Origin of the sequence: Streptomyces sp. NPDC052109, from assembly GCF_040680195.1 — a bacterium.
Taxonomy (GTDB): Bacteria; Actinomycetota; Actinomycetes; order Streptomycetales; family Streptomycetaceae; genus Streptomyces.
The window spans coordinates 333,007-374,796 of sequence record NZ_JBFAWF010000007.1 but is presented as its reverse complement, the minus strand read 5'-3'; the positions used below and the strand labels follow the sequence as shown (position 1 = coordinate 374,796).

Annotated in this window: 34 protein-coding genes and 1 pseudogene (1 of these 35 only partly in view); 12 read left to right on the top strand and 23 right to left on the bottom strand. The window is 71.2% G+C overall.

Annotation, left to right across the window (positions count from 1 at the left end):
• Window positions 1–746, bottom strand: a 746-nt coding sequence (locus tag AB0L59_RS18165; protein ID WP_365584358.1) for a maltotransferase domain-containing protein, incomplete at its 3' end; no start/stop codon positions are given.
• 331 nt (window positions 747–1,077) lie between these two features.
• On the opposite strand from AB0L59_RS18165, the gene AB0L59_RS18160 reads away from it, so the two are divergent.
• A complete protein-coding gene (locus AB0L59_RS18160; protein ID WP_365584355.1) occupies window positions 1,078–3,696 on the top strand; it encodes a glycosyltransferase family 1 protein in 2,619 nt (872 codons plus the stop codon).
• Between the two features lie 21 nt (window positions 3,697–3,717).
• Here the strand turns inward: AB0L59_RS18160 and AB0L59_RS18155 are convergent, their stop codons facing one another.
• Window positions 3,718–3,897 carry a DUF397 domain-containing protein gene (locus AB0L59_RS18155; protein ID WP_365584353.1) on the bottom strand — a complete coding sequence of 60 codons (180 nt, stop codon included), beginning with the start codon at window positions 3,895–3,897 and terminating at the stop codon, window positions 3,718–3,720.
• Between the two features lie 8 nt (window positions 3,898–3,905).
• Entirely contained in the window at window positions 3,906–4,742 is an 837-nt protein-coding gene (locus tag AB0L59_RS18150; RefSeq protein ID WP_365584350.1) for a helix-turn-helix transcriptional regulator, read from the bottom strand.
• Window positions 4,743–4,923: 181 nt separating this feature from the next.
• On the opposite strand from AB0L59_RS18150, the gene AB0L59_RS18145 reads away from it, so the two are divergent.
• Both AB0L59_RS18145 and AB0L59_RS18140 read left to right on the top strand, forming a co-directional pair.
• Window positions 4,924–5,346, top strand: coding sequence for an ATP-binding protein (locus tag AB0L59_RS18145; protein ID WP_365584347.1), 423 nt, complete (start codon window positions 4,924–4,926; stop codon window positions 5,344–5,346).
• Entirely contained in the window at window positions 5,346–6,254 is a 909-nt protein-coding gene (locus AB0L59_RS18140) for a hypothetical protein (RefSeq protein ID WP_365584346.1), read from the top strand. The genes AB0L59_RS18145 and AB0L59_RS18140 overlap by 1 nt, the downstream gene beginning before the upstream one ends.
• A gap of 165 nt (window positions 6,255–6,419) precedes the next feature.
• Here the strand turns inward: AB0L59_RS18140 and AB0L59_RS18135 are convergent, their stop codons facing one another.
• The 10 genes from AB0L59_RS18135 to AB0L59_RS18090 all read right to left on the bottom strand — a co-directional run bounded on the left by AB0L59_RS18135 (window position 6,420) and on the right by AB0L59_RS18090 (window position 19,824).
• A complete protein-coding gene (locus AB0L59_RS18135; RefSeq protein ID WP_365584343.1) occupies window positions 6,420–7,244 on the bottom strand; it encodes a hypothetical protein in 825 nt (274 codons plus the stop codon).
• 730 nt (window positions 7,245–7,974) lie between these two features.
• Complete coding sequence (locus tag AB0L59_RS18130) at window positions 7,975–8,124, bottom strand: hypothetical protein (RefSeq protein ID WP_365584340.1); 150 nt, start codon at window positions 8,122–8,124, stop codon at window positions 7,975–7,977.
• A gap of 127 nt (window positions 8,125–8,251) precedes the next feature.
• Window positions 8,252–8,641, bottom strand: coding sequence for an Imm50 family immunity protein (locus AB0L59_RS18125; RefSeq protein WP_365584337.1), 390 nt, complete (start codon window positions 8,639–8,641; stop codon window positions 8,252–8,254).
• Between the two features lie 6 nt (window positions 8,642–8,647).
• Window positions 8,648–13,348 carry a putative T7SS-secreted protein gene (locus AB0L59_RS18120; RefSeq protein ID WP_365584334.1) on the bottom strand — a complete coding sequence of 1,567 codons (4,701 nt, stop codon included), beginning with the start codon at window positions 13,346–13,348 and terminating at the stop codon, window positions 8,648–8,650.
• Complete coding sequence (locus AB0L59_RS18115) at window positions 13,348–14,004, bottom strand: hypothetical protein (RefSeq protein ID WP_365584332.1); 657 nt, start codon at window positions 14,002–14,004, stop codon at window positions 13,348–13,350. Before AB0L59_RS18115 ends, AB0L59_RS18120 begins: the two co-directional genes overlap by 1 nt.
• Window positions 14,001–14,570 (bottom strand): hypothetical protein, encoded by a 570-nt coding sequence (locus AB0L59_RS18110; protein WP_365584329.1) that lies wholly within the window; start codon window positions 14,568–14,570, stop codon window positions 14,001–14,003. The genes AB0L59_RS18115 and AB0L59_RS18110 overlap by 4 nt, the downstream gene beginning before the upstream one ends.
• 98 nt (window positions 14,571–14,668) lie before the next feature.
• Window positions 14,669–15,190, bottom strand: a complete 522-nt coding sequence (locus AB0L59_RS18105) for a DUF1990 domain-containing protein (protein ID WP_365584327.1) — start codon at window positions 15,188–15,190, stop codon at window positions 14,669–14,671.
• A gap of 79 nt (window positions 15,191–15,269) precedes the next feature.
• A complete protein-coding gene (locus tag AB0L59_RS18100; RefSeq protein ID WP_365584325.1) occupies window positions 15,270–16,919 on the bottom strand; it encodes a M4 family metallopeptidase in 1,650 nt (549 codons plus the stop codon).
• 237 nt (window positions 16,920–17,156) lie between these two features.
• Window positions 17,157–19,202: a M4 family metallopeptidase gene (locus AB0L59_RS18095; RefSeq protein WP_365584322.1), complete on the bottom strand. Its 2,046-nt coding sequence runs from the start codon at window positions 19,200–19,202 to the stop codon at window positions 17,157–17,159.
• 253 nt (window positions 19,203–19,455) lie between these two features.
• Window positions 19,456–19,824 (bottom strand): hypothetical protein, encoded by a 369-nt coding sequence (locus tag AB0L59_RS18090; protein ID WP_365584319.1) that lies wholly within the window; start codon window positions 19,822–19,824, stop codon window positions 19,456–19,458.
• Between AB0L59_RS18090 and AB0L59_RS18085 the strand changes: the two genes are divergently transcribed.
• Window positions 19,816–19,938: a hypothetical protein gene (locus AB0L59_RS18085; RefSeq protein ID WP_365584317.1), complete on the top strand. Its 123-nt coding sequence runs from the start codon at window positions 19,816–19,818 to the stop codon at window positions 19,936–19,938. The genes AB0L59_RS18090 and AB0L59_RS18085 overlap by 9 nt on opposite strands.
• 65 nt (window positions 19,939–20,003) lie before the next feature.
• On the opposite strand, the gene AB0L59_RS18080 is transcribed toward AB0L59_RS18085, so the two are convergent.
• The 5 genes from AB0L59_RS18080 to AB0L59_RS18060 are packed head-to-tail and all read right to left on the bottom strand — an operon-like array spanning window position 20,004 to window position 27,509.
• Window positions 20,004–20,321 carry a hypothetical protein gene (locus AB0L59_RS18080; protein ID WP_365584315.1) on the bottom strand — a complete coding sequence of 106 codons (318 nt, stop codon included), beginning with the start codon at window positions 20,319–20,321 and terminating at the stop codon, window positions 20,004–20,006.
• Window positions 20,318–22,066, bottom strand: a complete 1,749-nt coding sequence (locus AB0L59_RS18075) for an ABC transporter ATP-binding protein (protein WP_365584382.1) — start codon at window positions 22,064–22,066, stop codon at window positions 20,318–20,320. Before AB0L59_RS18075 ends, AB0L59_RS18080 begins: the two co-directional genes overlap by 4 nt.
• A 53-nt stretch (window positions 22,067–22,119) precedes the next feature.
• On the bottom strand, window positions 22,120–23,826 hold the full coding sequence (locus AB0L59_RS18070) for an ABC transporter ATP-binding protein (RefSeq protein ID WP_365584312.1): 1,707 nt from the start codon (window positions 23,824–23,826) through the stop codon (window positions 22,120–22,122).
• A gap of 24 nt (window positions 23,827–23,850) precedes the next feature.
• On the bottom strand, window positions 23,851–25,722 hold the full coding sequence (locus AB0L59_RS18065) for an ABC transporter ATP-binding protein (protein WP_365584310.1): 1,872 nt from the start codon (window positions 25,720–25,722) through the stop codon (window positions 23,851–23,853).
• Complete coding sequence (locus AB0L59_RS18060; protein ID WP_365584307.1) at window positions 25,719–27,509, bottom strand: ABC transporter ATP-binding protein; 1,791 nt, start codon at window positions 27,507–27,509, stop codon at window positions 25,719–25,721. The genes AB0L59_RS18065 and AB0L59_RS18060 overlap by 4 nt, the downstream gene beginning before the upstream one ends.
• A 208-nt stretch (window positions 27,510–27,717) precedes the next feature.
• Here AB0L59_RS18060 and AB0L59_RS18055 point away from each other — a divergent pair, with 208 nt between their 5' ends.
• The 5 genes from AB0L59_RS18055 to AB0L59_RS18035 all read left to right on the top strand — a co-directional run bounded on the left by AB0L59_RS18055 (window position 27,718) and on the right by AB0L59_RS18035 (window position 32,078).
• The gene (locus AB0L59_RS18055; protein ID WP_365584304.1) at window positions 27,718–28,638 is read left to right on the top strand and encodes an ABC transporter ATP-binding protein; all 921 of its coding nucleotides are present in this window, start codon (window positions 27,718–27,720) and stop codon (window positions 28,636–28,638) included.
• Window positions 28,635–29,369, top strand: a complete 735-nt coding sequence (locus AB0L59_RS18050; RefSeq protein WP_365584301.1) for an ABC transporter permease — start codon at window positions 28,635–28,637, stop codon at window positions 29,367–29,369. Before AB0L59_RS18055 ends, AB0L59_RS18050 begins: the two co-directional genes overlap by 4 nt.
• Before the next feature lie 25 nt (window positions 29,370–29,394).
• Window positions 29,395–30,645: a sensor histidine kinase gene (locus AB0L59_RS18045; RefSeq protein WP_365584298.1), complete on the top strand. Its 1,251-nt coding sequence runs from the start codon at window positions 29,395–29,397 to the stop codon at window positions 30,643–30,645.
• On the top strand, window positions 30,635–31,279 hold the full coding sequence (locus AB0L59_RS18040) for a response regulator transcription factor (protein ID WP_365584296.1): 645 nt from the start codon (window positions 30,635–30,637) through the stop codon (window positions 31,277–31,279). Before AB0L59_RS18045 ends, AB0L59_RS18040 begins: the two co-directional genes overlap by 11 nt.
• Before the next feature lie 274 nt (window positions 31,280–31,553).
• Window positions 31,554–32,078 (top strand): hypothetical protein, encoded by a 525-nt coding sequence (locus AB0L59_RS18035; RefSeq protein WP_365584293.1) that lies wholly within the window; start codon window positions 31,554–31,556, stop codon window positions 32,076–32,078.
• A gap of 57 nt (window positions 32,079–32,135) precedes the next feature.
• Here the strand turns inward: AB0L59_RS18035 and AB0L59_RS18030 are convergent, their stop codons facing one another.
• The 5 genes and pseudogenes from AB0L59_RS18030 to glgX all read right to left on the bottom strand — a co-directional run bounded on the left by AB0L59_RS18030 (window position 32,136) and on the right by glgX (window position 37,673).
• Complete coding sequence (locus AB0L59_RS18030) at window positions 32,136–33,377, bottom strand: hypothetical protein (RefSeq protein WP_365584290.1); 1,242 nt, start codon at window positions 33,375–33,377, stop codon at window positions 32,136–32,138.
• A gap of 35 nt (window positions 33,378–33,412) precedes the next feature.
• Window positions 33,413–34,144: pseudogene (locus tag AB0L59_RS18025) on the bottom strand (dolichyl-phosphate beta-glucosyltransferase); the annotation flags it as partial.
• A 99-nt stretch (window positions 34,145–34,243) separates the two neighbouring features.
• Window positions 34,244–34,798, bottom strand: coding sequence for a hypothetical protein (locus AB0L59_RS18020; RefSeq protein WP_365584287.1), 555 nt, complete (start codon window positions 34,796–34,798; stop codon window positions 34,244–34,246).
• A gap of 10 nt (window positions 34,799–34,808) precedes the next feature.
• Complete coding sequence (locus AB0L59_RS18015) at window positions 34,809–35,315, bottom strand: SigE family RNA polymerase sigma factor (protein ID WP_365584284.1); 507 nt, start codon at window positions 35,313–35,315, stop codon at window positions 34,809–34,811.
• Between the two features lie 102 nt (window positions 35,316–35,417).
• Complete coding sequence (glgX, locus tag AB0L59_RS18010; RefSeq protein WP_365584281.1) at window positions 35,418–37,673, bottom strand: glycogen debranching protein GlgX; 2,256 nt, start codon at window positions 37,671–37,673, stop codon at window positions 35,418–35,420.
• A 287-nt stretch (window positions 37,674–37,960) separates the two neighbouring features.
• On the opposite strand from glgX, the gene AB0L59_RS18005 reads away from it, so the two are divergent.
• The 3 genes from AB0L59_RS18005 to AB0L59_RS17995 all read left to right on the top strand — a co-directional run.
• Complete coding sequence (locus AB0L59_RS18005) at window positions 37,961–39,184, top strand: Ig-like domain-containing protein (RefSeq protein ID WP_365584278.1); 1,224 nt, start codon at window positions 37,961–37,963, stop codon at window positions 39,182–39,184.
• Window positions 39,185–39,972: 788 nt separating this feature from the next.
• Window positions 39,973–41,199 carry an Ig-like domain-containing protein gene (locus tag AB0L59_RS18000; protein ID WP_365584276.1) on the top strand — a complete coding sequence of 409 codons (1,227 nt, stop codon included), beginning with the start codon at window positions 39,973–39,975 and terminating at the stop codon, window positions 41,197–41,199.
• An 80-nt stretch (window positions 41,200–41,279) separates the two neighbouring features.
• A protein-coding gene (locus AB0L59_RS17995; protein WP_365584273.1) for an enoyl-CoA hydratase-related protein crosses the window boundary here: on the top strand, window positions 41,280–41,790 show its 5' portion. 257 nt of this gene lie beyond the right edge of the window; the window shows 511 of its 768 coding nt (coding positions 1–511); the start codon lies at window positions 41,280–41,282; its stop codon lies beyond the right edge, outside the window.

Below are 41,790 nucleotides of genomic sequence, written 5' to 3'. Positions count from 1 at the left end.
TACCAGGAGCCGTACAGGGCGCGTTCGCGCTCCACCAGCAGCGGCATCGGGTCGGAGGCGGTGACCAGCTCCCGCAACGGATGGCGGGTCAGAAGATCCGTCACCTCCGGCGCCAGCGCCGCCGCGAGACGCCAGGCGGCCGGGCGCTTGTCGTCGCGCAGGGCCGCCACCACCTCCAGCACGAGCGGCCGGCCGTCGTCCGGGACTCCGGCGGCCGCGCGCTCGTACAGCCGCGCGCCCTCCTCCAGGACCAGCTCGGTGTCGATGCCCGCCGGGATCTTGATGCCCGCGTGGTGCCGCCAGGTGGCGACCGGGTCGGACCAGGCCTCCACCGTGTACGTCCACAGGCCCGGCTCGCCCGCGGTGACGGTGGCGCCCCAACGGTCGGTGCCCGGGGCGAGTTCACGCATCGGCGTCCACGGTCCGGCCCCGCCGGCGGGGCCGCGCAGCACCACGTTCGCCGCGACGGCGTCGTGCCCCTCCCGGAAGACGGTGGCGGACACCTCGAACGACTCACCGGTCACGGCTTTGGCCGGCCGGCGACCCTGCCGGACCACCGGGCGGACGTCGAGGACGGGGATACGGCCGACGGTGGTCGCCCCGGAGCCGGGCGGGGGATCGGCGGGACCGGGCGGGCCGGGAAGGTCGGTGGCGGCCTTTACGGCTTTCTTGCCCGTATTTTTCTTTGCTGCTGCCTTGGCCTTGCTGCTTGTCGGGGGTGCTGAGGATTGGTGCCTGGCGGGCATGACCGCTCCTGTCCGCGTCAACGAGGGTGTGGGCGGATGGATGTGGGGAGGTGGGTCCTGCGGTGGTGCTGTGGGACGCCTGTGGGGTCGTACCGGAGGAGCCTTCCCACCCTGTTCGGGTGGGCAATCCGGAACTTTGTTAACTACTCACGCGTATGTCCACCCGCAAGACCGGCCCCTTTTTACCGAGTGCCCGCCGACCGCCCCTTAACGCCCCGACACCCCCGCCGTGCGCGTCCCCACCGACCCCCGGGTAACAACTACCGTCGAGGGTGACGACGAGACGTACAGCGCCGTGCGTCTCACTCCGCAACGCGTCCGAGGTGGAAGTGTGAAGGCGATCCGTCGGTTCACCGTCCGTCCCGTTCTCCCCGAACCTCTCCGGCCGCTGAGCGACCTGGCGCGCAATCTGCGCTGGTCCTGGCATGCGGAAACGCGCGACCTGTTCCAGTCCGTCGACCCCGAGGCCTGGGCCGCGGCCGGGGGCGACCCCGTACGGACCCTGGGCCGGGTACGCCCCGCGCGGCTGGCCGAGCTGGCCGGGGACCGGCGTTTCCTGCGCCGCCTCGGCGCGGCCGCCGACGACCTCGACGACTATCTGACCGGCGGCCGCTGGTACCAGACGCAGGCGGCCGGGATGCCCGCCGCGGTCGCCTATTTCTCCCCGGAGTTCGGCATCACGGCCGCACTGCCCCAGTACTCCGGCGGCCTCGGCATCCTCGCGGGCGACCATCTGAAGGCCGCCAGCGACCTCGGCGTACCGCTGATCGGCGTCGGCCTCCTCTACCGGCACGGGTACTTCCGGCAGACCCTGTCCCGCGACGGCTGGCAGCAGGAGCACTACCCGGTGCTCGACCCCAACGAGCTGCCCCTCACCCAGCTGAAGGAGGCCGACGGCGCCCTGGCGCAGGTCTCGCTGGCGCTGCCCGGCGGCAGGGCGCTGCACGCCCGGATCTGGCTGGCCCAGGTCGGCCGGGTGCCGCTGCTGCTCCTCGACTCGGACGTGGAGGACAACGACCTCGGTGAACGCGGGGTGACCGACCGGCTCTACGGCGGTGGCAGCGAGCACCGGCTGCTGCAGGAGATGCTGCTGGGGATAGGAGGGGTCCGGGCGGTGCGGACGTACTGCCGGCTCACCGGGCACCCGGAGCCGGAGGTGTTCCACACCAACGAGGGGCACGCGGGGTTCCTGGGCCTGGAACGGATCGCCGAACTGTGCGCCGGGGGGCTCGATTTCGACTCGTCCCTGGAGGCGGTGCGCGGGGGCACGGTCTTCACCACCCACACCCCCGTCCCGGCCGGCATCGACCGCTTCGACCGGGAGCTGGTCGCCCGGCACTTCGGGCCGGGGGCCGAGCTTCCCGGCCTCGACGTGCAGCGCATTCTGACGCTGGGCATGGAGACGTACCCGGGCGGCGAGCCCAACCTGTTCAACATGGCCGTGATGGGCCTCAGGCTCGCCCAGCGGGCCAACGGGGTGTCGCTGCTGCACGGGCACGTCAGCCGGGAGATGTTCGCGGGCCTGTGGCCGGGATTCGACGCCGAGGAGGTGCCGATCACCTCCGTGACCAACGGGGTGCACGCCCCGACCTGGGTGGCCCCCGAGGTGCTGCGGCTGGGCGCCCGGCAGGTCGGCTCGGAGCGCGCCGAGGACGCGCTGAGCGTCGGCGGCAGCGACCGCTGGGACTCCGTCGCCGACATCTCGGACGAGGAGATCTGGGAGCTGCGCCGCACCCTGCGCGAACAGCTGGTGCTGGAGGTGCGGGAGCGGCTGCGGGCGTCCTGGCGGCAACGCGGCGCCGGGAACGCCGAGTTGGGATGGATCGACGGGGTGCTGGACCCGGACGTCCTGACGATCGGCTTCGCCCGCCGGGTCCCGTCGTACAAGCGCCTCACGCTCATGCTCCGCGACCGGGACCGCCTGATGGAGCTGCTGCTGCATCCGGACCGCCCGATCCAGATCGTCGTCGCCGGCAAGGCGCACCCGGCGGACGACAGCGGCAAGCGCCTGGTCCAGGAACTGGTCCGCTTCGCCGACGACCCACGCGTGCGCCACCGCATCGTCTTCCTCCCCGACTACGGCATGGCGATGGCGCAGAAGCTCTACCCCGGCTGCGACGTCTGGCTGAACAACCCCCTGCGCCCGCTGGAGGCCTGCGGCACGTCCGGTATGAAGGCGGCACTGAACGGCTGCCTCAACCTCTCCGTCCTGGACGGCTGGTGGGACGAATGGTTCCAGCCGGACTTCGGCTGGGCCGTCCCGACGGCGGACGGCGCCGCCACCGACGCCGACCGCCGCGACGACATCGAGGCGGCGGCCCTGTACGACCTGCTGGAACAGCGGGTGACTCCGCGCTTCTACGAGCGGGGCCGGGGCGGGCTGCCCGACCGCTGGATCCAGATGGTCCGCCAGACCCTCACGCTGCTCGGGCCCAAGGTGCTGGCCGGCCGCATGGTCCGCGAGTACGTCGAGCGCCTGTACATCCCCGCCGCCCAGGCCCACCGCGCCCTGACCCGGGACACGGCCAGTGATCTGGCCGCCTGGAAGTCCCGGGTCCGGGCGGCCTGGTCCAGGGTGAGCGTCGACCACGTGGAGACGACGGCGCCGACGGCCACGGCGGAACTGGGGTCGACGGTGGGGCTGCGGGTGCGGATCGGGCTCGGCGAGTTGTCGACGGACGACGTGGAGGTCCAGGCGGTCTCCGGCCGGGTGGACGCGGAGGACCGCATCACGGACGCGACGGTGGTCCCCCTGAAACCGACGGGCGCGCCGGACCTCGAGGGCCGGCTGGTGTACGAGGGCCCCCTGTCCCTGGACCGCACCGGCCCCTACGGCTACACGGTCCGCATCCTCCCGGCCCACCGCCTGCTGGCCTCCAGCGCGGAGATGGGGCTGGTGGCGGTGCCGTCCGAGGACGGTGTGGAGGGGGCGGGGGTGCTGCTGCGGTAGGCGCGGCTGCCGAGGATCGCGCTACGGGGTCTTCTTCAGGGCTTCGATGAAGCGGGCGAAGGATCCTGCCGGGACGGTGAGGGTGCCGGCGGCCGGGTCCTTGGAGTCGCGGATGGCGACGTGCGTGCGGGTGTCGGCGACTTCGACGCACTCGTTGCCGTCGCCGGGGCCGGAGTAGGACGACTTCCGCCAGTTGTCCATGGGACTCCTCATAGTTCCTTCGCCAGCCGGTGGATGAACTCACGCGACCGTTCGGGTCCGAGTGACGCGGCCTCCACTTTACGGAAACTCGTTCGGTAGGTGTTCAGCTGAGCCTCGGAGTCAATGAAGGCCGAGCCGTGAAGGGCGTCGCGGACCACTGTGTCCAGCTTTGGCAGGGGACCGCCCACGTACGTCATCGTGCTGGAGGCCCTGGCGAAGCCGTCCAGGTCGAAAGGGATGATGCGCACGGTGATGTGGTCCGCGTCGGAGAGCTCGAGGAGCCGGGCGAGTTGGGCCCTTGAGGCGGCGCGATCACTGACCCTGATCCGAAGCGCCGCCTCGTGGATCACCGCTTCGTACGGGACGGCGAACTCCTGGCGCCGTTTCCGGTGCCGGATGCGCAACTCCAGTTCCTCACCGGTCAGCTCCGGCAGCCTGGACGCGAAGACGGCACGGGAGTAGTCCTCGGTCTGCAGGAGGCCCGGCACGTACAGGATCGCCACGTGGCGCAGGAACCGGGCATGGTGCTCCAGCTCGGACAGGTCCAGGAACGACGTGGGGAGCAGGCCCCGGTACTCCTCCCACCAGCCGCGTGTCCTGTCCGTTGCCATCTCGACCAGCGCGTCCACGAACTCCTCGTCCGTACAGGCGTAATGGGAGGCGAATCGCCGCAGCCGCTCCTCGCTCACCCCGATGAGCCCGGACTCGATGTGGCTGATCTGGACCCGGTTCATCCCGAGCAGAGCAGCCGACTGGACGGCGGTGAGCCCCGCTGCCTCGCGCAGTCGGCGCAGTTCGAGCCCCAGGCGCAACTGACGTGCTGTTGGCTCGCGCCTCTGGACCATGAGTTGCTCCTGACTCTTTCGGGGGGCGGATCACGCGATCAGCTTGCTGCGGATAACAGGTTACCCTTACCGTCGGTGACGCAACGAACACACAACGGAAGCGCACCGCCCCGTCGTGCCATGACGGGGGCGGCAGGCCACCGCTGCGAAATCCTGACTCACCGAACGGAGTTGATGACGCATGCCCGAGAACGAGCCCGAGTCCTGGGACTACACCCTGTACATCCCGAACGACCTCAGAGCGGTGACGGTGTGCCGTCGCACGCTGCGTCTGATCCTGACGGTGCACGGTCTGATCGGGCTGGCGGACACGGCGGAGCTGCTGGCGGCGGAGCTGGTGTCGAACGCGGTGCGGCACACGAAGGGGCCGGCTGCGCTGAGGGTGCGCCGTACCCCGGAGGGAGCGGTGTGGATCGGGGCGTGGGACACCGACCCGGCGCCACCGGACCCGCCGCGCCCGCTGGAGCAGGTGGCGGAGCTGGAGCTGGAGGAGGGGCGGGGGCTGGGGTTGGTGAGGGCGTGCGCGCAGTACTGGGGGTGGCAGCCGACGGCGCGGTTCGGGGACCGGGGGAAGTACGTGTGGTGTGAGCTGGGGGTGGCGTGATGGTCGGCTCGTCGCATGAGGCGTTGCACCGGATCTTCCAGAAGGATCCGGCGCTGCTGACGCGGGCGTTACAGCGGGTGCTGCACGTGCCGTTCCCCGAGCCGAGGGAGATCGCGGCGCTGAACATCGACCTCACCGAGATCGAGCCGGTCGAGCGCCGTGTGGACACCCTGCTGCGGGCGGAGACGGACGAGGGCACGTATCTGCTGGTGGTGGAGTCGCAGGGGAAGGTGGACGAGCGCAAGGGGGGCAGTTGGCCGTACTACCTGAGCTACCTGTATGAGAAGTTCCGTTGCGAGCCGGTGCTCATCGTGATCACTCAGAGCAGTGCTACGGAGCGCTGGGCCTCGCGTCCGATCCGGCTCGGTTTCCCGGGCTGGGAGTCGCTGACGGTACGGCCCCTGGTACTGGGCCCGGACAACGTTCCCGTGATCGCGGACGAGCGGCAGGCGGAAAAGGACGTCCCCCTTGCGGTGCTCTCGGCCATGACACACGGGCGTGGCCCGCAGGCACCGGCCATACTGGAATCCCTGGCCGCCGCCCTGCGGACGATCGACCCCGACAGTGCCGCAGTTTTCGTGCAGTTCGTCGACTCCTGCCTGGTTGATGCCCAGGCGAAGCAGATGTGGAGGGATCTGATGACGGCGATCCAGTACTTCTGGCGACACCCGCTCGCGGAACAGGTACGCGAGGAAGGCCGGGAGCAGGGGCTGGAGCAAGGGCTGGAGCAGGGGCGCATCCAGGACCGCCGGGAGATGACCCTGCGCATCCTGGAATGGCGCGGCATTCCCGTGCCCGACTCCGTCCGCGAGCGCGTGATGAACTGCTCGGACCTCGATCAGCTGGAGGTCTGGGCTCAGCGGGCGGTCCGTGCCACGGACGCGGCGGAGCTGTTCGCCGAGGAGTGAGGAAGCGACCGTCGGGCCGCCCTCGACACACCTCGCTCCAGCACGGGGGAGAAGCGAGCGAGCGGCCCGGAAGAGCGGTGGCCCTGACCGGGGTTGGGCCCTACTGAACTTGAATGGGTGATGTCGGGTTCGGCTGACGTGCGACAGCCCGGTCGTCCTGCCTTATCAGCGGCGAGCCGGTTGTAGGCGCTCGATTCGGTCAAGGTCGCCGGCGAGAAGGCTCCGGTGGCTGATGGTGAAGTCTCCGTTGAGCAGGGTCTGCCCTTCGCCGTAGTACCGGCCCACAACGGCGGTGGGAAGGAAGCCGCGCAGGCTGTGGCGCATGTTCCTGGAGTAGTCGACGGGTTCGCCCCAGCCGGCAGGGGCTTGGTCGGTGGAAAGCAGGACCCAGTGGTCCACGGTCACGGCGGCGTCGAGGTCCGGTGCCGCTCCGGTGTGGCTGTCCAGGGCCGGCACGGTCAACTGGTCGGGGTCGAGGGGCGGGTACCACAGCAGCAGGGGCTTGGCGCGTTGCGCGTCGGCGTTGTCGAAGCAGCACACGGCGATGGTGTGGTCAGGAAAGTGGTCGGCGTAGAAGCGCAGGAGGTCCGAGTCGAGGTCAGGACGGCGGTGCGGCGGCACTTGTTGCAGCGCGGTGGGGACTGCGGTGGGGTCGGTGGCCAGGAGCACCGTGTAGACGTCGTGGTCGAAGACCTGGACGGGGTGCGGTTCCGCGCTCATCCACGCGATGTCGTCGGCTCCGGCGGCGACGGGTTTGACAGCGGCGACCATGCGGCGCAGGACGTCGCCGGTGCGCCCAGCGGAGAGGAAGTGCCTGGGGGTGAGCTGCGTGGTGGGCAGGTGCAGCAGCATGGCGTTCGGGCCGTCCGCCAGATTGACGGCGGTATTCTGGTAGCCCAGGACGTGGATCAGGCCGTGCATCGGGTGGTGCTGCCTTCCGCAGTACACGATCGTGCCGGAGAACGCGGCTTCACCCGTCGAGATACACATGGTGGAAAGGTACCGCTCAAGCGTCCGGGATGAGTTCGGTGGCGGCGAGGCAGGCGTCGACCAGGTCGGGGCGGTACTGGATCTGCTTGAGCCTGCGCTTCACGGACCGGGTGATCTGCCCGAGGTCGGCGGCGGCGAGACTGCCGGGATCTCCCGTTTGACGAGCGACCTGATATCCTCCGAAAGGGCGTCATAAGACAGCATGAGCGAGTCGCCCTCATTCCCGTTCCATGTGAGTGTGCGTGTGCCACTCTCATCGGTCTCCGGCAATTTGCCGAGTGCGTTGAGGATCTCCTCATCGTCAGGTATGGCAAATTCTCGATGCAACTCCGCATCCCTCTTTCGGCGCTCTCGGCAATGGCGTCGTGCGTAGACCGCATGCTGCGGCGGTACTTGATCGCCGGTGGTCGCCGTGCTGGCGATCGACCCGGAAAGTGCCGCAGTCTTGGTGCAGTTCGTCGACTCCTGCCTGGCCGACGCCCAGGCGAAGCAGATGCGGAGGGATCCGATGACGGCGACCCAGGAGTTGTTCGCAGGCCTCCCTGTACTGGGCCCAAGCAGACGAGTGCGGCGGTGCCGAGGGAACGAACGCCTCGCACGGGCCGCCAGGGTTGACGACGATCTGGGGCGGATCGGTCGGCTGCCACACCTTGGCGAACCACTCGAGGTACTTCCAGCCGAAGACGCGGTGGGGCTCCGGCGCGGGGAGCATGCCCTCGGTGTACACGGCCTAGATCCGGCCGCCGGCGTCACGGGGATGGTGCCCGAAGGCGACGTGCGTGGCGCTGGGCGTGGCATCCGCCTTGTCCTTCGGTATCTCGAAGAACAGCCTGCACTGCGCGAGCGTCCGAAAGTACGCCGCCCAGTCACCGAACGACATGAGACTCGCTGACCTTCCCTGCGCTTGTCGCGCTACTCACTTTCACAGTACCGATCTCCAGTTCAGGTGCGTGGGTGAGAGTCGCAGGTGAGGACTTAGCCGCGAGGAAGCCATGTCGACTACCCGTTCACGGTTCGTTGGCGTATGCGGTCAACTTTGAGATGAACGCCGTGTCGGCAGTGGCCCAGATGCGTGTCGCGGCTGACATGACGTTGAGGCTGATGCCTTCCTCGCCAGTAAGGGAAATTTCTGCCGATATGGCCGTCCCGAAGCCTTCCAGTGTAACCTCTCTGACCCCACTGAATGAGATTTCAACCTGCAGAGTATTGAAGCCCTGAGCCGCCCATTTGCGTGGGGGCTGGTCTGGGTAACGAGGCAGGTCCAGACGCAGCTTCAGGGTCGGTCCATCCTCGTGGAGGACAACCTCGTGTAGGTGCACATCGATGAGGTCCGGAGGGTTGCCCTGGTAGATGGAGGTGATGCCCACTGGATTGTGCAGCAAGGAAGCCCATGACATGCTGGCTCAGCCTTCCGGCTCGGGATATTCGTAATGCTGTGCTGTCCCTGGAACCTTACCGGTACGCGGATTCTCCCATGGACGCACATTGAAATGAGAGCCTTGGTCGCCTACTCCGCCTTCGCCGTAGTAGTGCCCGTACCCATGGTCTTGGATGATTACTCTGCTTCCGTCGCTTCGTGTGAATACATACTCCCGTGTCATGACCGGATTGTGAGAGGAGTCCATGACTTGTTGCCCTGTTCGGTCAGTCATGGGCACCCTACGGATCGCGTCTGGTTGCTGAGACATGGGGATGCCCAGGTCACGTTTCGCTTCTCGGAAGGCGGCGTTACGAGTTGGCGCATACCTATGTGTCGGAGTTTCGGGGCAACCTTCCGTGGGTGCGAGCCCGAGGGGGTCCCCCCATGTCTGCGGGTTGTGAACATAAGCGGATGGATTGGGAGCGGGACTGAGCCCCAAGGGGTCAAGGGTGAGGTATCGGGCCGTCTCGGGATCGTAATGGCGGAAGTAGTTGTAGTGGAGGCCTGTTTCGGGGTCGTAGTACTGGCCTGGGAAGCGTAGGGGCGTGTACGTGGTGCTGTTCGCCGCCCACGCCGTCGTTCCCCACAGGGTGCTTCGGCTGCGCCAAGCGATGTCGCCCTGTTCGTCTATGAGCTCGTTCGGGGTGCCGACCAGGTCGGTGACTATGGCGAAGAAGCGGGAGTCGATCTCCTCTTGGGGCGCGTCGGCCGTGGTGATGCGTTCCGTCTGGGTCAGGGGGCGGAGGCCCTGGTGGTCCCAGGTGAGGGTGACCGGGTTGGGGAGGGCCGACGATGTTGTCGTCTGTTCGCAGAGGGTGGTGCCGTCCCAGGTGAAGTCGACCCGTTCCAGGACCGTTTCCCCGTCGGCTGCTAGGCGCAGCTTTGCCGTGCGGCGGCCCAGGGGGTCGTAGGTGTAGCGCCAGCGGGTGCCGTCCGGGGTGACTACGGAGGTCAGTCGGTCCTCGGCGTCCCATGCGTAGCGCCAGGTGTCCGGCTTGCGGGAGAGGCGGGTCTTCTGGCGGAGGGTGATGCGGCCGAGTGGGTCGTGTTCGTAGCGGACGTTGCCGGCTCGGGTGATGCGGGTGCCCATGTAGGCGCGTGGGCCCGTTGCCTCCTGGCCCGGGTGGTCCGACGGCCAGGACGCCTGGGTCTGGTTGCCTGCCTCGTCGTAGGCGTATCGCTCCGTCCAACCTGCCGCGTGGACCGCCGTCACTCTGCCCGTCGCGTCCAGGTCGAAGCGGCGGGTGCCGGACAGGTGGTCGTCGATGCCGATCACGTTGCCGTCGGCCCGGTAGGTGTACGACCGGTGCTGGATCAGACCGCCCTCGGCGCCGGTCACCGACTGGGTGGTCAGGCGGCCCACCGCGTCGAAGGTGTGCTCGAGAGTGATCGTTTCGGCCATGCGACGGGTCAGTTCGCGGCCCGCCTCGTCGTACGTGAAGTCGATCGGCCGGCCGGACGCCAGCATGTTCGTGCGGTGGCCTGCTGCGTCGTAGGACCAGGTGGAGACCGCGCCTGTCGGGGTCGTGCGGCCCGTGCGACGGCCCAGGGTGTCGTACGTGTACGTCACCGTGCGGTCGTCGACCGTCTCGGAGACGAGGCGGCCGTGGCGGTCGCGCAGCAGGGTCAGGGTGGTGCCGTCCGGGCCCGTGGCCTGGGCGAGTTGGTCCGTGAAGTCGTACGCGTATGTCGTCACCTGGCCTGCCGCGTCCTTGCGGAGCACCTGGCCCAGTTCGCTGCGTTCGAAGGAGGTCACCTGGCCGAGGGCGTTCCGGCGCGCGAGCAGGCGGCCTGCGGCGTCGTATGCGTAGGTCAGTGTGCGGTCGTCGAAGTCCTTCTCCGACAGCAGGCGGCCGGCCGGGTCGTACGTGTACTCCCAGGTCAGGCCATGCGGGTTGGTGACCTTGGTCAGGCGGAGTTCCGCGTCGTGGGCGAACTCGTAGCGGACACCGTCCGGGCCCGTGCGGGCCGTCAGCAGGTCGAAGTGGGTGTACTCGAAGTGGGTGACGCCGCCCAAAACATCCGTGTGGCTGGTGCAGTTGCCCTCGCCGTCGTACGTCCACGTCTCCGTCGTGCCGTCGGGAGCCGTGCGGCGGGTCAGGTGGCCTTCCACCGTCCATTCCAGGTGCGTGGTCGCGCCCGTGGGGTCGGTGATCACGACCGGGCGGCCCAGGGCGTCCCGTTCGTAGCGGGTCACCGCGCCCAGCGGGTCCGTCACCTGCACGGGCAGGCCCGCGCGGTCGCAGACCACCGTGGTCGTGTGGCCCAGAGGGTCGGTCACGGACGTCAGGTGGCCGGCCTCGTTGTACGTGAACCGGGTCGTCCGGCCCGCCGGGTCCGTCACCGAGGTGCGGTTGCCCCGGTCGTCGTACGCTTGACGGATCACCGTGCCGTCCGGGTTCAGCAGCTTCACCGGCCGGTCCAGGGAGTTGTACTCCGCCCGGGCCTCGCGGCTGTCCGGGCGGACCACCCGGGTGAGCTTGCCCGCCTCGTCGTACTCGAACGTCGTCGTGTGGCCCAGCGGGTTCGTCGTGGAGAGCAGGCGGTGGTGGCGGTCACGGACGTAGCGGGTCGTCGAGCCCAGGGCGTCCGTCTCCGCGACCACCTGCCACGTGCTGTTGACCAGGTAGCGGCGGGTGTGGCCCTCGCTGGTCGTGGCCGTCGTGGTGCGCAGGCCTGTCGTGGGGTCCGGGTCCTCGTAGGTCAGGCGCAGGGTCATGTGGCCGGCCGAGCCGCCCTCGGCGACACAGCGGTCCTGGTCGTCGTACTCGTAGCTGTAGCTGCGGTCGTTCGTGTCCGTCCAGGACGTGACCCGGCCTCGGTCGTCGTAGGTGAAGCGCAGGGGCAGGCCGGAGGAGTTGAAGACCTCGGTGAGGTTGCCGTCCGTGTAGGCGAAGCGTTTCAGTTCCTCGCCGGTGGAGGACAGGTGGTACGCCGTGATGCGGCCCGCGTCCGTGGTGATGCGGACGCCCTGGCCGGAGCCGGCGAACACGCCCACAGGGGTGCCCTCGGCGTCGTACTCGAAGGAGATCCAGTTGCCGTTGCGGTCGTCTATCTGTTCCAGGACGGCCAGGCTGTCGCCTCGGTCGGCGAAGTGCCGCACCTGGCCGGTGCGGGGGTCGGTGATCGTGTAGCCGCCGTCCACCCGGTCCAGGGGGAGCCGTGGGCCGTGGCTCGCCACGGTGGGCACGCCCGGTGCCGGGTGCGGGTACGACAGGAGGAGGCCGTCCTCCGTGACGTGGACGACTCCCTCCGCGTCGATCTCCAGGCGCTGGTCCAGGGTGGAGGACCAGGAGGGGCCGAACCAGCGGCCGTGGTGGTAGCCCGATTCCACGCGCCGTTTCAGGAGCAGGGGCAGTACGCCGGTCAGGGTGACGTCCGTCTGCGGCAGGTACATCTTGCCGGTGGCGAGGTTGATCGGGTCGGTGCCGCCGTTCTCCGTGCTGCTCTCGTCGTGCGAGTGCTGAGGCGGGTCCTCGTTCACCGTCTCCCGGGGGGTCTTCCCGGCCGCGCCCTCCGCGCCCTCTCGGCCTGCCACCCCTTCCGCCGCCTCGCGGGCGATGCCCGCTTCCGCCGCGTCCCGGGCCAGGCCCGCCTCCACGCCGATGCCGTCGGTGCCGAGGAACTGAGGGATGAGACGGCCGCCGAACTCGGACGGGTCCTTGCGGAACTCGGTCCACATGTTTTCCAGCGTGCGTTCGGGGTGGGCGGACGTGGAGACCAGGCCGGAGAGCGTCATGCTGACGTTCTGCAGGTAGGCCGCCGGGTGCGTGAGGTTGTAGGGGTCCATCGGGTTCAGGCCGCGGGCGAAGTTGAGCAGGCCCGCGCTGCCCTTGAGGACGCCGCCGACGACATGGGTGAGTTCCGTGTTGGCGGCCTGGTAGCCGTCGGTGAGGTCATGGCCGAGGCGCTGCAGGGGCGGGGGTTCGGCCGGAGCGTGCGCGACGGCGGCCTTGACCTTGCCCTGGGCCTCCGAGGCGGCGGTGTTGCGCTGTTTGCGGGCCGCGGCGAGTCTGTGGGCGGCGGCCTGGATGTCGGCCTTGCCGGGGTCGTGGAACGGCTCCGGTTTCGGGCCGGGGTCCTGGTTGGCCTTGACCTTGGCGTTGTAGGCGTCGACCTTCTTGTTGTAGCCGTCGACCGCCTCCTTCGAGGCCTTCACGCCCTTGTCGTAGAGGGTGATCGCCTCCTTGGCCTCGCCCTGTGCCCACTTGACGGTGTCCGCGTACGACTCCAGGGCCCCGGCCGCCGTGTCGCAGGACTCGGCCGCCTGCGCCCACTTGGCGGGGTGCACGCCGAACTTCTTGCGGAAGGCGTCGCCGGCCTGCCCCTTCCAGCCTGAGGAGTCGACCTTCCGCATCCCCTGGCCGACCTTGTCGAAAGCGGCGTGGAAGTCCCTGAGGTGCTTGGCGCTCTCGCGGATCTTCGCCGGATCTCCGTGGACCAGGTCCCTGGGGTCGTCGCTCTGGCCGAGCTGCTGTTCGCCCGGGGTGGCGCCCAGGTCGGAGGCGACCTCGTCGCCCCAGTGCTCCACGTCATGGGCCCAGTCGTGCGCCCCGACCTTGTCCAGGCCCTCGCCGATCTTGTCGGTGGCGTAGTCGACGCCCTCGCCGAGCTTCTTCTTGCCCTCGTCGTAGAGGTGCTCGGCACCGCCCAGAAGGGAGTTGGTGACGTCCCCGAGTCCCATCAGCCCTCACCGCCCTGCTCGGCGGCCTTGGCGCGGGCGTCGGGGGAGGGGCCGAAGGTGTCGTCCAGGTACTTGTTGTAGTCCTGGTCGGAGACGCCGAAGGCCTTGTGCAGGTCCTCGGGGTCCAGGCCCGGCACCGGTCCGAGGGTGTGCGAGGTCATCACATCGCGGCCGGCGTCCTTCCAGCCCTGCGCGCTGTTGGCCAGGGCCTTGTCGAGGGAGGCCTGGCTGTAGTCGACGTTGCCGCCGTACACACCGGAGGTGGCGATGTCGCCCCAGCCCATCTTCTCCACGTCCGCCTCGGAGGCGTACGGATTGCCGACGGCCGCGTTCTCGACGACCTTGAAACTTCCCTTCACGTACTGCTCGGTCTCGTAGTAGGTGCCCGCCGACAGGCCCGTCTTCAGCGCGAATCCGTTGCCCTCGTCGATCAGCGACCGCACACCCCACTCCCAGCGCTCGCAGAAGGACTTGAACTCCCCCGTCAGCCCCTCGTGGCCGAGTTCCAGGCCGGACAGGGCGATGTCACCGAAGCCGCGCCCGGCCCCGGCCTCGCCGACCATGCCGAGTCCCTTGAGCTCTGCCAGCGCCTCGGTCAGGCCCTTGGCGATCAGGCTCAGGCCGTCCGTGGACAGGTCCTTGCCGCTCCCGGTCATTGCACATCCCCCGTTCCGCTGTCGATGTCCACGGCCGCCGCATCCGGCACGATCCCCGCCACCGGCGGGAACAGCACGCCCTCGTCCTCGCTGCCCGCGTCCAGCGCGACCCCGCACGGCGCCCCGACCGCCGGGACCGCCGCGTCCAGCAGCCGGGCGCCCAGCCACCGCTGGTACGGCCACTCCCGGTCTCCCTCGCCCCGCGCCACCGCGTAACGGGCCAGGGCCGCCTCGTTCGAGAAGGCGAGGATCCAGCGGATGCCACCGAGGTCCGCCACCAGGGGCGCGTCCTCCTCGTCCACCGGCACCAGTACGGGCGTACGCCGGAAGCGGCCGAGAAGGATGGCGAATTCGCGGCGTCTGCGCCGGACTTCGTCCGCTTCCGAGAGGGCGGCCGGGGCGGTGGCGGGAGTAAAGGAAAGTGACTGCTCCGGCAGAGACGGGGTGTTCGAACTGCTCGCCGCGGGTGGTGGTGTGTTCTGCGGACTCGTGACGTCCGCGTAGTCCGACAGCCGTGACCTGCGTATACCTCCGGCCGGGCCGGCGACACCCCCGTGTTCTGCCATACGTCGGATCATCACATTCGGGTGTTGTCGAGAGCAACGCGGCAGGGGGTTCGGTACGCGGGTTGGCGGGAATCCGCCCCCCTGGCCGGCCGGGCGCGTCAGGCCTCGGACAGCCCCTCGCACAACCTGCGCAGCACCGCCCCGCACCGGCGCGCGTACGCGTGCTGGAAGCCCCGGGCCGCCGGGCCGCCCGCTCTGGTGTACCACTTGGCCCCCTTGCTGAAGGCCGCGACCGTCAGCCAGACCGTGCCGTCGCCCGTGCGGTCGACGACGAAGGTCTCCTCGCCGCACTCGGGGTGGCCCTTCAGGGTGCCGTAGGCCCACCCGGCCCGGCGGGGTTCCTCGACCGTCCAGACGATGCGGCACGGGGCCTTGATCAGGCCGGCCAGGGTGACGGTGACGTCGACGCCGGGGGCGGCGCGGTCGGCGGTCGCGGCGATGCCGACGCCCATCTCACGATGCATCTCCCAGGTGAGGACCGCCTCGGCGGCCCGGCGGAAGACCTCGTGGCCTTCGCCGAGGCGGGTGCGGACGAACATCGGGTGGAAGCCGGGCGGGCAGTACGTCGGGTCGTCGCGGGTCGCGCCGACCGGCTCGTAGGTGAAGGGCGCCGAGGACATGGGTCACAAGCGTAGGGCGGCACCCGGAACGCCCTGCGTCCGGGTGCCGCCCGCTGCCGAGGGCCTGGTGGCCGGGTGACTAGTTGACGTTGACCGCCGACCAGGCAGCCGCCACGGCCTTGTACTCGGCGCTGGTGGAGCCGTACAGGGCGGACGCGGCGGACAGGGTGCCCGCGCGGGCCGACTTGTAGTTGGTGGTCGACGTGAAGTACGTCGTCAGCGCCTTGTACCAGATCTGCAGCGCCTTGTCCCGGCCGATGCCGGTGACCGCGGAGCCGTTGTAGGTCGGGGAGTTGTAGGAGACCCCGTTGATCGTCTTCGCGCCGCTGCCCTCCGACAGCAGGTAGAAGAAGTGGTTGGCGACACCGGACGAGTAGTGGACGTCCAGGTTGCCGACGGAGGAGGACCAGTAGTCCGCCGAGCCGCCGTCCTTGCTGGGCTTGTCCATGTAGCGCAGCGGGGTGCCGTCGCCGTTGATGTTGATCTTCTCGCCGATGAGGTAGTCGCCCTTGTCGGACGCGTTGTTGGCGTAGAACTCCACGCCGGTGCCCATGATGTCGCTGGTCGCCTCGTTCAGGCCGCCGGACTCGCCCGAGTAGTTCAGGCCCGCGGTGTTGGAGGTGACGCCGTGGCTCATCTCGTGGCCGGCCACGTCCAGCGAGGTCAGCGGGTCGACGTTGCCGGAGCCGTCGCCGTAGGTCATGCAGAAGCAGCTGTCGTCCCAGAACGCGTTCACGTACGCGTTGCCGTAGTGCACGCGGGAGTAGGCGCCGACGCCGTCGTTCTTGATGCCGCTGCGGCCGAAGGTGTTCTTGTAGAAGTCCCAGGTCTCGGCCGCGCCGTAGGCGGCGTCGGCCGCCGCGGTCTGGTCGGAGGAGGAGCTGGAGGCGGTGCCGGTGCCGAAGACGTTGGTCGAGCTGGACACCAGGGTGCCCGTGCCGGACGTCTTGCGGGCCAGGTTGTAGGTCTTGTGGTTGCCCCGGGCGCCGTCGGTGAGCTGGTACGTCGAGCCCGACTGCGTGGTGTTGAGGCTGACCGTGCCGGAGTACAGCGTCTTGCCGGTGCCGGTCGCGTTCTCGATGCCCTGGTACGCGAAGAGCTTCTTGCCGGTCGCGGCGTCGGTGATGACGTGCAGCTGGTTCGGGGTGCCGTCGTCCTGCAGGCCGCCGACGATCGTCTCGTAGGCGAGGACGGGCTTGCCGGAGCCGGCCCAGATCACCTTGCGGGCGCCGTCCGCTGCGGTCTTGGCGGAACCGAGGGTCTTGGCGGCGGACACCGCCTGCTTCTCGGCCTTGGCGGCGGTGATCCTCGGCGTGAGCGAGGCCACCTTGATGGTCGCCTTGGTCGCCTTGGTGACGCCCTCGGTTCTGCCCGACTCGGCGGTGTGGACGACGAGGTCGCCGCCGAGCACCGGGAGGCCCGCGTAGGTGCGCTCGTAGCGGGTGTGGACCGTGCCGTCGGCGTCCTTGACGACGTCCTTGACGACCAGCTTCTCCTTGGCGCCGAGGCCTATGTGCTGCGCGGTCTCGGCGGCGCCGGCCTGGGCCTGCTGTATCAGGGAGGCGCGCGCAGAGACGGACAGCGCGGCCGGGGCGGCGCCGGGGGTGGCACTGGTCTTGCCGGCGGCGGTCGCGGTGGTGGTCAGACCGGTGGAGAGAAGGGCTCCGGCGGCGACGGCGGTGGCGATGGCCAGAGTGGTGCGCTTGTGACGCGCGTAGCGGGGGGTCACGCAAGCTCCTTCGTGTGGGGAGTCCGGTCAGCGTGGGGTTACTGGCCGGAACGGTGTGGTGAAGCTCTGCGGCGGGTGAGGGAAGAGTGGCATCAGGGGCGCGTACATGTCAGGTCCCTGAAGTGATGTTGGCCGAAAGACGACTGTCCGGGAAACGTTGCAGGTGTGTTAACGGGTGCCGTCCGAGGGTGCCGGACCCTCGAACGGCGCCCAGTTCCCGGGCTTTTGACCGCCGATCTACGGGAACGTCAGCTTCCAGCCGTTGATCGTCCCGGTGTCATAGGTGGCCTGATCCTGCACCCTCAACTTCCATGTTCCGTTGGCCGGTTCGGCGGAGGCGTTGACCGTGTAGGTCTGCTTCACGTTGTCCGCCGAGTCCGACGAGCTGAAGTTCTTCAGGCGGTACGCGGTGCCCGAGGGGCCGACGAGGTCGATCACCAGGTCACCCCGCCAGGTGTGCGTGATGTCCACGCTCACCTGGAGGTTGCTCGGCGCGTTTCCGCTCCTGCCGGAGACCGTGATGTCCGAGGTTACGGCCGGCCCGTTGTCCGGGATGGCCACGGGGGTGTTGCTCTCGTACGTCGTACCGCCGCCCCCGCCGCCCCCGCCGCCGTCGGAGCGCGACCCGACCGCCACGGCCGCCCACGCGTCCTGCACCGCCTTGTACTCGGTGCTGGAGGTGCCGTACAGCTCGCCGGCCGCCGCGAGGGTGCCGGTGCGGGCGCCCGCGTAGTCGGTGGTGGAGGTGAACTTGGTGGTCAGCGCCCGGTACCAGATCTGCAGCGCCTTGTCCCGGCCGATGCCGGTGACCGGAAGCCCGTCCGCCGTGGGCGAGTCGTAGCTGACGCCGTTGATCACCTTGGCGCCGCTGCCCTCGCTCAGCAGGTAGAAGAAGTGGTTCGCGACTCCCGAGGAGTAGTGCACGTCGAGGCCGCCGACGCCCGAGTACCAGGAGTCGGCGGAGCTGCCGTCCTTGCTCGGCTTGTCCATGTAGCGCAGCGGGGTGCCGTCGCCGTTGATGTCGATCTTCTCGCCGATGAGGTAGTCACCGGGGTCGGAGCTGTTGTTGGCGTAGAACTCCACGCCGGTGCCCATGATGTCGCTGGTGGCCTCGTTCAGGCCGCCCGACTCGTCGCTGTAGTCGAGGCCCGCGGTGTTGGAGGTGACGCCGTGGCTCATCTCGTGGCCGGCCACGTCGAGCGCGGTCAGCGGGTCGTTGTTGCCGGAGCCGTCGCCGTAGGTCATGCAGAAGCAGCCGTCGTCCCAGAACGCGTTCACGTACGCGTTGCCGTAGTGCACGCGGGAGTAGGCTCCGACGCCGTCGTTCTTGATGCCGCTGCGGCCGAAGGTGTTCTTGTAGAAGTCCCAGGTCTCCTGGGCGCCGTAGTGGGCGTCCGCACCCGCGGTGGCCGCGTTGGACGTGGTGCCGTTGCCCCAGGTGTCGTTGGTCTGCGAGAACAGCGTCCCGGTCCCCGAGGTGCCGTGGTTCAGGTTGTACGTCTTGTGACCGCCGCGCGCCCCGTCGGTCAGCGTGTACGTCGAACCCGACTGCGTGGTGGTCAGCGTGACCTGCCCGCTGTACTGGGTGTTGCCGACGCCCGTCTCGATGCCCTGGTACTCGTACAGCTTTCCGCCGGTGGCGGCGTCGGTGATGACGTGCAGCCGGTTCGGGGTGCCGTCGTCCTGGAAACCGCCCACGACCGTCTCGTAGGCGAGGACCGGCCTGCCGGAACCTGCCCAGATCACCCTGCGCACGGAGTCGGCGGACTGCTTCCTGCCGCCGAGGGCCCTGGCCCGCTGCACGGCCTGCTTCTCCGCCGCGGCCCTGGACACGGCCGGGGTGAGAGCGGCGACCTTCAGCGTGGCGCGGGTGGCCTTGATGACCTCCATGGTCTTGCCGGACTCGTTGGTGTCCACGACCAGGTCGCCGCCGAGCACGGGAAGCCCGGCGTAGGTGCGCTCGTAGCGAGTGTGGAGGGTGCCGTCGGCGTCCTTGACGACGTCCTTGACGATCAGCTTCTCCTTGGCCCCGAGGCCGAGGGACCGGGCGGTGGCGGCCGTGCCGGCGTCGGCGTGGCGTATCAGTTCGGCGCGCTGCGAGGGGGTGAGCCGCACGGCCGCATGGGCCGGATTCACCTTGCCGGGCTGTGGCTTCGCCGGTGCGGCGCCGGCCGTGCCCGTCTGGACGGCGGCGGCGATCAGGGCGGCGACGCCGGCGAGGGCGACGGTGGCGGTGCGACGCGGGGTGTGGGGGGTGCGTCTGCGAGAGGAACTGCTTCTCAACACTGACTCCTTCTGCGTGACCGCGGGTCGCGCGGCCAGGGGAGACCGGACGGTGGGTTGGGTGACGTCCGGGGCAGAACAGGGCGGTGCGCGGAACCATGTGCAGGCCGCTCACGAACAGGCGGAGCTGTGGGGTTGTTGTGAGCCGGCTTGGGAAGAGTGACAGGGGATCGGCGCACCTGTCAGGACCGCGTCAGAAACTTGGCCGGAAACGGTTCGTTGACCGGAGGTTCATGTTCGGTATGCGGATCGGTCACCAGGGCAGCGGATCGGGGCGGTGGTCCCACCACCAGCCGTGCGCAGGAACCCCGTTGTCCGGTTCCGGACGAAGGGCGCCGGGGTCCTCGACGGTGTGTGCGGTGAACAGTGCGTCCAGCTCGGTCAGCGCGTCGGACAGGCGTGCCCGGAGCGCCGGATGCAGCTGGACGCCGGGCTCCGCCGGCTTGCCGCGGCACGCCACGCGGTCGCGATAGAGGTCGGCGGGGTACCAGCCGGACGGGGCCCAGTCGCCCGCCATCTGCCGGACGAGCTTCTCCCAGGCGCCGAGGCGGGAGCAGGCGTACCACAAGGGGCTCCCGGTGGCCTCGGCCCGTTCGGGCGCCGACTTCCGTGCGTGGTGCACGAATTCGTCCGCGAGCACGTGGCGATCTCCGGCTCGCCCACGACCTCCGGAATCCGCATGACCCGCGTCCGCGGCAGCTGGGCGACCGGCACCTCGACCGCGTCGACCCTGTAGTGGGGCACCTCGTCGTCGGGACCGTACAGGCGGGCCCGAGTGACGACTCCCTGCGGAGGCACCGGTCAGTAGGCACTCGGTCTCGGGGACTCGGCCGGGTAGAGCACGACGGCATCCGCCACCCGCGCCAGGGCGGCGGAGAACTCGGCCTCGGACAGCCGCGGTCGGACCGAGTCCTGGACGCAGACGTCCAGGATCGACGACACGTCCCCGGTGACCGCCGTCGTGCCGCACAGGACGAGCGCGTCCCGGTCGCGCCGCTCCTGGTCGGTGTGCTCGTCGGCGACGTCCACGTCCGCCGGCCGCACGCCGAGGCAGCGCGCGAGCGCATCCGCGAGGGCGCTCGTGGACAGCGGGCGTGTGACGAGGACGTCGTAGATCACGAAGTACCGTCCCGCACGGGGGAGTCGGGGTCACCGGTGGGGTCGCCGTGCCAGGTCCGCCACAGGGCCGCGTAGGCGCCGCCGGCCGCCACCAGGTCCTCGTGCGTGCCCAGTTCCGTCAGGAGGCCGTTCTCCATGACCGCCACCCGGTCGGCGTCGTGGGCCGTGTGGAGGCGGTGGGCGATGGCGATGACCGTGCGGCCCTCGAGGACGGCGGCGAGGGCGCGCTCGGTGTGCCGGGCCGTCGTGGGGTCCAGCAGGGCGGTCGCCTCGTCGAGGATCAGGGTGTGCGGGTCGGCCAGCACCACCCGGGCCAGGGCGAGTTGCTGCGCCTGCGAACCGTCGGTGGAGCGGGCGCCCTCGCCCAGCCGGGTGTCCAGGCCGTCCGGCAGGTCACGGACCCAGTCCTCGGCGCCGACCGCCGCGAGCGCCGCCCACAGGTCGGCGTCCGTGGCCTCCGGCTCGGCGATCAGCAGGTTGTCGCGGACCGTGCCGAGGAACACATGGTGCTCCTGCGTCACCAGGACCACCTGGCGGCGCAGCAGCTCGGGCTCCAGCTCGGCGACCGGTACCCCGCCCACCGTCACCGCGCCCGTGCCGGGCCGGTCGATGCCCGCGAGGAGTCTGCTGAGCGTCGTCTTCCCGGCACCCGACGGGCCCACCACCGCGAGCCGCTCGCCGGGCCGCACCGTCAGGTCGACCCCGCCCAGCACCTCACCGCCGCGCTTGTAGGCGTACCGCACCCCGCGCACGTCGATCCGGTCGTCCGCCGGGACCGGCGCACCGTCCGCGCTCTCCCCGCGCGGCGCCTGCGCCAGCCCCTCCACACGCGCGAACGAGGCGCTGCTGCTCTGCAGTTGCTCCACCCGCATCAGGATCTGGTCCAGCGGCTCGGTGAACTGCCGCAGATACAGCGCCGCGGCCACCACCGCGCCCACCCCGACCGCGCCCCGCTGGTGCAGCCACCCGCCGAGCAGCAGCACGCCCGCCACCGGCACGGTGTACGTCACCTCCACCGCCGGGAAGAACACCGTCCGCAGGAACAGCGTGTAGAACCGGGTGCGGCGGGACGTCTCCAGCGCGTCCCGGCTCGCCGCGATCCGCCGCTCGGACAGCCGGAACGCCTCGACCGTCCGCGCCCCGGCCGCCGTCGCGGCCACGACCTCCGCGACCTCGGACGTGGCCGCACCCTCGGCCAGATAGCCGTCCCGGGCCCGCCGCAGATACCAGCGCAGCGCCAGCCAGATCGGGGTCAGCCCGAGCAGCCCGAACGCCCCGAGCAGCGGGGCGAGGGCGAACACCGCGCCCAGCACGAACAGCGCCTGCACCGTGCAGACCAGCAGCTCCGGGCCGACGTCCCGCAGCGTGGTGCCGACGATCGCCACGTCCGCGGTGCCCCGCGCGGTCAGATCGCCGGTGCCTGCCCGCTCCACCACGGACGCGGGCAGCGCCAGCACCCGCTCCACGTACTCCTCGCGCACCCGGGCCAGCGTGCGCTCCCCGAACCGGTACCCCACGTACCGCGCCCAGCGGGCCAGCAGCAGCTGGGCCAGCGCGCACACCAGGATCCACGGCGCGAGCCGGTCCACGGCGGCGATGCCCGGGCCGCCCCGCACACCGGCCCGCACCTCGTCGACGATCCGCCCGACCAGCCACGGCCCGACCAGTCCCGCCCCCGCCGCCAGCGCGTTCAGCAGCAAAGTGGCGGCGAACGCCCGCCCGTCGGCCCGCACCAGCCGCAGCATGGCCCGCCGCACCCGGCCCCGGTCCGCGACGGGCAGCAGCCCCTCGCCCGCCGTCACCGTACGGCCCCTTCCGCGTCCCGGGCCACCAGTGCCCGGTAGCCCGGCTCGGCGGTCAGCAGCCGCCGGTGCGGCCCGCTCGCCGCGACCTTCCCGTCGACCAGGAACACGACCGTGTCCGCGCGGTCCAGCACCAGCGGCGAGGTGGACGTCACCACCGTCGTACGGCCCTCCCGGACCTCACGCAGCCGCCGGGCGACCGTCGCCTCCGTGTGCGCGTCCAGCGCCGAGGTGGGCTCCACCGCGAGCAGCACCTCCGGGTCGGCCAGCAGCGCCCGGGTGAGCCGGATCCGCTGCCGCTGTCCGCCGGACAGGCTGCGGCCCTGCCCGGCCACCGCGGAGTCCGGCCCGTCCGGCAGGCCGCGTACGACGTCCTCGGCGGCGGCCGCGTACAGCGCCCGGCCGAGCGCCGTCTCGTCGGAGGTGCGCGCGGCGGCCACGACCTCCCGCAGCGGCCCGGCGAACAGGTCGGCCTCGTTGTCCGCGACCAGGATCCGCCCGCGCACCTCCGCCAGCGGGACCGCGTCCAGCCGTACCCCTCCCCACGTGGCGTCGGTCGGCCCGAAGCGGCCCAGCCGGTCGACCACGGCCGCGGCGTCGGCGGGCCGGGCGGCGGCCAGCGCGGTCAGCCGGCCCGGCACCACCCGCACCCCCGACGCCGGATCGTGCAGCTCGGCCGGCCCCTCGGGCGCCGCCAGCGTGCCCGCGTCCGGCTCCGGCTCCAGCCGCAGCAGCCGTACGACCCGGCGGGCGGCCACCACGCCCCGGTTCAGGTCGTAGGCCATCTGCACGAAGAAGGCCACCGGCCCGATCAGCACGGCGACATAGCCGTACACCGCCACCAACTGGCCGATGGTGATGGACCCTTGCACGGTGAGCCGGGCGGCGAGCCAGGTCACCACGGCCAGGAACAGGGTGGGCAGGCCCACGCCGAGCGCCTGCACCCAGCTGGCCACCGCGCCCACCCGGTAGCCCTGTGCCCGCAGCCGCTGAGAGTCCTGCCGGAAGGCGTCCGCGAACAGCCCCTTGCCGCCCAGCCCGTTGAGGACGCGCAGACCGCCCGCGAGGTCCCCGATGCGCGCGGTGAGCACACCCTGCCGTTCCCGGTAGGCGCTCTCCGCGCCCTGCAGCCGCAGCGTCAGCGGCCCGGTGACCAGCGCGATCACCGGCAGACCCAGCAGCACCACGGCGGCCAGCGGCACCGAGACCGCCAGCAGCAGCCCGGCCACCACCACATAGACCACCACCGAGCCGACGCCCGGGCCGACCACGGTCAGCGACGACGCGATGGTGTGCACATCGCCGACCCCGATCGTCACCACCTCACCGGCCCCGGTCCGGCGCGACAGCGCCGAGCCGAGCCGCACCACATGTCCGACGACCACCTTCACCGTGCGGAAGTAGGCGTCCATCCGCACCCGGGTCATCGTGCGGTGCCGCATGATGCTCAGCCAGGCGTTCACCGACCCGAGCACGAACATCACCACGGTCCACCCGGCCAGTACCCCCAGCCGCCCCGGCACCAGACCGTCGTCCACGGCCCGCGCCATCAGGTACGGCTGAGCGGCCAGCAGTACCATCCACACACTGCCCAGCACCGCCCCGGCCGCCGACCGGCCCGGCTGGCGCAGCACCAGCCACCACAGATAGCGCCAGCCGCCGCGCGTGTCGGGCGTGCCCGGATCCTCGTACGCGTCGATCATCCCGTGAATGCCCCCGTTCTCCGGCTAGGCCAGACTGTCCCGCCACGCCTTGTGCAGATCCGCGAACCGGCCCGTGCCGGCGATCAGTTCGTCCGGCCGGCCGTCCTCCACGATCCGGCCGTGCTCCATCACCAGCACCCGGTCCGCGATCTCCACGGTCGACAGGCGGTGCGCGATGACGACCGCCGTACGGCCCCTCAGCACCGTCGACATCGCCCGCTGCACGGCCCGCTCGCCCGGGACGTCCAGCGAACTGGTCGCCTCGTCCAGGATCAGCACCGCCGGGTCGGCGAGCAACGCGCGTGCGAAGGCGACCAGTTGGCGCTGGCCGGCCGAGATGCGCCCGCCGCGCTTGCGGACGTCGGTGTCGTAGCCGTCGGGCAGGGCGCTGATGAACTCGTGCGCGCCGATGGCCTTCGCCGCCCGCTCGATCTCCGCGCGGGTGGCGTCGGGCCGGCCGATGGCGATGTTGTCCGCGACCGTGCCGGAGAACAGGAACGCCTCCTGGGTCACCATGACCACCCCGCGCCGCAGTTCCGGCACGGCCAGTTCGCGCAGATCCACCCCGTCCAGCAGCACGCGGCCGTCGGAGGGGTCGTAGAAGCGGGCGAGGAGCTTGGCGAGCGTGGACTTGCCGGCGCCCGTGGAGCCGACCACGGCGACCGTCTGCCCGGCCGGCAGGGTCAGATCGAAACGGGGCAGCACCTCGCCGCCGGTGCGGTAGCCGAACCGGACCCGGTCGAAGACGACCTCGCGGCCCGGGAAGTCGCCTTTCAGCGGCGGGAGTTCACGCGCCACGTCCGGCTCCGGCACGGACGGGGTCTGCGCCAGCAGCCCGGCGATCTTCTCCAGGGAGGCCGCGGCCGACTGGTAGGCGTTCAGGAACATGCCGAGCCGGTCGATCGGGTCGTACAGCCGGCGCAGGTACAGTACGGCCGCCGCCAGCACGCCCAGCTCCAGCGAGCCGGACGCCACCCGGTAGGCGCCCCACAGCACCATCCCCGCGACCGCCGTGTTGGCCACCAGCCGGGAGCCGACCACGTAGCGGGCCATCTCCAGCAGCGCGTCCCCGTTCGTCCGCTCGTGCCGCCGGTTGAGCACCGCGAACTCGGCGTCGTTCGCCGCCTCCCGGCGGAAGGCACGCACCGGACGGATGCCGTTCATCGTCTCCACGAACTTCACGATCACCGCCGCGATCGCCGTGGACCGCACCCGGTACACCCGGCCCGCTCGCCGCTGGTAGAGCCGTACGAGCAGGTGGAGCGGCACGAAGGAGGCCACCGCGACCGCGCCGAGGCCCAGGTCCAGCCACAGCAGCAGCGCCGAGATGTAGACGAAGGACAGCACGACGGTCACCAGCTCCTGCAGGCCCTCGCCCAGCAGCTCGCGCAGCGACTCGACGTCGGTGGTGGAGCGGGAGATCAGCCGTCCGGACGTGTACCGCTCGTGGAAGTCGATGCTCAGCGCCTGCGCGTGCCGGAAGATCCGGCCCCGCAGGTCGAGCAGCACATCCTGGCTGACCCGGGCGGAGGCCTCGATGAACGCGAACTGCAGTACGCCGGACAGCAGCGCGCAGAGCAGATAGCCGACCGCCACCGCGATCAGCGGACCGTTCCGGTGGTCCCGGAACGCCGGTACGGCGCTGTCGATGGCGTACGCCACCAGCAGCGGGCCCACCTGCACCGCCGCCTGCTGGAGCAGCAGCAGGAGCGTGGTCACCGTGGCCCGGGCCTTCAGGGGCGCGAGCAGGGAACGCAGCAGAGCGGCCGTGGCGCCGGGCGGGGCGGGCAGCACGTCCCGGTCGAAGACGTCGCCGTCACCGCCGTGGCCTTCGCCCTGCGGGCCGGGGAGTTCGTCGTCCTCGGCGGTGGGGGTGGAGGTGGTCGTGGTCGTCAACGGGCTTCCTCCTCGTGCTCGTCCCCGGACATCAGATGCGCGTACTCGGTGTTGGTGCGCAGCAGTTCCTGGTGGGTGCCGACGGCGGTGATCCGGCCGCCCGAGAGCAGGGCGACCCGGTCGGCGAGCAGCACGGTGGAGGGGCGGTGGGCCACGATCAGCGCGGTGGTGTCGGCGAGGACCTGCCGCAGCGCGGCCTCCACCGCGGCCTCCGTGTGCACGTCCAGGGCGGACAGCGGGTCGTCCAGCACCAGGAACTCCGGCCGGCCCACCACTGCGCGGGCCAGCGCGAGGCGCTGCCGCTGGCCGCCGGAGAGGCTCAGGCCCTGCTCGCCGACGCGGGTGTCGGTGCCCTGGGCGAGGTCGTGCGCGAAGTCGGCCTGCGCGACGCCGAGCGCCCGGTCGAGGTCCGGCTTTCCGGCCCCCTCCGGCGCTCCCATCAGCACGTTCTCGCCGACGCTCGCGGAGAAGAGGGTGGGTTCCTCGAACGCGACGGCGACCTTCGCGCGCAGCTCCTCGCGGGGCATCGCGGTGATGTCGACGCCGTCGAGCGTGATGCGGCCCGAGGTGGCCTCGTGCAGGCGGGGGACGAGGGCGGTGAGCGTCGTCTTGCCGCTGCCGGTGGCGCCGACGAGGGCCATGGACTCGCCGGGGCGGATGTGGAGGTCGATGTCGGTGAGGAGGGGTGGGGAGCCGGAGGGTGCGTCGGGGTAGCGGAACGCGACGTTCTCGAAGCGCAGACCGGTCCTGGCCGGTTTCGCTCGCCCCCGCTCGTGGAGCGCCGCCGCGGCGTCCTCCGGCGCCTCGTCCATCACCTCGAAGTACCGCTCCGTCGCCGTCGCCGCCTCCTGGCTCATCGCCAGCAGGAACCCGATCGAGTCCACCGGCCAGCGCAGCGCGAGGGCCGTGCTCAGGAAGGCGACCAGCGTGCCCGCCGACAGCCCGCCGTCGGCCACCCGGACCGCACCCAGCACCAGCGCCGCCCCGATCGCCACCTCCGGCAGCGTCACGATGACACCCCAGATCACGGCCAGCAGCCGCGCCTTGCGCAGCTCCGTGCCGCGCAGGGTGAGCGACAGCTCGCGGAACGCCCGGGCCTGGCTGCGGTGCCGGCCGAAGCCCTTGATGATGCGGATGCCGAGCACGCTCTCCTCGACCACCGTCGTCAGGTCGCCGACCTGGTCCTGGGCACGCCGCGCCACCAGGGCGTACCGCCGCTCGAAGACCGCGCACGTCCACATCACGGGGAGCGCGGGACCCAGGATGACCAGCCCCAGCACCCAGTCCTGCATCAGCATGATCACCACGCCGATGAGGATCGTGACCCCGTTGACCAGCAGGAACGTCAGCGGGAAGGCGAGGAACTGACGCAGCAGCATCAGATCGGTCGTGCCCCGCGACAGCAACTGACCGGAGGCCCAGCGGTCGTGGAAGGCGACGGGAAGCCGCTGCAGATGCCGGTAGAGATCCGCCCGCATCTCCGCCTCGACGTGCGACAGCGGACGGGCCACCAGCCAGCGCCGTATGCCGAACAGGACCGCCTCGGCGATCCCGAGCAGGAGCAGATACAGCGCGCCGAGCCAGACACCGGCCGGGTCCCGGTCGGCCACCGGCCCGTCCACGATCCACTTCAGGACGAGCGGGATCACCAGCCCCGTACAGGAGGCGACGATCGCGACGAACGCGGCCGTGAACAGGCGTGCCCGCACGGGGCGGACGTACGGCCACAGCCGCAGCAGGGTACGAACGGCGGAACGGTCCTCGGCGGTTGCACGTGTCGTGGGCATCACTCGCGAGCGTACGGACCGGCACTGACATCGCATACCGAGTTTTCGCCCACCCGTGGTCGGTCATTGGACCTACGACCTGCGCGTTCGACCTGTCGGACGAGGGCTGCGCGCGCGAGGTCGCAGACCCGCATCAACCGATCGGCCGATGCCGCTTCGAGCGGGCCGGCCGATGTGCCGGGCCCCGTCCGTCCGGGATTCTCCGAGCATGCCATCCGTCATCGAAGTCACCGATCTGCGCAAGTCGTACGCCGGCCGGGCCGTCGTGGACGGCGTCTCCTTCGCCGTCGAGGAGGGCGAGATCTTCGGGATCCTCGGCCCGAACGGTGCCGGCAAGACCACCACCGTGGAGTGCGTCGAGGGGCTGCGGATCCCCGACGCGGGCCGGGTCCGGGTCGCCGGCCTGGACCCCGTCGCCGAGCACGACGAGGTCACCAGGATCCTCGGAGCCCAGCTCCAGCAGAGCGAGCTGCAGCCCAAGCTGACCGTGCGCGAGGCGCTGGAGCTGTACGCCTCCTTCTACCCGGACGCCGCCGACTGGCGGCCGCTCGCCGAACGCCTCGGTCTCGTCCCGAAGCTCGGCACCCGGTTCGCCAGGCTGTCCGGCGGGCAGCGGCAGCGGCTGTTCATCGCGCTGGCCCTCGTCGGCAGCCCGCGCGTCGTCGTGCTGGACGAGCTGACCACCGGCCTGGACCCGCGTGCCCGCCGCGACACCTGGCAGCTGATCGAGGACGTCCGCGCGAGCGGGGTCACCGTGCTGCTCGTCACCCACTTCATGGAGGAGGCGCAGCGGCTCTGCGACCGGATCGCGGTGATCGACAAGGGGCGGGTGGCCGCCCTGGACACCCCGGCCGGGCTCATCCGCCGCTCGGCGGGCGCCACCGTCATCAGCTTCACCCCGTCGGCCCCGCTGGACGACGACGACCTCGCCGCCCTCCCGGCCATCGCCTCGGTCGAGCGCAAGGACGGCCGGATCACGCTCTCCGGCACCGACGAGACCGTGAACGCGGTCATCACCCTGCTCGCCCGGCACCGCATCACCGCCCACCAGCTGCGCGTCACCGACGCCACCCTCGACGACGCCTTCCTCGACCTGACCGACGACCGGACCAAGGAGGCCGCGGCATGAACACCGCCGTCCTGCGCACCGAGTTCCGTCTCTTCCGCCGCGAACCCGGCGCCGTTTTCTGGATCTTCCTGTTCCCGACGCTGCTCCTGGTCATCCTCGGTTCGATCCCGTCGTTCCGGGAGGCCGACGAGTCCCTGGGCGGGCTGCGGCCGGTCGACGCCTACGTCCCCATCGCCGTCCTGATCGCCCTGATCATGTCCGGGGTGCAGGCCCTGCCCCAGGCCCTGACCGGCCACCGGGAGCGGGGCATCCTGCGCCGGATGCGGCTCACCCCGGTACGGCCCTCGGCCCTGTTGTCCGCGCAGATGGTGGTGCAGGGAACGGTGGCGTTGGCCTCGGCGCTGCTCGCGCTCGTCGTCGGCCGGCTCGCCTTCGACGTGACGTTTCCGGAGCAGCCGGCCGGATATCTGCTGGCCCTGCTGCTCGCGACCACGTCGGCCCTCGCCCTCGGCTCCGTCGTCTCGGCGCTGTCCCGCACCACGAAGATCGCGAGCGCGATCGGCACGGCGGTGTTCTTCCCGATGATGTTCTGCGCGGGTGTGTGGCTGCCGGTGCAGGAGATGCCGCACACGCTGGCGCGCGCGGTGCAGTTGACCCCGTTCGGCGCGGCGGCCCGCGCCCTGGGCGAGGCGGCGGCCGGGCACTGGCCGGGCTGGGGGCACCTGGGCGTGCTCGCACTGTGGACGGTGCTGCTCACGGCCGGAGCGGCTCGCTGGTTCCGCTGGGAGTGAGCGGGCCGTGCCGGACACTGGTGGGATGACGACCGCCGCGCAACCGCAGATCCGGGCCCGTTTCGGCAGGTGGGGTCCCTGGGCGTTGCTGGTCGCCGGTACCGTCGCGGCGGCCATCTCCGCCCGCGCGGTCGGCATGGACCGGCACGAGATGGCTCAGTCGGCCGTGCTCGTCGCCGCGGCCGCCGTGCTGCAGGGGGTCTGGGCGAGGATGAAGCGCAGGCGGCCGGATCCGAACTGGACCGGTGTCTGCCTCTACCTCCTGCGCTGGGCCATCGGCTTCGTTCTGGCCTGGCTCAACCCGTTCTTCTCCTTCTACGCCGTGATCGGCTACTACACCGCCGCAATCGACCTGCCCCGCCGTCTGGTGCTGCCCGGTCTCTTCCTGACCGCCGTCACCATGGCCGGCGGCCAGGTCGGCGGCTGGCCACCGCACGGGCCGGTCCAGTGGGTCGGCTTCTTCCTCGTCCTGGCCGTCAACATGGGCATGGTCACCCTGTTCACCCGGTACGCCCAGCAGGAACAGGCCCGCGCCGTGGTCCAGGCCGACACCATCGGCGAACTGGAGCGCACCAACACGGCGTTGCAGCAGGCTCTCGACGAGAACGCGGCCCTGCACGCCCAACTCCTGCTCCAGGCACGGGAGGCGGGTGTCGCCGACGAGCGCCGCCGGCTCGCCGCCGAGATCCACGACACCCTGGCCCAGGGCCTGACCGGCATCATCGCCCAGCTCCAGGTGGTGGCCAACGCCCCCGACCTGGCCACCGCCCGCACCCATCTGGAGCGCGCCTCGACGCTCGCCCGGCACAGCCTCGGCGAGGCCCGCCGCTCGGTGCACAACCTGGCCCCGGTCGCGCTGGCCGCCGACGGACTGCCCGAGGCGCTGAAGAAGACGGTCACCGAGTGGGGAGAACGCACGGCCACGCGCGCGGAGTTCACCGTCACCGGAACCACCGAGCAGCTGCACGACGAGGTCGCGGCGACCCTGCTGCGCATCGCCCAGGAGGCCCTGTCCAACGCGGCCCGGCACGCCCGCGCGACCCGGGTCGGGGTGACCCTCTCCTTCATGGGCGACGAGGTCACCCTCGACATCCGCGACGACGGCACCGGCTTCGACCCGGCCGCCGTACCGGAGCGCACCCGCAGCGGCGGCTTCGGCCTGGACGGCATGCGGGCCCGGGCCGAGCGCATCGCGGGCTCCCTCACCCTCGAGTCGGAGCCGGGGCACGGCACGGCCCTGTCGGCTCGCGTACCTTTGGTGCGCGATGACCGCTGACACCACCATCTCCCTGCTGATCGTCGACGACCACCCCGTGGTCCGCGACGGCCTGCGCGGCATGTTCGAGTCCGCGGACGGCTTCAGCGTGCTCGGCGAGGCCGCGAACGGCGTGGAGGCGGTCGACCGCGCCGTGGCCCTGGACCCGGACGTGATCCTCATGGACCTGCGGATGCCCGGGGGCTCCGGCGTCGACGCCATCCGCGAGCTGGCCCGGCGCGGCGCCCGCGCCAAGGTGCTTGTCCTCACCACCTACGACACCGACTCCGACACCCTGCCCGCGATCGAGGCGGGCGCGACCGGCTATCTCCTCAAGGACGCCCCGCGCGACGAGCTGTTCACCGCCGTCCGGGCCGCCGCCGCGGGCCGTACGGTCCTCTCCCCGGCCGTGGCCTCCCGCCTGGTCCACGCCGTGCGCGCCCCCCGGCAGCCCGGCGCCGAGCCGCTGTCCGCGCGCGAGCGCGAGGTGCTGGTGCTGGTCGCCAAGGGCACGTCGAACCGCGAGATCGCCCGCGAACTGTTCATCAGTGAGGCGACGGTGAAGACGCACCTCACGCACCTGTACGCCAAGCTCGGCGTCAACGACCGGGCGGCGGCGGTGGCCGTGGGGTACGACCGGGGGATCCTCGGCTGATCGGCGTCCCGCTCCGGTTCACCCGGCGTTCAGGTGGGATAGTGTGGGTGGTCGACGTGGGGTCATGTCGCGTCGCCCCCGCATCCGGGGCCCCTTTCCGCCACGTCATCAAGGCCGTGTCAAGGCCTTCCCTCGCACTGTCCTCGCGTGGATAAACGTTCAACCAAAGGAACTCTCGGTAGGGCAAAGCGGTCTACTCGCATAGATGATCCCGGTGCTGTCATGCTCACGACCGCCCGGATCTCTGCCGGGCACCGCACCGGGAGACCCCCACATGTCCCGCATACCCCGCCCCCTGGTGACCACCCTCTCCGCGCTCGCCCTCGCCGCCGCGGGGCTCTGCGTCACCACCGGCTCCGCCCACGCCGCCAGTTGCAGCCAGGACTACCTCCCCCTGCCCGACCCCACCTGCACGCCCGGCGCCCTCAACCCCGACGTCACCCAGGACACCATCGGCTCGACCATCTGCGTCTCCGGATGGACCGCGACCGTACGGCCGCCGAGCTCCTACACCACCGCGCTGAAGAAAGAGCAGATCGTCGAGTACGGCTACTCCGACACCAGTCTCTCGGACTACGAGGAGGACCACTTCGTCCCGCTCGAACTCGGCGGCGCCCCGAGGAGCGAGGAGAACCTCTGGCCCGAGCCGCACTACGGGGACGAGGCCTCCTCTGACAAGGACACCGTCGAGAACAAGCTGAAGAAGGCCGTGTGCGCCGGTGACGTCAGCCTCGCCGACGCGCAGGACGCCATCATCACCGACTGGACGACCGCCCTGTCCAGGCTCGGCCTGAGCTGAGCCGTCCCGCCCCGCAGGGGCCGGTGCCCTCCTCGGGGGGAACCGGCCCCCTCGCGATCACGGCACGCCGAGCTCGAACAGGGCGTACCCCGCGTACGACCCGGAGGCGAGTGCCGCGATGCCGAGCAGCGTGCACTGCACGGGCAGGCTCAGCCGGCGCATGGCGACCGCGAGCGGCAGGAACAGCGGGAAGCACGGGAGCAGGTAGCGGGAGACGTTCGCGAAGATCTGCTGGCTGCCGAGGACCAGGGCGAGCGTGAGGACGGTGTGCACGACCAGCACCGCCGGCGGACGCAGACGGAGCAGCAGAGGGAGCAGCGCGCACGCCAGCAGGACCACACCGACGCCGACGACGTCCGCGAAGGGGTACGCGAACAGGTATCCGCCGAAGTGGCCCACCGGTACCGACGTGAGCACGTCCAGGGTCTGCCTGCCGTAGTCGAACTCGTGCGCCCAGGCGCCCGACTGCAGCGTGAAGTAGCCGCCCAGGTCGCCCATGCGGTTGCCGACCCAGAGCAGATAGCCGATCAGGCCCAGCGGGGCCAGGACCGCCGCGAGCAACGGGCGCAGGGTGCCGTCCTCGCGGCGGCGCAGCGAGAGCAGCGCGGCGACGCCGAGCCCGGCGATCAGGGCGGCGGCCGTGGGCCGGTTGAGCCCGGCCGCGAAGGCGAGGACGCCGGCGGTCAGCCAGCGGCGGGTCATGACGGCGTGACAGGTCCAGGCGGCCAGGGCCACGTAGAGGGAGTCGGAGTAGACCGCCCACTCCACGCCCGAGCCCGGCCACACCGCCCACAGCCCGGCCGCGGCGAGTCCGGCCCGCCGTCCGCCGAAGCGCTCGGCGACCGCGTGGACGCCGAGGGCGGCGGCGAAGGAGGCGAGCACCGACACCAGCAGGCCCGCGCCGTACGAACCGAGGCCGGTGACGGCCATGACCATCCGCATCAGGGCCGGGTAGAGCGGGAAGAACGCGGCCGAGTTGCCCTCCAGCGTGACCAGCCCGGTGGCGCCGGGGACATGGACGAGCTGCGGGTCGTAGCCGTGCAGGGCGATCTGCCGGTACCACCAGCCGTCCCAGGTGGCCAGCACGTCCCAGGGGTGTACCCCGCCGCCGAAACGGGGGTCCTTGGTGCGGTAGTCCCCGGCGGAGGAGAGCAGGTACAGGAAGGACAGGAAGCCCGTCAGCTTCAGCGCGCCGAACAGCGCGAGTACCGGGCCGTGCCGGCGGGCGGCCGTCCGCAGCCGGGAGACGGGCGCCGGCCGCGCCGCGGAGAGCAGTGTGCGGGGCACGGTCGCCGTCATGAGGCCACCGGTCCGCGGCGGGCCAGGGTCCGCCGCATCCGTACGATCCCGCGCAGGTCGGCCAGCGCCGTGGCGACGATGTCGACGCTGCTGTCGGGGTCGTCGACCCAGTCCACCGGGACCTCGTGGATCCTCAGGCCCGCCCGCTCGGCCAGCACCAGCAGTTCGGTGTCGAAGAACCACTCCCCGTCCCGCACCAGCGGCAGCAGCCGCTCGGCGACCTCGCGGCGCACCGCCTTGAAACCGCACTGCGCGTCGGAGAAGCCCACGGCGAGCGTGCAGCGCAGCAGGACGTTGTAGCAGCGGGAGATGACCTCGCGCTTGGTGCCGCGCACCACCCGTGCCCCGGGCGCGAGCCGGGTGCCGATGGCCAGGTCGGAGTGGCCGGATATGAGCGGCGCGACCAGCGGCAGCAGCGCCGCGAGCTGGGTGGACAGGTCCACGTCCAGGTACGCCAGCACCGGCGCCCGCGACCCCGACCAGGCCGCCCTGAGCGCCCGTCCCCGGCCCTTCTCCGGCAGCCGCAGCGAGACCACCTCGGGCAGCTCGTCGGCGAGCCGGGCGGCGATGAGCGGGGTGCCGTCGGTGCTCGCGTTGTCCGCGATGGTGATCCGGAACGGGTAGGGGAAGGTGTCCCGCAGATGCGTGTGCAGCCGCCGTACGTTCGGCTCCAGGTCCTTCTCCTCGTTGAACACCGGTACGGCCAGATCGAGGACGGGCTCCCCGGCCTGTGTCGGCAGGGGTGCGCGCCGGGGTGCGGGGGCCAGGGCCGACGAGCGGCCAGGTCGGAGTTTCATCACGTTTTTCCCCGTTTGTTCTTGTTGGTCGGGCATGCCGAAGGAAGCGGGTGGCAGGGGCGGCGGGGGTCAGCCGGTCGGGCTGGTCACCGACGAGGGGTCGTCCGACGGCACGGCCGGGTCGCTCACCGCGGCCGAGGCCGGCGCGGTGGTGCCGACGGTGTCCTCGGAGGTCGTCGTCGCGGACGGCGGCCGACCACCGGTGGTGGCCGAACTCCCGCCGGTACCCGGCGGATTGGCCGTGGTCGGGGTCGAGTGCGGGAAGTCCGTCGACGTGGGCGGTGACGGCGGCGCGCTCGGCGAGTCCGACGTGCTCGGCGAGGTGGTGGGCACACTGCTCGGCACGGGCGTCGGGCTGATCGCGGGCCGGGGATGCGGTGCGCTGGGCCGGTCGTCGGTGTGCCCGTGCGGCCACAGGAACAGGCCGAGGCCGAGCCCGGCCACCGCCAGCACCGAACCGGCGGCCCGGCGCGCCGCGCGCACCCGGCGCCGGGCCCGCACGCCCGCGTGGAGGCGGTCCCGCTGCCGGGCGTCGAAGGCCGTCTGCTCACCGGCGCCGTGCATGAGCCGCGTCAGCTGCCGCTCGAAGTGGTCCATCCGCTCGGTGTCGTCCACGTGCTTCATGGCTCCCCCCTCACTTCACCGGCTCGATGACGTCGGCCAGCAGCCCGCGCAGCCGGGCCACCCCGCGTGCGGCGTGGGACCGGGCGGTGCCCACCGGACAGCCCAGGACCTCCGCGACCTGCCGGTCGGGCAGGTCCTGGTAGTAGCGCAGCACCACGGCGGCCCGCTGCTGCGGACTCAACCGGGCGAGTGCCGACTCCAGCCGGGAGCGCTCGGCCACGGTCGCCGACACATCGCCGGCCGCCGCCACCTCGGGCAGCACCTCCACGGGCCGCTCGCCCCACCAGCGCCGGCGCGCCGAGCGGGCCGCGGCCCGCGCCAGCACCTTGCGCACATAGGCCTCCGGCGCCTCGTCGGCGACCTTCGGCCAGACGAACCACAGCTTGACCAAGGAGTCCTGCAACAGGTCCTCGGCGCGGTGCCGATCGCCCCCGGTGAGCAGACGGGCCAGATGGAACAACACCGACCAGCGGGCCGCCACGAACGCGTCGTACTCACCGGCCCGAGCCTGCTCCATCCTCACGGTCCCCGTTCTCGCCGGCTGTCTACACCAGGAGAAAGGCGCTGGAGGCCGCGGAACGCTGCACCGGGCACCTGTGATCCGCGTCACGCACAGTCGTCACGCGGGGGCCACGACCCGCAGCAGCAGCACCGCCCGCTCCGGCACCGTGATCTCCGACCCCGCCGCGCACACCGTGCCCGGAGCACCCGCCTGGTCCTCCCGCGAGGTGTCCACGAGCACCTCGTACCACTCGGCCCACGGCGGCCCCGGCAGCACGAAGTCCGCCGGACCCTCGCCCGCGTGCAGGATCGCGAGGAAGCTGTCGTCCGTGACCGGTGCGCCCCGCTCGTCCCGGCCCGGGATGTCCCGGCCGGAGAGGTACATGCCGAGCGTGGCCGCGGGCGCGTACCAGTCGCCCTCGGTCATCTCCGCGCCCCGCGAGGTGAACCAGGCCAGGTCGCGCAGCCCGTCCGCGGAGTGGGCGCGCCCGGAGAAGAAGGCGCGGCGGCGCAGCACCGGATGCCGGTGGCGCAGGGCGATCAGCCGGGAGGTCAGGTCGAACAGGGGGCGCCAGGCCGGGTCGTCCAGCAGCGACCAGTCCAGCCAGCTGATCTCGTTGTCCTGGCAGTAGGCGTTGTTGTTGCCGCGCTGGGTGCGGCCGAGTTCGTCGCCGGCCACCAGCATGGGCACTCCGGTGGACAGCAGGAGAGTCGTGAGCAGGTTCCGCAGCTGACGGCGGCGCAGGGCCCGTACCCGCTCGTCCTCCGTCTCGCCCTCCACCCCGCAGTTCCAGGAGCGGTTGTCGTCGGTGCCGTCGCGGTTGTTCTCGCCGTTGGCCTCGTTGTGCTTGCGCTCGTACGAGACCAGGTCGCGCAGGGTGAACCCGTCGTGCGCGGTGACGAAGTTGACCGAGGCGTACGGGCGCCGGCCGCCCCAGGCGTACAGGTCGCTGGAGCCGGACAGGCGGTAGCCCATCTCGCGGACGTCCGGCAGGGCGTGCCGCCAGAAGTCGCGGACGGCGTTGCGATACCGGTCGTTCCACTCGGCCCACAGCGGTGGGAAGGCCCCCACCTGGTAGCCGCCGGAGCCGATGTCCCACGGTTCGGCGATCAACTTCACCCGGCGCAGCACCGGGTCCTGGGCGATGACGGCCAGGAAGGGGGAGAGCATGTCGACGTCGTGCATCGAGCGGGCCAGCGCCGCCGCCAGGTCGAAGCGGAAGCCGTCCACGCCCATCTCCGTCACCCAGTACCGCAGCGAGTCGGTGATCAGGCGCAGCACCTGGGGCTGGACGACGTGCAGGGTGTTGCCGCAGCCGGTGTAGTCGGCGTACCGGCGGGCGTCGTCCTGGAGCCGGTAGTAGCCGCGGTTGTCGATGCCCTTCAGGGACAGCGTCGGGCCCAACTCGCCCGCCTCGGCCGTGTGGTTGTAGACCACGTCGAGGACGACCTCGATGCCGGCCGCGTGCAGCGCCCGCACCATCCGCTTGAACTCGCCGACCTGCTGGCCCGTCGTACCGGAGGCGGCGTAGGCGGCGTGCGGGGCGAAGTAGCCGATGGAGTTGTAGCCCCAGTGGTTCTTCAGGCCGCGGCGCAGCAGATGGTCCTCGTGCGCGAACTGGTGGACCGGCAGGAGCTCCACGGCCGTGACGCCCAGCCCCACCAGGTGCTCGATCGCGGCGGGGTGCGCCAGGCCGGCGTAGGTGCCGCGCAGCTCCTCCGGGATCTGCGGGTGCAGCTTGGTGAAGCCGCGCACATGCAGCTCGTAGATGACCGAGTCCGCCCAGGGCGTCTTGGGTCGACGGTCGTCGGACCAGTCGTCGTCATCGTGGACGACGACGCCCTTGGGGACGTACGGCGCCGAGTCCCGGTCGTCGCGCACGGTGTCGGCGACGTACTGCTCGGGCCAGTCCCGGACGTGCCCGTACGCCTCCGGCGGCAGCCCGAACTCGCCGTCCACCGCCCGCGCGTAGGGGTCCAGCAGCAGCTTGGCCGGGTTCCAGCGGGCGCCGGTCCACGGGTCCCAGCGGCCGTCCACCCGGTAGCCGTACCGCTGCCCCGGCATCACGCCCGGCACGAAGCCGTGCCAGATCTCGTGCGTCAGTTCGGTCAGCGGAACCTGCGTCTCCCGGCCCCGCTCGTCGAACAGGCACACCCGGACCGCCTCCGCCCCGCCCGCCCACAGCGCGAAGTTGGTGCCCGCGACCCCGTCGGGGCCGACCCGGAACCGGGCCCCCAGCGGTGTCGGGGCGCCCGGCCACACCACGGGGGAGGGCACCGCGGCGCGCCGGGCGCCGTTCACCACGGCCGGCTGCTGCCCGGTCCCGGCGGCCGGCTCCCCGGCCGGTGCCCGCTGCTCGGCTGCGCTCGTCACCTGTCGGCCCCTCTTTCAGTGGCTCGCCCGGGGCGGCGCAACCGGCCGTGCCGAAGAGCCGAGGCTGCCCCGCAGCACCCTCGGCCGCCCGGTACGGCTGCGCCCCGACGGCCGGGGGCGCCCTCTGGATCGCGCTCTTACGTCCCTTTCAACCGATCTGATCCACGAAGGCGCCCCCTGTGGCGCGGGCGCGGCGGCTCCCCAGCGTGTCGTCCTTCCCTCTGTTCTGCCCAGTGCGTGCGTCGCACTCACGTTTCCCCGGAGCGGGCCCGGTCGTTGAGACCCGCGTGAGGCACGTACAAGGACGCGCGCGGCGCACGGGGGTCGCGCTGGCCGCCGTACTGACATGGGCGGCACTGCTGGCAGGGTGTTCCTTCGGCGGTTCCGGCCCGCTCGGGCTGGACGGAGTGCCCGGCAAACCCCCGTCACCCGAGGACGTCATCCACGTCACCCCCGAGGACGGCAGCAAGGCCGTCCGCCCCGACCAGCGGCTGCGGGTGCGGGTGCCCGTGGGGCGCCTGCGGCAGGTGACGGTCGTGAAGTCGCAGGACACGCAGGACTCCGCCGTCCCGGGGCGCATCAGCGCCGACGGCCTGACCTGGCAGCCGGACGCGGACCGGCTGGCGCTCGCCGCCAAGTACACCGTCGACGTGGTGGCGCAGGACGCCGACGGCCGCCGCTCGGCCCGGCACACCACCTTCACCACGATGGTCCCCGAGAAGCGGTTCATCGGCTACGTCACCCCCGAGAACCGCGCCGTCGTCGGCACCGGCATGATCGTCTCGCTCGCCTTCAGCCGGGAGATCACCGACCGCGCCGCCGTCGAACGCGCCGTCCGCGTCAGCGCGCGGCCGCCCGTGGAGATCCGCCCGCACTGGTTCGGCCGGAGCCGGCTGGACTTCCGCCCCGAGCAGTACTGGAAGCCCGGCACCGAGGTCACCGTCGACCTGAACCTGCGGGACGTCCAGGGGGCGCCCGGTGTGTACGGGGTGCAGGACAAGGCCTTCTCCTTCACCGTCGGCCGCAGCCAGGTCTCCCTGGTGGACGCGGCCAGGCACACCATGCAGGTACGCCGCGACGGCCGGCTGCTCGCCGTGGTGCCGATCACCGCGGGCGCCCCGGAGAACCCCACGTACAACGGCAAGATGGTGGTGATGGACATGCTGGACGTCACCCGCATGAACGGCCGTACGGTCGGCTTCGGCGGCGAGTACGACATCCCCGACGTCCCGCACGCGATGAAGCTCACCGACTCGGGGACCTTCGTGCACGGCAACTACTGGTCGCCGGACGCCCCCGGGCGCGTCAACGTCAGTCACGGCTGCGTGGGCCTCAGGGACGTCAGGGGTGGCAGCTCGGACACGCCGGCGGGCTGGTTCTTCGACCGCAGTCTCGTCGGTGACGTCATCGAAGTGGTCAACAGCGAGGAGAAGACCGTCGCCCCCGACAACGGCCTGGGCGGCTGGAACATGACGTGGAGGCAGTGGACGGCGAATCCCGCGGTCACGTGATCGCGGGACTTCGTTCCTTCGGAAGCCGGAGACCCGCGCCCCGCAGCCGGCCGGCGTCGACGACTCGCGAGGTCATCGGCGTCAACGCCGTGACCGGCCGGCCTCGGGCACGGTCACCGCGGAACCGGTCGGAGCGCTGGTACGACGCCGGCGGGAGCACCGCCGCCGTTCGCAACGGGATGTCGCGGTGGCGGCCGACCTCGCCACCCGGCGCCTCGGTTGCGTAGAGCCGGGGCGTGCCACCCCGAGCCGCGACGCTGCTCGCCGACGACGCCGCGACAGCGTTCCCGGGCGACCTCCCGCCCGCGTCGTGCGGGCCTGCCCGGAACGTGCTGAGAGCGACCGCACGCAGGGCCCGGTGGAGCTGCCGGCCGAGATCGAGTCCTACCCGGTCCCCGCCGGTACGCCACCGGCGGGCGCACCGAGGTCCTGGTCGTCCCGCTGCCGCCCGGTACGGACTTCGGCGAGCTCAGCCTCCCGCACACCACCACCGTCCTCGGGTCTCCCGGGACATGACGCCGGACGGGGTCACCATCGAGACGTCCTTCCCCGCCGACGCCGCCACGGCCGAGTTGCCCCGGGCCATGTCGCCGCGGCCCGGCACGCTTTCGGGGCGGGACGGGTAGGAATTCCGGGGGAGGGGCCGGGGTGACCGCGCCAGGCGGAAGTTGCGACGGAACGGTGACATTCGCCTGACACCCCGCTCAAAACCAGGCGGTTAATATGCGCGCACCAGTGTGGTGGGGAGCGGGCCTGATCAGGTCCGGCGAGGGGAGAACAACTTGAACATGCGGCCTGTACCGGGGGCGTCGGTGGCGGGGCGGCGAGGCCGTACGGGGTTGGCACTCATAGCCGGCGCCCTGGTGCTCTCCCTCGCGGCGTGCGGTGGGGGCGGCGGCAAGGGCGTGGGCGACGGCAAGGGCAAGGACTCCAGCACCCAGCAGGGCAAGCAGCAGTCCACCGCCGCCGTCGCCATCTCGCCCAAGACCGGTGCCACCGGCGTCGACACCTCCGGCGCGCTGAAGGTGAACGTCACCAAGGGCAAGCTGACCGAGGTCACCGTCAAGGACACCAGGGGGCAGACGGTCGCCGGCGCCATCACCGGCGGCGGTACGGCCTGGACCCCGTCGAGCCATCTGGCCGCCTCCACCAAGTACACGGTGCACGCGGTCGCCAAGGACACCGAGGGACGTGAGGCGGCCGAGGACTCCACGTTCACCACCCTCACCCCGAAGAACACCTTCCTCGGCTACTTCACCCCCGAGGACGGCTCCACGGTGGGCGTGGGCATGCCGTTCTCCGTGAACTTCACCCGGGGCATCACCGATCCGCAGGCCGTCGAGAAGGCCATCAAAATCAGGACCGAGCCGGCCGTCGACGTCGAGGGCCACTGGTTCGGCAACGATCGGCTGGACTTCCGCCCCGAGAAGTACTGGAAGGAAGGCACCAAGGTCACCGTCGACCTGAACCTGGACGGTGTCGAAGGCCGCGACGGCGTCTACGGCAAGCAGCACAAGACCATCAGGTTCACCATCGGCCGCAACCAGGTCTCCGTCGTGGACGCCAAGAAGCACACGATGAAGGTCACCCAGGACGGCAAGGTCATCAAGACCATCCCGGTCACCACCGGCAAGCCCGGCTACGACACCTGGAACGGCCAGATGGTCATCAGCGAGAAGCTCGCCGTCACCCGGATGAACGGGGAGACGGTCGGCTACGGCGGCGAGTACGACATCAAGGACGTCCCGCACGCCATGCGCCTGACCACCTCCGGCACCTTCCTGCACGGCAACTACTGGGGCGGCGGCGCATTCGGCAACTACAACGCCAGCCACGGCTGCGTCGGCCTGCGCGACGTGCGCGGCGGCTACGACGGCTCCACCCCGGCCGCCTGGATGTTCAACCACTCGCTCATCGGTGACGTGGTGATCGTGAAGAACTCCCACGACCGCACGGTGGACCCGGCGAACGGGCTCAACGGCTGGAACCTGTCGTGGGCGGAGTGGACGAAATAACCCCTGGGTGACGTACGGACCCGGTGCTGTGATCCACGGCACCGGGTCCATTGTCGTTAGTGGCCGTTAACCTGGCCCGCATGACCGTCTCTCTCGAAGTCGCCGAAGGCGTCGGAACCCTGCGTCTGGACCGTCCGCCGATGAACGCGCTGGACGTGGCCACCCAGGACCGGCTGAAAGAGCTCGCCGAGGAGGCCACGCGCCGCGAGGACGTGCGCGCCGTGGTGATCTACGGCGGCGAGCGGGTGTTCGCGGCGGGCGCGGACATCAAGGAGATGCAGAACATGGACCACACCGGGATGGTCCTGCGCGCCCGCGGCCTGCAGGACTCCTTCACGGCCGTGGCCCGCATCCCCAAACCCGTCGTCGCGGCCATCACCGGCTACGCCCTCGGCGGAGGCTGCGAGCTGGCCCTGTGCGCCGACTACCGCATCGCCGCCGACAACGCCAAGCTCGGCCAGCCCGAGATCCTGCTCGGCCTGATCCCGGGCGCCGGCGGCACCCAGCGGCTGCCCCGGTTGGTCGGCCCCTCCAAGGCCAAGGACCTCATCTTCACGGGCCGTCAGGTCAAGGCCGACGAGGCCCTCGCGA

Bases quoted from the DNA above. Each gene is read 5' to 3' on its own strand.
- AB0L59_RS18030 (WP_365584290.1), bottom strand. From the start codon at position 33,377: ATGACGGCGACCGTGCCCCGCACACTGCTCTCCGCGGCGCGGCCGGCG.
- AB0L59_RS18115 (WP_365584332.1), bottom strand. From the start codon at position 14,004: ATGACCGGGAGCGGCAAGGACCTGTCCACGGACGGCCTGAGCCTGATC.
- AB0L59_RS18145 (WP_365584347.1), top strand. From the start codon at position 4,924: ATGCCCGAGAACGAGCCCGAGTCCTGGGACTACACCCTGTACATCCCG.
- AB0L59_RS18035 (WP_365584293.1), top strand. From the start codon at position 31,554: ATGTCCCGCATACCCCGCCCCCTGGTGACCACCCTCTCCGCGCTCGCC.
- AB0L59_RS18015 (WP_365584284.1), bottom strand. From the start codon at position 35,315: ATGGAGCAGGCTCGGGCCGGTGAGTACGACGCGTTCGTGGCGGCCCGC.
- AB0L59_RS18110 (WP_365584329.1), bottom strand. From the start codon at position 14,570: ATGGCAGAACACGGGGGTGTCGCCGGCCCGGCCGGAGGTATACGCAGG.
- AB0L59_RS18040 (WP_365584296.1), top strand. From the start codon at position 30,635: ATGACCGCTGACACCACCATCTCCCTGCTGATCGTCGACGACCACCCC.
- AB0L59_RS18120 (WP_365584334.1), bottom strand. From the start codon at position 13,348: ATGGGACTCGGGGACGTCACCAACTCCCTTCTGGGCGGTGCCGAGCAC.
- AB0L59_RS18045 (WP_365584298.1), top strand. From the start codon at position 29,395: ATGACGACCGCCGCGCAACCGCAGATCCGGGCCCGTTTCGGCAGGTGG.
- AB0L59_RS18020 (WP_365584287.1), bottom strand. From the start codon at position 34,798: ATGAAGCACGTGGACGACACCGAGCGGATGGACCACTTCGAGCGGCAG.
- AB0L59_RS18075 (WP_365584382.1), bottom strand. From the start codon at position 22,066: ATGCTGCGGCTGGTGCGGGCCGACGGGCGGGCGTTCGCCGCCACTTTG.
- AB0L59_RS18060 (WP_365584307.1), bottom strand. From the start codon at position 27,509: ATGCCCACGACACGTGCAACCGCCGAGGACCGTTCCGCCGTTCGTACC.
- AB0L59_RS18050 (WP_365584301.1), top strand. From the start codon at position 28,635: ATGAACACCGCCGTCCTGCGCACCGAGTTCCGTCTCTTCCGCCGCGAA.
- AB0L59_RS18055 (WP_365584304.1), top strand. From the start codon at position 27,718: ATGCCATCCGTCATCGAAGTCACCGATCTGCGCAAGTCGTACGCCGGC.
- AB0L59_RS18070 (WP_365584312.1), bottom strand. From the start codon at position 23,826: ATGATCGACGCGTACGAGGATCCGGGCACGCCCGACACGCGCGGCGGC.
- AB0L59_RS18140 (WP_365584346.1), top strand. From the start codon at position 5,346: ATGGTCGGCTCGTCGCATGAGGCGTTGCACCGGATCTTCCAGAAGGAT.
- AB0L59_RS18135 (WP_365584343.1), bottom strand. From the start codon at position 7,244: ATGTGTATCTCGACGGGTGAAGCCGCGTTCTCCGGCACGATCGTGTAC.
- AB0L59_RS18105 (WP_365584327.1), bottom strand. From the start codon at position 15,190: ATGTCCTCGGCGCCCTTCACCTACGAGCCGGTCGGCGCGACCCGCGAC.
- AB0L59_RS18130 (WP_365584340.1), bottom strand. From the start codon at position 8,124: ATGTCGTTCGGTGACTGGGCGGCGTACTTTCGGACGCTCGCGCAGTGC.
- AB0L59_RS18155 (WP_365584353.1), bottom strand. From the start codon at position 3,897: ATGGACAACTGGCGGAAGTCGTCCTACTCCGGCCCCGGCGACGGCAAC.
- AB0L59_RS18150 (WP_365584350.1), bottom strand. From the start codon at position 4,742: ATGGTCCAGAGGCGCGAGCCAACAGCACGTCAGTTGCGCCTGGGGCTC.
- AB0L59_RS18000 (WP_365584276.1), top strand. From the start codon at position 39,973: ATGCGGCCTGTACCGGGGGCGTCGGTGGCGGGGCGGCGAGGCCGTACG.
- AB0L59_RS18125 (WP_365584337.1), bottom strand. From the start codon at position 8,641: ATGTCATGGGCTTCCTTGCTGCACAATCCAGTGGGCATCACCTCCATC.